At 69.4% G+C, this 57,512-nt stretch carries 55 protein-coding genes (2 of these 55 running past the window's edge); 20 read left to right on the top strand and 35 right to left on the bottom strand.

Going from position 1 to position 57,512, the window contains the following annotated elements:
* Positions 1-1,083, top strand: partial view of an NTP transferase domain-containing protein gene (locus DEU38_RS13820; protein ID WP_254622597.1) — the 3' portion only. 696 nt of this gene lie to the left of the window's left edge; 1,083 of the gene's 1,779 nt are visible here — the last part of the coding sequence; its start codon lies off the left edge, out of view; it ends in the stop codon at positions 1,081-1,083.
* Between the two features lie 7 nt (positions 1,084-1,090).
* On the opposite strand, the gene DEU38_RS13815 is transcribed toward DEU38_RS13820, so the two are convergent.
* The 3 genes from DEU38_RS13815 to DEU38_RS13805 form a co-directional block, all read right to left on the bottom strand.
* A complete protein-coding gene (locus DEU38_RS13815; protein ID WP_114721977.1) occupies positions 1,091-2,629 on the bottom strand; it encodes an FAD-binding protein in 1,539 nt (512 codons plus the stop codon).
* 129 nt (positions 2,630-2,758) lie between these two features.
* The gene (locus DEU38_RS13810) at positions 2,759-4,432 is read right to left on the bottom strand and encodes an ABC-F family ATP-binding cassette domain-containing protein (RefSeq protein ID WP_258557887.1); all 1,674 of its coding nucleotides are present in this window, start codon (positions 4,430-4,432) and stop codon (positions 2,759-2,761) included.
* Between the two features lie 280 nt (positions 4,433-4,712).
* Positions 4,713-5,063: a PLD nuclease N-terminal domain-containing protein gene (locus DEU38_RS13805; RefSeq protein WP_114721975.1), complete on the bottom strand. Its 351-nt coding sequence runs from the start codon at positions 5,061-5,063 to the stop codon at positions 4,713-4,715.
* A gap of 385 nt (positions 5,064-5,448) precedes the next feature.
* On the opposite strand from DEU38_RS13805, the gene rsgA (DEU38_RS13800) reads away from it, so the two are divergent.
* On the top strand, positions 5,449-6,549 hold the full coding sequence (rsgA, locus tag DEU38_RS13800; protein WP_114721974.1) for a ribosome small subunit-dependent GTPase A: 1,101 nt from the start codon (positions 5,449-5,451) through the stop codon (positions 6,547-6,549).
* 33 nt (positions 6,550-6,582) lie between these two features.
* Entirely contained in the window at positions 6,583-7,098 is a 516-nt protein-coding gene (locus tag DEU38_RS13795) for a GNAT family N-acetyltransferase (protein WP_114721973.1), read from the top strand.
* A gap of 168 nt (positions 7,099-7,266) precedes the next feature.
* On the opposite strand, the gene DEU38_RS13790 is transcribed toward DEU38_RS13795, so the two are convergent.
* The 3 genes from DEU38_RS13790 to DEU38_RS13780 are packed head-to-tail and all read right to left on the bottom strand — an operon-like array spanning position 7,267 to position 10,473.
* Entirely contained in the window at positions 7,267-8,388 is a 1,122-nt protein-coding gene (locus DEU38_RS13790; protein WP_114721972.1) for a hypothetical protein, read from the bottom strand.
* Positions 8,389-8,417: 29 nt separating this feature from the next.
* Positions 8,418-9,446: a hypothetical protein gene (locus DEU38_RS13785; RefSeq protein WP_114721971.1), complete on the bottom strand. Its 1,029-nt coding sequence runs from the start codon at positions 9,444-9,446 to the stop codon at positions 8,418-8,420.
* Between the two features lie 55 nt (positions 9,447-9,501).
* Positions 9,502-10,473, bottom strand: coding sequence for a R2-like ligand-binding oxidase (locus DEU38_RS13780; protein WP_114722016.1), 972 nt, complete (start codon positions 10,471-10,473; stop codon positions 9,502-9,504).
* A 250-nt stretch (positions 10,474-10,723) separates the two neighbouring features.
* Between DEU38_RS13780 and DEU38_RS13775 the strand changes: the two genes are divergently transcribed.
* The gene (locus DEU38_RS13775) at positions 10,724-11,530 is read left to right on the top strand and encodes an acyl-CoA thioesterase domain-containing protein (protein ID WP_114721970.1); all 807 of its coding nucleotides are present in this window, start codon (positions 10,724-10,726) and stop codon (positions 11,528-11,530) included.
* Here the strand turns inward: DEU38_RS13775 and DEU38_RS13770 are convergent.
* The 8 genes from DEU38_RS13770 to DEU38_RS13735 form a co-directional block, all read right to left on the bottom strand.
* On the bottom strand, positions 11,484-12,185 hold the full coding sequence (locus DEU38_RS13770) for a sirohydrochlorin chelatase (protein WP_114721969.1): 702 nt from the start codon (positions 12,183-12,185) through the stop codon (positions 11,484-11,486). The two genes, DEU38_RS13775 and DEU38_RS13770, sit on opposite strands and share 47 nt — an antisense overlap.
* Positions 12,182-13,354 carry a uroporphyrinogen-III synthase gene (locus DEU38_RS13765; protein WP_114721968.1) on the bottom strand — a complete coding sequence of 391 codons (1,173 nt, stop codon included), beginning with the start codon at positions 13,352-13,354 and terminating at the stop codon, positions 12,182-12,184. Before DEU38_RS13765 ends, DEU38_RS13770 begins: the two co-directional genes overlap by 4 nt.
* A complete protein-coding gene (nirD, locus tag DEU38_RS13760; protein WP_114721967.1) occupies positions 13,351-13,779 on the bottom strand; it encodes a nitrite reductase small subunit NirD in 429 nt (142 codons plus the stop codon). Before nirD ends, DEU38_RS13765 begins: the two co-directional genes overlap by 4 nt.
* Before the next feature lie 64 nt (positions 13,780-13,843).
* A complete protein-coding gene (nirB, locus tag DEU38_RS13755) occupies positions 13,844-16,369 on the bottom strand; it encodes a nitrite reductase large subunit NirB (protein ID WP_114721966.1) in 2,526 nt (841 codons plus the stop codon).
* A complete protein-coding gene (locus tag DEU38_RS13750) occupies positions 16,366-17,877 on the bottom strand; it encodes an FAD-dependent oxidoreductase (protein WP_309473097.1) in 1,512 nt (503 codons plus the stop codon). Before DEU38_RS13750 ends, nirB begins: the two co-directional genes overlap by 4 nt.
* Complete coding sequence (locus tag DEU38_RS13745) at positions 17,874-19,988, bottom strand: molybdopterin oxidoreductase family protein (RefSeq protein ID WP_114721965.1); 2,115 nt, start codon at positions 19,986-19,988, stop codon at positions 17,874-17,876. The genes DEU38_RS13750 and DEU38_RS13745 overlap by 4 nt, the downstream gene beginning before the upstream one ends.
* A complete protein-coding gene (locus tag DEU38_RS13740; protein ID WP_114721964.1) occupies positions 19,985-21,433 on the bottom strand; it encodes a nitrate/nitrite transporter in 1,449 nt (482 codons plus the stop codon). Before DEU38_RS13740 ends, DEU38_RS13745 begins: the two co-directional genes overlap by 4 nt.
* A 132-nt stretch (positions 21,434-21,565) precedes the next feature.
* Positions 21,566-22,825: an MFS transporter gene (locus tag DEU38_RS13735; protein WP_114721963.1), complete on the bottom strand. Its 1,260-nt coding sequence runs from the start codon at positions 22,823-22,825 to the stop codon at positions 21,566-21,568.
* A 146-nt stretch (positions 22,826-22,971) separates the two neighbouring features.
* On the opposite strand from DEU38_RS13735, the gene DEU38_RS13730 reads away from it, so the two are divergent.
* Positions 22,972-23,646, top strand: a complete 675-nt coding sequence (locus tag DEU38_RS13730; RefSeq protein WP_114721962.1) for a FadR/GntR family transcriptional regulator — start codon at positions 22,972-22,974, stop codon at positions 23,644-23,646.
* Here DEU38_RS13730 and DEU38_RS13725 read toward each other — a convergent pair.
* The 4 genes from DEU38_RS13725 to DEU38_RS13710 form a co-directional block, all read right to left on the bottom strand.
* Positions 23,643-24,497 (bottom strand): TIGR02569 family protein, encoded by an 855-nt coding sequence (locus DEU38_RS13725; RefSeq protein ID WP_114721961.1) that lies wholly within the window; start codon positions 24,495-24,497, stop codon positions 23,643-23,645. The two genes, DEU38_RS13730 and DEU38_RS13725, sit on opposite strands and share 4 nt — an antisense overlap.
* Positions 24,498-24,566: 69 nt before the next feature.
* Positions 24,567-25,754, bottom strand: coding sequence for an adenylyltransferase/sulfurtransferase MoeZ (gene moeZ, locus DEU38_RS13720; RefSeq protein ID WP_114721960.1), 1,188 nt, complete (start codon positions 25,752-25,754; stop codon positions 24,567-24,569).
* Positions 25,755-25,795: 41 nt separating this feature from the next.
* Positions 25,796-26,566, bottom strand: a complete 771-nt coding sequence (locus DEU38_RS13715) for an HAD family phosphatase (protein ID WP_258557880.1) — start codon at positions 26,564-26,566, stop codon at positions 25,796-25,798.
* A gap of 28 nt (positions 26,567-26,594) precedes the next feature.
* Positions 26,595-27,602, bottom strand: coding sequence for a DUF3152 domain-containing protein (locus DEU38_RS13710; protein WP_397484714.1), 1,008 nt, complete (start codon positions 27,600-27,602; stop codon positions 26,595-26,597).
* A 398-nt stretch (positions 27,603-28,000) separates the two neighbouring features.
* Between DEU38_RS13710 and DEU38_RS13705 the strand changes: the two genes are divergently transcribed.
* Positions 28,001-28,672 (top strand): TetR/AcrR family transcriptional regulator, encoded by a 672-nt coding sequence (locus tag DEU38_RS13705; RefSeq protein ID WP_114721958.1) that lies wholly within the window; start codon positions 28,001-28,003, stop codon positions 28,670-28,672.
* Positions 28,673-28,748: 76 nt separating this feature from the next.
* Here the strand turns inward: DEU38_RS13705 and DEU38_RS13700 are convergent, their stop codons facing one another.
* Both DEU38_RS13700 and DEU38_RS13695 read right to left on the bottom strand, forming a co-directional pair.
* Entirely contained in the window at positions 28,749-28,982 is a 234-nt protein-coding gene (locus DEU38_RS13700; protein ID WP_174911900.1) for a DUF3107 domain-containing protein, read from the bottom strand.
* 106 nt (positions 28,983-29,088) lie between these two features.
* Entirely contained in the window at positions 29,089-29,769 is a 681-nt protein-coding gene (locus DEU38_RS13695) for a ferritin-like fold-containing protein (protein ID WP_114721956.1), read from the bottom strand.
* A 382-nt stretch (positions 29,770-30,151) separates the two neighbouring features.
* On the opposite strand from DEU38_RS13695, the gene DEU38_RS13690 reads away from it, so the two are divergent.
* The 4 genes from DEU38_RS13690 to DEU38_RS13675 are packed head-to-tail and all read left to right on the top strand — an operon-like array spanning position 30,152 to position 35,197.
* The gene (locus tag DEU38_RS13690) at positions 30,152-31,804 is read left to right on the top strand and encodes a DEAD/DEAH box helicase (RefSeq protein ID WP_114721955.1); all 1,653 of its coding nucleotides are present in this window, start codon (positions 30,152-30,154) and stop codon (positions 31,802-31,804) included.
* Positions 31,805-31,825: 21 nt separating this feature from the next.
* Positions 31,826-33,040, top strand: a complete 1,215-nt coding sequence (locus tag DEU38_RS13685) for a PQQ-binding-like beta-propeller repeat protein (RefSeq protein WP_114721954.1) — start codon at positions 31,826-31,828, stop codon at positions 33,038-33,040.
* Between the two features lie 50 nt (positions 33,041-33,090).
* Entirely contained in the window at positions 33,091-33,915 is an 825-nt protein-coding gene (locus DEU38_RS13680; RefSeq protein WP_114721953.1) for an SDR family oxidoreductase, read from the top strand.
* Positions 33,916-33,961: 46 nt separating this feature from the next.
* Positions 33,962-35,197: an amidohydrolase gene (locus tag DEU38_RS13675; protein ID WP_114721952.1), complete on the top strand. Its 1,236-nt coding sequence runs from the start codon at positions 33,962-33,964 to the stop codon at positions 35,195-35,197.
* A gap of 12 nt (positions 35,198-35,209) precedes the next feature.
* On the opposite strand, the gene DEU38_RS13670 is transcribed toward DEU38_RS13675, so the two are convergent.
* Complete coding sequence (locus DEU38_RS13670; RefSeq protein ID WP_114721951.1) at positions 35,210-36,013, bottom strand: ParA family protein; 804 nt, start codon at positions 36,011-36,013, stop codon at positions 35,210-35,212.
* Between the two features lie 55 nt (positions 36,014-36,068).
* Between DEU38_RS13670 and DEU38_RS13665 the strand changes: the two genes are divergently transcribed.
* Positions 36,069-36,683, top strand: coding sequence for an acid phosphatase (locus DEU38_RS13665; protein WP_114721950.1), 615 nt, complete (start codon positions 36,069-36,071; stop codon positions 36,681-36,683).
* 26 nt (positions 36,684-36,709) lie between these two features.
* The gene (locus DEU38_RS13660; protein WP_114722013.1) at positions 36,710-37,204 is read left to right on the top strand and encodes a GNAT family N-acetyltransferase; all 495 of its coding nucleotides are present in this window, start codon (positions 36,710-36,712) and stop codon (positions 37,202-37,204) included.
* Between the two features lie 9 nt (positions 37,205-37,213).
* Here DEU38_RS13660 and DEU38_RS13655 read toward each other — a convergent pair whose 3' ends face one another.
* On the bottom strand, positions 37,214-37,630 hold the full coding sequence (locus DEU38_RS13655) for a hypothetical protein (RefSeq protein WP_114721949.1): 417 nt from the start codon (positions 37,628-37,630) through the stop codon (positions 37,214-37,216).
* Positions 37,631-37,676: 46 nt separating this feature from the next.
* Between DEU38_RS13655 and DEU38_RS13650 the strand changes: the two genes are divergently transcribed.
* Both DEU38_RS13650 and DEU38_RS13645 read left to right on the top strand, forming a co-directional pair.
* Positions 37,677-38,633, top strand: a complete 957-nt coding sequence (locus tag DEU38_RS13650; protein WP_114721948.1) for a diacylglycerol kinase family protein — start codon at positions 37,677-37,679, stop codon at positions 38,631-38,633.
* Positions 38,634-38,973: 340 nt separating this feature from the next.
* Positions 38,974-39,228: a WhiB family transcriptional regulator gene (locus tag DEU38_RS13645; RefSeq protein WP_031937408.1), complete on the top strand. Its 255-nt coding sequence runs from the start codon at positions 38,974-38,976 to the stop codon at positions 39,226-39,228.
* Positions 39,229-39,339: 111 nt separating this feature from the next.
* Here the strand turns inward: DEU38_RS13645 and DEU38_RS13640 are convergent, their stop codons facing one another.
* Both DEU38_RS13640 and DEU38_RS13635 read right to left on the bottom strand, forming a co-directional pair.
* The gene (locus DEU38_RS13640; RefSeq protein WP_114721947.1) at positions 39,340-40,860 is read right to left on the bottom strand and encodes a sensor histidine kinase; all 1,521 of its coding nucleotides are present in this window, start codon (positions 40,858-40,860) and stop codon (positions 39,340-39,342) included.
* A gap of 28 nt (positions 40,861-40,888) precedes the next feature.
* The gene (locus tag DEU38_RS13635; protein WP_114721946.1) at positions 40,889-41,104 is read right to left on the bottom strand and encodes a biotin/lipoyl-binding carrier protein; all 216 of its coding nucleotides are present in this window, start codon (positions 41,102-41,104) and stop codon (positions 40,889-40,891) included.
* 108 nt (positions 41,105-41,212) lie between these two features.
* On the opposite strand from DEU38_RS13635, the gene DEU38_RS29805 reads away from it, so the two are divergent.
* On the top strand, positions 41,213-41,287 hold the full coding sequence (locus DEU38_RS29805) for a 50S ribosomal protein bL37 (protein ID WP_022597109.1): 75 nt from the start codon (positions 41,213-41,215) through the stop codon (positions 41,285-41,287).
* A gap of 86 nt (positions 41,288-41,373) precedes the next feature.
* On the opposite strand, the gene rsrA is transcribed toward DEU38_RS29805, so the two are convergent.
* Together rsrA and DEU38_RS13625 are read right to left on the bottom strand one after the other, a co-directional pair.
* Positions 41,374-41,673 (bottom strand): mycothiol system anti-sigma-R factor, encoded by a 300-nt coding sequence (gene rsrA / locus DEU38_RS13630; protein ID WP_114721945.1) that lies wholly within the window; start codon positions 41,671-41,673, stop codon positions 41,374-41,376.
* Complete coding sequence (locus DEU38_RS13625) at positions 41,670-42,455, bottom strand: sigma-70 family RNA polymerase sigma factor (protein ID WP_397484709.1); 786 nt, start codon at positions 42,453-42,455, stop codon at positions 41,670-41,672. Before DEU38_RS13625 ends, rsrA begins: the two co-directional genes overlap by 4 nt.
* Positions 42,456-42,575: 120 nt before the next feature.
* On the opposite strand from DEU38_RS13625, the gene ybaK reads away from it, so the two are divergent.
* Both ybaK and DEU38_RS13615 read left to right on the top strand, forming a co-directional pair.
* On the top strand, positions 42,576-43,070 hold the full coding sequence (ybaK, locus tag DEU38_RS13620; RefSeq protein ID WP_114721944.1) for a Cys-tRNA(Pro) deacylase: 495 nt from the start codon (positions 42,576-42,578) through the stop codon (positions 43,068-43,070).
* A gap of 69 nt (positions 43,071-43,139) precedes the next feature.
* A complete protein-coding gene (locus DEU38_RS13615; protein ID WP_397484708.1) occupies positions 43,140-44,159 on the top strand; it encodes an LLM class flavin-dependent oxidoreductase in 1,020 nt (339 codons plus the stop codon).
* On the opposite strand, the gene DEU38_RS13610 is transcribed toward DEU38_RS13615, so the two are convergent.
* Positions 44,146-44,904 (bottom strand): SOS response-associated peptidase, encoded by a 759-nt coding sequence (locus tag DEU38_RS13610; RefSeq protein WP_114721942.1) that lies wholly within the window; start codon positions 44,902-44,904, stop codon positions 44,146-44,148. The genes DEU38_RS13615 and DEU38_RS13610 overlap by 14 nt on opposite strands.
* Before the next feature lie 105 nt (positions 44,905-45,009).
* Between DEU38_RS13610 and aroA the strand changes: the two genes are divergently transcribed.
* Both aroA and rsgA (DEU38_RS13600) read left to right on the top strand, forming a co-directional pair.
* Positions 45,010-46,350, top strand: coding sequence for a 3-phosphoshikimate 1-carboxyvinyltransferase (aroA, locus tag DEU38_RS13605; RefSeq protein WP_114721941.1), 1,341 nt, complete (start codon positions 45,010-45,012; stop codon positions 46,348-46,350).
* Positions 46,284-47,339, top strand: a complete 1,056-nt coding sequence (rsgA, locus tag DEU38_RS13600) for a ribosome small subunit-dependent GTPase A (protein ID WP_258557886.1) — start codon at positions 46,284-46,286, stop codon at positions 47,337-47,339. The genes aroA and rsgA (DEU38_RS13600) overlap by 67 nt, the downstream gene beginning before the upstream one ends.
* A gap of 7 nt (positions 47,340-47,346) precedes the next feature.
* Here rsgA (DEU38_RS13600) and DEU38_RS13595 read toward each other — a convergent pair whose 3' ends face one another.
* The 7 genes from DEU38_RS13595 to DEU38_RS13565 form a co-directional block, all read right to left on the bottom strand.
* Positions 47,347-47,736 carry an SHOCT domain-containing protein gene (locus tag DEU38_RS13595; RefSeq protein WP_114721940.1) on the bottom strand — a complete coding sequence of 130 codons (390 nt, stop codon included), beginning with the start codon at positions 47,734-47,736 and terminating at the stop codon, positions 47,347-47,349.
* A 155-nt stretch (positions 47,737-47,891) separates the two neighbouring features.
* On the bottom strand, positions 47,892-49,130 hold the full coding sequence (locus tag DEU38_RS13590) for an acyl-CoA desaturase (RefSeq protein WP_114721939.1): 1,239 nt from the start codon (positions 49,128-49,130) through the stop codon (positions 47,892-47,894).
* Between the two features lie 61 nt (positions 49,131-49,191).
* Complete coding sequence (locus DEU38_RS13585; protein WP_114721938.1) at positions 49,192-50,451, bottom strand: acyl-CoA desaturase; 1,260 nt, start codon at positions 50,449-50,451, stop codon at positions 49,192-49,194.
* Between the two features lie 143 nt (positions 50,452-50,594).
* The gene (locus tag DEU38_RS13580) at positions 50,595-51,710 is read right to left on the bottom strand and encodes a ferredoxin reductase (protein WP_114721937.1); all 1,116 of its coding nucleotides are present in this window, start codon (positions 51,708-51,710) and stop codon (positions 50,595-50,597) included.
* A 118-nt stretch (positions 51,711-51,828) separates the two neighbouring features.
* Positions 51,829-52,341 carry a DUF6912 family protein gene (locus DEU38_RS13575; protein WP_181818775.1) on the bottom strand — a complete coding sequence of 171 codons (513 nt, stop codon included), beginning with the start codon at positions 52,339-52,341 and terminating at the stop codon, positions 51,829-51,831.
* 75 nt (positions 52,342-52,416) lie between these two features.
* On the bottom strand, positions 52,417-53,790 hold the full coding sequence (locus tag DEU38_RS13570) for a wax ester/triacylglycerol synthase family O-acyltransferase (protein WP_258557885.1): 1,374 nt from the start codon (positions 53,788-53,790) through the stop codon (positions 52,417-52,419).
* A 69-nt stretch (positions 53,791-53,859) separates the two neighbouring features.
* On the bottom strand, positions 53,860-54,318 hold the full coding sequence (locus tag DEU38_RS13565) for an HAD-IA family hydrolase (protein ID WP_114721934.1): 459 nt from the start codon (positions 54,316-54,318) through the stop codon (positions 53,860-53,862).
* Positions 54,319-54,566: 248 nt separating this feature from the next.
* Between DEU38_RS13565 and DEU38_RS13560 the strand changes: the two genes are divergently transcribed.
* Positions 54,567-55,097: an Rv3235 family protein gene (locus DEU38_RS13560; protein ID WP_114721933.1), complete on the top strand. Its 531-nt coding sequence runs from the start codon at positions 54,567-54,569 to the stop codon at positions 55,095-55,097.
* 8 nt (positions 55,098-55,105) lie between these two features.
* Here DEU38_RS13560 and secA read toward each other — a convergent pair whose 3' ends face one another.
* Positions 55,106-57,512, bottom strand: partial view of a preprotein translocase subunit SecA gene (secA, locus tag DEU38_RS13555; RefSeq protein ID WP_254622601.1) — the 3' portion only. Its footprint extends 407 nt past the window's final position; 2,407 of the gene's 2,814 nt are visible here — the last part of the coding sequence; the start codon falls outside the window, past its right edge; the stop codon is at positions 55,106-55,108.

Here is a 57,512-nt window from a genome sequence, read left to right as displayed (position 1 = left end):
CTCGCCGCCCCGCTGGTGGCCGCCGAGGCACTGCCGCGTTTCGACGTCTCCGCGATGGACGGGTACGCGGTGGCCGGTCCGGGACCGTGGCGGCTGCGGACCGAGATCCGCTACGCCGGCGAGCCCACCGCCCTGGACCTGGGTGACGGGGATGCCGTGCGGATCGCGACCGGCGCCCAGGTCCCGAGTGGAGCGACCTGCGTGATCCGTGACGAATTCGTAGACGTCGCACCGGATTCCGTCGGCAAACTCGTGGTGCGACGACCGGGCACACCGGTGCGCGACGACACCCGCCGCCGCGGTGAGGACTGGCAACCCGGGCACCACCTCGCGAACGCCGGTACCGCGATCGGTCCGGCCGTCGTGTCCGCGGCGGCGAGCGCGGAGGTCACCGCGGGTGCGGTGCGCGGGCCGGTCCGGGCACACGTCGTGGTGACCGGTGACGAGATCCGACGCGACGGTCCGCTCCGCGACGGGCAGACCCGCGACTCCCTCGGACCGGTGCTACCGGACGTGCTGGCCCACTGCGGTGTTCGCACTGTGGCGGATACCCATCTGCGGGACACCGCGGACGGATTCGACGCGCTGCTGCGCGACGCCCGCGACACCGACGTGATCGTGGTGGTGGGCGCGACGGGCGGCGGCGCCGCCGATCAGCTGCGGGGTGCCCTGCTCCGCGCGGGCGCCCGGATCGTGGTGGCCCGGGTGAAGTGCCGACCCGGCGGATCGCAGGTGACGGCGCTGCTGCCGGACGGTCGCGTCGTGCTGGGACTGCCGGGCAACCCGGTAGCGGCGGTATCGACGCTGCTGATGATGCTGCCCGCGGTCGTCGACGGGCTCACCGCACGCGCACCGTCGGCGCCGGCGACCGGCACGGTGGTCAACGCCCCAGACGCCGCGGCCGCCGGAGTTGGAGTCACCCGGATCGTGCCCGTCGTGCGACAGTCGGACGGCACGTGGCGCGCCGACACGGTCGTCCGCACCGCACACCTGGCCGGGCTGATCGGGCGGGAGGCGCTCGCGCTCCTCCCGCCCGGCCCGCTCGACGCTCAGACCGTCGAGTTGCTGCCGCTCCCTCAGTGATTCACTGTCAGCGGTTTGCGACCATGTCCTTGGCCGCGAGGTGGCTGAACAGCATGCTGGCGCCCACCGGGTTACCGCCGCCGGGGTAGGCGTTGCCGCTCGCGGGGGCCATCGAGTTGCCCGACGCGTACAGACCCGGGATCGGGTTGCCGCTCGTGTCGAGGACGCGCGCGGTCGTGTCGGTGACCAGGCCGCCCTTGGTGCCCAGGTCGGAGATGCCGAACGTGGCCGCGTAGAACGGGCCCTGCTCGAGCGGCACCAGCGCGTTGCCGTCCTCGTTGAATGCGCGGTCGTACGGCTCGTTGCCGCGACCGAAGTCCTCGTCGACGCCGTTCGCCGCGAGCTTGTTGAACCGCTCGACGGTGGCGACCAGCGCGTCGGCCGGAACACCGATCTGCTCGGCGAGCTCGGCGATCGTGTCGGCCGTCTTCCACAGGCCGGCCTCGTAGTACTTCTCCGGCTCGACCATCGGCTGAGTGCACGAATCGATCGGCGGAATACCGCCGGTGCGGTTGTCGTAGATCATCCAGAACGGCAGCGTCGTCGTGCCGGCTTCCATCTGCTCGATGATGTCGCGGCCGGCGCGATCGTACGGCGCACCCTCGTTGGTGAACCGGACGCCCTCCTGGTTGACGAAGATGCCCGACGTGAAGCACAGCGAGAACGCCGAGTTGCCCTCAGGATGCGTCAGACCCGGCGACCACCATGCCTCGCTCATCGACGCGATGTCCGCGCCGATCTCGATCCCGGCCTGGATCGGCTTGCCCAGGTTGGCCTCCGGACCCATCGTGTCGCGACCGACACCCGGGACGCCGTACTTCGAGCGCATCGCGTCGTTGCGCTCGAAACCACCGGCGGCGACGATCACACCCCGACGCGCGCGGATCGTCTCACGCTTGCCGGCGTGGTCGACGATGACACCGACGACGGCGCCGTCCTCCACCACGAACTCCTCGAACGAGGTGCCCAGCTGCAGGTCCACACCCTGGTCGGTGAGCGCCATCAGGAAGCGGCCGATCAGCGACTGCCCGCCGAACATGTCGCCCTCGGGCAGCGGCATACCCAGACGGTCCGGCCCCGGCTGCGGACGCAGCACGTCGCGCAGCGTGCCGAGGCGGGCCGGATCCAGCAGCGCCGGCATGATGTGGCGGCCGCCGGGGCGCGACTTGGGCGCGTCGTGGAAGTAGTCGGGCCACGGGTAGGCCATGAACTCGAAGTAGCCGCCGGCGTCCTCTTCGAGGTAGTCGATCAGCGCGGGACCGTTGTCCAGGTACGCGTCCTGCAGTTCAACCGGAGCGGTGTCACCGACCACGGCACGGAAGTACTCGCGGGCGTCCTCGGGGGTGTCGTCGTCACCCGCACGCTTCAGAACGGCGTTGTTCGGGCAGTACAGGCCGGCGCCGGAGTAGGCGGTAGTGCCACCGAACTTGTCCGTCGCCTCGATGACCTTGACCGAAAGACCCTCGCGCGCAGCGGTGTAGGCGCCGGCGAGGCCGCCACCCGACCCGATCACGACAACGTCGGTCTCTTCGTTCCAATCCACCATTCAGGATCCTCCTGCTCGAGCGTCGATCCGATTCCGGACCACAGCCCGGCCGGTGGACCGACACGCTAATCCCGAAAGGCGTTGTGGTGTAGGTCATGTTCCGCTGGACGGTAATCACACAGGGAACCCTCAGGTGGGCTCCTTGTCGGCATCGGCGTCGGCGGACAGGGCCAGGTGCGGCCAATGCGCGAGGTCGGCGAGCATCTGCCGGTCGTGAGTGGCGACGACGACGGCGGCCGGCGTGTCCGACAGTGCGGCGGTGAGGTCGTCGACCAGAGACCCGGACAGGTGGTTCGTGGGTTCGTCGCAGATGAGCAGCATGGGGCGCCCGGCGAGCTGCATCGCGAGATGGAGCCTGCGCTGCTGTCCCTGCGACAGTCGCCCCACGGGCGTCCGGCGTGCCTGATTCTCCAGCAGGCCGGTCGACGTCAGCGGTATCGGTTCGACGTCGTGCCCGAGCCCCCGGATGTGGCGGTCGTAGAGTTCCTGCGCGGTCAACTCGGACTCCCAGTCGGGCACTTCCTGGCCGATCAGCGCGATCCGGGCGGCGGCTCGGCGGTGGACGCTGCCGGTGGACGGCTCCAGCACACCCGCGAGCACGTCGAGCAGTGTGGACTTGCCCGCACCGTTGCGGCCAGTCACCAGGAGTCGCTCCCCCGCATCCAGCGAGAGCGTGACGGGGGAATCCAGCCGACCCGCCACGGTGACGTCGTCACACCGCAGCAGAGGTGCGCCGGGTCGGACGGTCAGGTCCGGGAACCGCAGCCGCAGTGGCGGTTCGGGCACGGTGACGGTGTGCGCATCGAGGTCGGACCGGCGGCGGTGAAGCGCCCGGACCAGGCCCGGCGCCCGGGACTGGCGCTGGTGCTTGCCGTGGCCCTTGTCGGGTCGCCATCCGGTGCTCAGCCGATCGCGGGCGTCGGCGACGGCGTCCTGCAGGCGCGCCCGCTCGGCGAGTTGGTCCTCGTACTCGCGTTCCCATCGCTCGCGGGCGCGACGACGACCCTCCTGCCACCCCGCACGGCCTCCCGCGAAGAGTTGCGGACGGCCGTCCTGGCTCGGATCCAGGTCGAGGACCTCCTCGGCGACGTCGCGCAGGAGCGCGCGGTCGTGACTGACGACGGCCAGCCCGCCGGAGTGGGCACGTAGGCGGTCGGTGAGGAAGTCCAATCCGCCCCGGTCGAGGTGATTTGTCGGCTCGTCGAGCAGCAGTATGTCCGGTGCGGCCCCGAGCAGGCACGCCAGGCGAACTCGATAGCGTTGCCCCACCGAGAGCGTCGCCAACGGGCGCTCCCGGTCGGTGCACGCGTCGAGCGCCGACAGCGCGATGCCCACTCGCCGCTGCGCGTCCCAGGCGTCGAGCCGGGTCGCGGCTTCCAACGTCGACGCGTAGGCGTCGTCGGCTCCCGGCGCTCGGTCGGCGAGCAGGATCGTCGCGGCGTCGAGTTCCCGCAGTGCCCGCACCGCGGGCTCCACCGAATCGGCGACGAGTGCGCCGACGGTCTCGCCCTCCCGAAAAGGTATTGCCTGCTGAGCGATACCGACGGTGCCGGCCCGACTGACGGTTCCGCTGTCGGGTTGCAGGATTCCGGCGAGAACGTGCAGCAGCGTGGTCTTGCCGCGCCCGTTCTCACCGACGACCGCAAGGCGCGATCGGGAGGACACCGTGACGGAGACGTCCGCCAGAACCGGACGCGACCCGAGCGCGACACGGACCGAGGTTGCTCGCAGGTGTGCATGTGCGCCCGCGGGTAGGTGATCCGTGGACGAGAGGTGGTCATGTGTGTGGTCGGGTGTGGACAGGCCTCTTCGGCCCGTGTGGGAAACAGACACTGATACTCCGCAGCTCGAGGAAGGAGCCGGGGCAGCACGAATTACCGCCCGGCATGTCTACTCGGACGGCGGCGTGGAAGAAGTCGTCGGAATTCGGGTCGTCGCCGCCGTCAGCGGAGCGACCACTGCTTCATCGACACAGTGCCTGCATACATGCGGAGAACCTAACCGAGGCGCCGACACGGTGCCAACGAGTTTTCGGGCACAGCCGAGCGTGGACAGCGCAACCCCGACCGGGATCCCGCGGAGGTCAGCCGTCGGAGAGACCCTCCCGCTGCTGACGACCGATCCGACGCTGCTCCTCCGCGCGCTCGCGGCAGCGGCGCAGGAACTCCTCGTCGTCCTCCGACCGCTGCGCCACCTGCCGGCCCGGACGGTCGTATTCGGGGAACCCCGACGACGCCCCGGCCCGGCGCGGCGCGTACCCGCCGTCCGGCCGTCCGGCAACGAGCCACAGCACCGAACCGATCAGCGGCAGCAACAGCACGATGATCGCCCAACCGACCTTCGGGATGTTCCGCACCGCGGTCTCCTCGGCGACGATCACGTCGACGAGACACACGATCCACAGGACCATCACGATCAAACCCAGATACGGCATCCGACGCCGACCCTCCCCAGTCATCCCCGACCACAGTGAAGTCCCCGACCACACGTGCCCGACGATGAAACCAACCCGAAGGTACGTAGCGCAACTATCGGACGCGGACATTCCGGGCGCGACGCCCTCCCCGTGGCGCCTCGAAACACAGTGGCAAGGGCCGCGCGGCGCCGTTAGAGTGGTCGCCGAACGTTCTGAAGCGAGTGAGACAGGGAGGTGAGTCGATGATTGCGGTGAAGACCACTGCCGCGGGCAGTGCCCGGACCATCCTCACGTCCCGGGTCCCGGTCTGAGACGACTCCCCTTCTCGTCGACGGTGCGCACGTGTGCGTTCCGAGGGTGAAGCGCGTCGTCCGACAGGGCCCGAATCCCGAAGGGTCTCACCATGTCTTCATCACCGTCTTCACCACGATCCACCTCCACTCCCGAGTTCGACCTCGCCGCACTCGGCTGGGACGGCAGGTTCGCCGCCATGTTCACCGGGCACGCCGAACACGGACTGGTCCCGGCCCGTGTCACCCGCGTCGACCGTGGTCGCTGCGACACACTGACCGAGGCAGGCGCGGTTCGCGCCGACAGCACTGCGGTCGTCGCTCCCGACCCCGAGCACACGGTGTGCACGGGAGACTGGGCAGCGCTCCGTCCGGGTCCACGGCCCGAGTTGGTGGCACTACTCCCCCGGCGCAGCACGATCGCACGTGCGTCGGCGGATCGAACGTCACATCGACAGGTCCTGGCCGCCAACATCGACACCGTCGGCGTCGTCGCCTCGCTCGCGGCACCGATCAAACCCGGCCGGATCGAGCGGTTACTGGCCCTCGCCTGGGATGCCGGCACGACGCCGGTGATCGTGCTGACGAAAGCCGATGCCGCCGAATGTGATCCGGAAGTGGCGGCCGCCGAAACGTCCACCGTGGCGCCCGGCGTCGACATCGTCACCGTCAGTGTCCACACCGGTGCGGGCATCGAGGGCCTGGTCCGGTCGTTGTCGGGAACCACGGTGCTGCTCGGACCGTCCGGCGCCGGGAAGTCCTCGCTGGCGAACGCTCTGCTCGACACCGACCGGATGGAGACGAGCGAGGTCCGCGCGACGGACGGCAAGGGGCGGCACACCACGGTGCACCGGGAACTGCTTCCGCTTCCGGGCGGGGGCGTGATCATCGACACTCCAGGACTGCGGGGCATCGGCCTGCACGACGTCACCGACGGCGCCCGGCACGTGTTCGCCGACATCGAGGAGCTCGCCCAGGGCTGCGCATTCCGGGACTGCGAGCACCGCACCGAACCGAGATGCGCCGTGCAGGACGCGGTGACGGACGGTCGACTCGATTTCGGCCGACTCGACCGCTACCGCAGAATGCTGCGCGAGACCCAGTGGGCGGCCTCCCGTTCCGACGCACGACAGGCCGGCAAGCGCACCGCGACCGACAAGGCCATCACCCGCGACATTCGGGCCCTCTACCGGTTCCGCGACCGGCAGCGCTGACATCCACCCGAACCACAGAAATGGAAGTACGACATGAACACTCGCTCACACTGGACGACACGTCCGGAAACCGACGAGGACATACAGACTGTCAGACAGATCACCCTCGCTGCCTTCGAGACCGCCGAGGAAGCCGACCTCGTCGACGCGTTGCGCGAGGAACCGGCATGGATCGACGGGTTGTCGATGCTCACTCTCGACGAGGGTGGGAACGCCGTCGGGCATGCCCTGCTCACTCGCTGCCACATCGGCGATACCCCTGCACTGTGTCTGGCACCGTGTTCGGTGCTCCCGGCGTATCAGCGAACCGGCGCCGGTTCCGCCGCCATCCGCGCCGTCCTCGAGGCCGCGAAGGCGCGCGGTGAGCACTTCGTCACCGTCCTCGGGCATCCGACGTACTACCCGAGGTTCGGGTTCGCCCGCGCGTCCGAGCACGGCGTCGGGATGAACGTCGACATCCCCGACGACGCACTCATGGTGCTCGCCCTCGACGGACGCCGGATCCCGAGCGGCACCATCCGGTACGCCGCAGCGTTCGGCGACATCTGACCGAAGAACCGGCACGATTCCCCGAGGGGTGCGGCTCCGGCCGCGCCCCTCGGGGCCGGCGGAACCTGGGAACGTACTCCGCACACTCCCCGGCGCGTGGCGACGGCCCCGGACGAAGGAAACGCGAGCGACCACCGCCACCACGAGCAGCAGTGCAAGAACACCGATCTACCGCAGCGCGTCGGCCTGGGTATTGCGCTCGGTGTTCACGAGCGCACCGTCGGTGGCGAGGGCGTAGTCGGTACCGAGGAAGATCTCCTTCGCCGCGGCCGAGTCCTTCGTCACGTAGTCGAGGAAAGCGACTTCGAGGGCCGGGAACACGGAGTTGGCGGGGCCGTCCATGGGCTTGCCGTGACTCGCGCCACGCACCGTTGTCAGCCACGCGGGCGCTTGCACCTGCGGATACTGCACGAGCGACGGCCAGCCTGCCGGGTGAACGATGAAATCCGCGCTGCCGGTGACGATCAGCGTCGGCACCGTCGACGGCGGCACCCCGATGCCGAGCGTCGCGGGACCGGGCTCGACCGCAAGGGCACCGACGACACGGAAGTCCGGGTCGAACTGCGTGCCGACCTCTTGCAGGCGCCCGCCGGAGATCAGCGCGGAGCCACCGCCGGCGGAATGGCCCGCGACGACCGTGCGGGTCAGGTCGATGTGGCCGTACAGCGGGCCGGCCTCGTCGGCGTTCGCCGCCGCCGCGGCCTGCGCGCCCATCTCGTGTGTGAGGCCGAACCAGTTGACGAGCGAGTAGTTGACCGCGACGACGTAGCCGTGGCTCGCCAGGTGCCGAGCGGTGGAGTCGTAGATCCCCGGTTCGACCAGGATGCCGGGCGTCCACAACACGAGCGGCACCGCGCCGAGTTCGGCAATGTCGTCGGGGTAGTAGAACTCCACACCGACGGGGCTGCCCAGACCGGAGTCGGGGAAGGTGCCGAAACACTTCATCTCGTCCTGCACGTCGAAGCCGAGGCGGACGACGCGCACGTACAGCTCGGTCAGGCCCGCGCAGTCCTGCGGGTTACGGGTCTGGGTAACAGGATGTGGGCCCGCAACGCCGAACTGCTGCTGGATCGCCGACTCGGAAGCGGGGACCACACCCATCGGCGTGAGGCCCAGCGAGCCCGTGCCCGAAGCGGCGGCGAACGGCGCAGCGAGGGCCGGTGTGAGGACGAGGGCAGCAGCCGTGAGGCCCGTACCGAGCATGCGGGCGACGGTGTGACGCATGAGTGCCTTCCTGCGATGGTGGCTGATCACGACCATCTTGATCACGACCATCTCGATCACGACCATGCTGCCATGCGCGTTTCACCCCACGTGACTCACGGCTTCGCAACTGATCGACGACCCAGGACGAAGGAGCCCCACGCAATGGCGGCTCCGAGTAGAACCACAAGCACCACAACGACATAGAGCCACGCAGGTAGGCCGGCCTCGTCGGCCTCCACCGCGGCCTGGGGCTCGGCGTCGGCGCCCGACGTCGGCGCCTGGGCCGACGGCAGCGCCTTCGACGCGTCCGAGACGTTCGTCGAGAGCCCCTGGACCACACCGGTGATCGGTCCGGTGCCGTCCACCAGCTGGCCGGTTCCGTCGGCGAGGGCCTTGCCGCCGTCGTCGAGGAGAACCAGCCCGTCACTGAGCTGCCGCGCGCCGTCCGCGATCTGACCCACACCGCTGACGAACTGAGCCGACGGATCGTTGAGTTCGTACGACAGCTGACGTGCCCCGTCCTCGAGCATCGTGAGCTGTACGAGGGTGTCCGGCCCCATCCCTTCGGCGTCGAGTTGCGCGACCAGGTCGGTGACCCGGGCGGACGCGCCCTGCGCCACCGGGTCCGGGGACGCCGACAAGGCCGCCGCGACCTGGCGCAGCGAGCCAGTGACCTGACCCTGGATCTCCCCCAGCCCGCTCAGGCGGTCGACCACCTCGTCGACACCGCCGCTGATCTGCTGCGCGCCGTCGCCGAGAAGCCCGACGCCGCCGCTGAGTTCAGTCAACCCGCTCGAGAGTTGACCAGCCCCGTCGCGCGCCTGCCCCAGCCCGACCGAGAGTTGGTTGGCACCGTCGTCGAGTTGGCGGCCGCCGTCGACCAACTGGCTCACGCCGCCGCTGAGCAGCGACAGCGGCAGGCTCGTCTGCTGCAGGCTGCGCCGAGCCTGCGCCAGCGCGTCCGCGCCCGGATCCGCCTGCGGCGCCTGCTCGGCGGACCCGGGGTCGGCGGTCGAGCCGGGGTCGTCGGCCGTCGCGGTGAAGTAGATGACGGCGCCGACCACGGCAACGACGAGGAGACCGAAGATCATCGCAACCTGCCGAGCCGAGAGCCTGCGGCGGGCATTTTCGTGTTCGCTCATAGGTCCGCGAACGGTAGTCGCGCCGATTAAGCGATCTCTGAGATGGAGATTCAGCTCACGCGGTCGCGGCCTCCGCCGCGGCATCGGTGATCGCCGCCGCGTCCTCCGCCCCGAACTTGTCCTCGAGGGTCTCGGGCGAGTAGTCGAGGTCGATCTCCTCGACCGAGCGGCCCCGGGCGGATTCGATCGCTCCGAGGCGCCGCTGCGCGCGGTCCGCGGCGTACGCGACGAACTCGTCGGGGTCGAGGCCGAACGGCTGCTCCTCGAACTGGTCGTTGACCCACTGGATCATGCCGAGTGCGTGCGGGAGCAACTCCCCCATCCGCTCCTGCACCAGATCCCAGTTGCGGTCGTCGGCGGCCACGTGCCGACGGCAGGTGAAGGTGCCCCACGCCATGTGCCGGCGTTCGTCGTCGCCGATCCGTTTGATCAACTCCTGCATGCCCGGCAGGATTCCGCGCTTGGTACATACCCTCTGCCACGCGTAGTAGCCGGTGAGCGCGAGGCTGCCCTCGATGACGTGGTTGTAGGTGACGGACGCCCGGATCTGGTTCGCCGGACTCGGATCGGTCTCGAGGGCCCGCAGCGATCGGGGCAGTTCCTCGTAGAACAGCGTGCGGTAGAAGGGGTTCTCCGCGACGAAGGGATGCAGGTCGCCGGTGAGCCCCACCGCGTCCATCCACAGCCGGAACACCTGGGTGTGCTTGGCCTCCTCGAAGCAGAACTGCGTCAGGTACATCTCGTCGCCGAAGCGTCCCTCGGCGGCCATCGCCCTCATGAACGGCTGGATGTCCTCGGTGACGGCTTCCTCGCCGGCGATGAACTGCGCGCACAGGTACGTCGCGCTGCGCTGCTGTTCGCTGTTGAGTTCCAGCCAGTCCTCGGCGTCCTGCGTGAAGTCGAGGTCGGTGGGATTCCAGAACTTGGCGTTGCCCTTCACGAACAGCCTGAGGGGAAACGCGTCCCAGTTGAGTCCGCCCTGGCGGAGTGAACTGAAGCCCTGCCTGTCGACTGATGTCGCGGTCATCTGAAGAACCTTCTTCCCGGCCTGCGCCGACGTCCGCCTCGCACGCTCCGAGTCCTGGACCTGGAAGTGTCGGTCGGCCGAGCGTGCCCGGTCGTTCTTCACCGTAGTCCGGTACCCGCGGAATCGGGGCAGTTCCTGCACACCACTGCGCAAGATCCGTGCGTCCCCCGGGTACGCCGATGTGCCGCCCGTCACTTCCCTTGTCGTATGTTCCAGGAAGGCACATACCGAAGAAGGAGTGGGCGCACCCATGAACGAATCGATCGCTTTCCTCACCCGCGACGGGGACGGTTTCTCGCCGCTGCCACTGGGGATCAGCAAATGGTCGTCCGACATGATCAACGGGCCCGCACTCACCGGACTGCTCGCCCGCGACATCGAGAACGATCACGGCGCAGAGGGATTCGTTCCGGCCCGGCTCACGGTCGACCTGTTCCGGCCCGCGCGCGCCGAGCGGATCGACGTCGTGACCCGCAGCGTGCGGACCGGCAACCGTATCCGCGTCGCCGACGGCGAACTGCTGCAGAAGGGTGAGCCCGTCGCACGGGCGACGGTGGTCTTCCTGCGCCGCGGCGTCCAGCCGCCGGGGGAACTGTGGACCCGGCCCGAGAGCCCGCAGCCGCCGCCGCTCAGCCTCCTCGAACCGCTGCAGGCGCCGTCACATCCGTGGATCGGAAGCGACGACCACCCCGCCGGCTGGTCACCGTCGCTGGGAGATCACGAGGGGGCGAGCCGGAAGCGCATATGGCAGTACCAGGTTCCCGTGGTCGCGGGCGAGGAGCCGTCACCGTTCGTGCGTGCCGCGATGGTCGGCGAGACGACGAGCCTGATGACCAACTGGGGAACCGAGGGAATCGGCTTCATCAACGCCGACCTCACGTTGGCGCTGTCACGGCTGCCCGAGGGACCGGAGATCGGCCTCGAGGCCGACAATCACATCAGCGTCGACGGCATCTCCATCGGCAGCACCACGATGTTCGACCGGCTCGGGCCGATCGGTACCTGCATCGTCAGTGCACTGTCGAACGCGCAACGCCAACTGGGCTTCGCGCGCTGAACCGCTCCGCGATCAGGTCGACGATCGCCGGGTCCGCACCCAGCGGCGCGGCGACACCGTCGGCGCCGGCCTGGTGAAGTCGGGCATGGAACAGACCCGGCGCGAGCAGGTAGGACGCGACGAACACCCGACGCTCCCCCTCCGATCGCAGGCGCTCGACGACCTCGGGCACTGTCGGCGACCTGGTCGCGATGTAGGCGACGGGGACCTCGCGGCGCACCCGAACCGAGAGCATCGCGGCGGCTCGCCGGACGTCGTGGCGGGCCCGCGGATCCGACGAACCGGCGGCGGCCAGCACGATGGCGTCTCCTGGCCGCCAACCGGATTCGCGTACGCGTAGCTCCAGGACCTTCGCGAGGACCGGGTGGGGGCCGAGCGCCTTCGTGACGGTCACACCGGGGTGCCGACTCTCGGCGACGAGGCGCGGCACGTCGGTGTGGACGTGGTAGCCCGACGCCAGGAACGCCGGGACCAGCACCGCGGGACCGTGGACGTCGCGCAGCACCTCGGCCGGCGAGGGCCCCACCACGTCGACGAACGCGGTGCGCACCGGCCCGATCCGATCGGCCACCGCGGCAGCGAGTTCCGCGACGGTGTCGACCCCGACCCGACTGCGGGTGCCGTGCGCGACCAACACGAAGGCGGGGCCGGTCACGGTCGGCTCGGCTCGAGCAGTCGGTCGTAGTCCGCCGGATCCAGCGCCAACCGATACCCACGCTTGACGATCGTCTGCACGGCCTTGGGCGCACCGAGATGGCCGCGCAACCGCGCGATCGCCGTCTCCACCGCGTGCGTGTCGTCGCTGCCACCGGGCAGCGCCGCCAGCAGATCCGCACGAGAGACCACCAACCCGGGCCGTTCGGCCAGGCGGCGCATCAACACCATGCCCGCGGGTGGCAGTTGCCGGACCTCACCGTCGACGACGACGCAGTTACCCCGCACGCTGATCTCGTGCCCGCCCGCACGAAGCCGGCCGGCCCGCCGCGGCAGTTCCTCCGCGATGTGCCGGGCCAGCGACCCCAGCCGCGACCGGCCCGGAGCGGTGGTCGGCACCCCCAACGAGGCGAGCGGTGCCGCCGTCACCGGACCCACGCACACCGCCGCGACACCGCCACCGAGCGCCCGCAACAGCGGCTCGAGCATCCCGGTCTCCTTGGCCCGCCCCAGGATCGAGGCCACGGCGGGCGCACTGGTGAAGCTCAGGGCGTCGAGTCCGCCCGTCGCGGCGCAGTCGATCATCCGGTCCAGCGCGGTGCAGTCGTCGGGCGGTGTCCAGCGGTACACGGGCACCGCGATGACGTCGGCGCCGGCCGACCGCAGCGCGGCACAGAAGTCCGGGATCGGTTCCCACTCCGTCGTCGCGCCGTGCAACTGGACCGCGATGCGCCGCCCGGCCACGCCCTCCGCGAGCAGATACTCGAGCACCTCGGCCGACGATTCCGACTCCGGCGACCACTCCTCACGCAGGTCGGCCGCCCGGACGGCGCCCTTCGCCTTGGGGCCGCGGGCGATGATGCGGCTGGCCCCCAGCGCGATGAGCAACTGCTCGGCCCGGCCCCAGCCCTCGGCCGCCCCCATCCAGCCGCGGAACCCGATGCCGGTCGTCGCGACCACGACGTCCGGAGGATCGCCGACGACCGCATCCGTCACCCGCGCCAGTTCGGCGTCGTCGGCGAGCGGGATGATCCGGATCGCGGGCGCGTGCACGACGTCGGCCCCGCGCCGCGTCAGCAGTGTCGCGAACTCGTCGGCCCGCCGCGACGCGGTGATCCCGACCGTGAATCCACGCAGTTCGTCGCCGGTCGGCGGGACCCCTGCCGTCACGGTGAACCTTCCCTCGTCGGGATCACACACACCTGCACGACGTCGTCGCCGCGACCGCGAACCACCCGCACCGGGTACACGGGCAACCGGACCCCGTCGTCGTCGAGGCAGCGCCCGTCGTTGAGCGAGAACACCTGTTTGAGCAGTGGAGACGCCACCGTCGGCTCGCCACCGCGGTCCCCCACCAGGCCGCGGGACATCACCGCGGCCCGCCCGAACGGATCGATGTTGCCCACCGCCCGCAGGCTCCCGTCCGCCAGCAGGAACAGCGCCGCCTGCGCACCGCCCCGCAGCAGCACGGCCACGCCGCGGCCGGGGATCAGGTGCCCCCGCGCGCACGCCGACGTCCAGTGCCGCTCCTCCGTGACGAAGGCCGTCTCGTGGGTGTCGGTCGTGCCGGACACCCAGCTTTCCATCACCGTCATCGCAGTCCTCCCTGTGCTGTTGCTCATTGAACGGTCGGGTTGTTTCTTCGGGGTTACCCGGCGATTACCGGCGCGAGGAGCTTTCCCGCCTCCCGTCCGGAACGTCCGGAATGCCGATCAGGACCGGGATCCTGCGCGGGCCGGAGTCGTCGAACGCCACGGTCGGATCGGGCACCTCGGGGGCGTTGACGAAGGAGACGAACCGCGACAGCTTCTCGGGATCGTCGAGCACGCCCGCCCACTCGTCGCGGTAGCCGGCGACGTGCCGGGCCATCGCGTCCTCGAGTTCGTCGGCGATGCCGAGGCCGTCGTCGCACACCACCGCGGCCAGGTGTTCGAGGCCGCCCTCGAGCGACTCGATCCACGGCGCGGTCCGCTGCAGCCGGTCGGCGGTGCGGACGTAGAACATGAGGTAACGGTCGATGTACCGGATCAGGGTGGCGTCGTCGAGCCCACCGGCCAACAGCTGCGCCTGCCGCGGGGTCTGCCCGCCGTTGCCGCCGACGTAGAGGTTCCAGCCGCTCTCGGTCGCGATGACGCCGACGTCCTTGCCGCGCGCCTCGGCGCACTCGCGCGCACACCCCGACACCCCGAACTTGATCTTGTGCGGCGCCCGCAGCCCGCGGTAGCGGTTCTCGAGCCGCACCGCCATGCCCACCGAGTCCTGGACGCCGTACCGGCACCACGTGGACCCGACGCAGCTCTTCACGGTGCGCAGCGACTTGCCGTACGCCTGACCGGATTCCATACCGACGTCCACGAGCCGGCGCCAGATCTCCGGTAGCTGCTCCACCCGCGCGCCGAACAGGTCGATGCGCTGACCGCCCGTCACCTTGAGATACAGACCGTAGTCCCGCGCGATCTCACCGATCGTGATGAGCTGTTCCGGCGTGCACTCCCCTCCCGGCATCCGCGGCACCACAGAATAGGTACCGTTGCGCTGGATGTTGGCGAGGAAGTGGTCGTTGGTGTCCTGCAGCGACGCCTGCTCGCCGCCCAGTACGTGCTCCGACGACGTCGACGCCAGGATCGACGCGACGACGGGTTTGCAGATGTCGCAACCCGTTCCGGTGCCGTACTGCCCGATCAGCCCGGAGAACGTGCGGGTACCGGTGGCGCGGACGATCTCGAACAGCTCGGCCCGCGACTGCGTGAAGTGCTCGCACAGCGCCTTCGACAGCTCCACGCCGGACGACGCGAGCAGTGCCTTCACCGTCGGCAGGCACCCGCCGCACGTGGTCCCGGCGCCGGTGCACGACTTCACCGCCGCGACGTCGCACGCCCCGTCGGTGATCGCCGCACAGATCGCCCCCTTGGTCACGGCGTTGCACGAGCACACCTGGGCGTCATCGGGAAGTGTTCCCGCGCCGGGCTTCTCACCGGCCGGCGAGATCAGCGCGGCCGGGTCGCCGGGCAGTTCCCGGCCGACCAGCGGACGCAGCGAGCCGTACGCCGACGCGTCGCCGACCAGGATCCCGCCGAGCAGGGTCCTCGCGTCGTCGGAGACGACGAGCTTGGCGTACGTCCCCTTCGCGGCGTCGCTGAGCACCACCTCGAGGGCGCCCGGTGTGACGGCGTGGACGTCGCCGAAGCTCGCGACGTCCACACCGAGCAGCTTGAGCTTGGTGGACAGGTCGGCGCCGGGGAACACCGCATCGCCGCCGAGCAGGCGGTCGGCCACCACCTCGGCCGTCGTGTAGCCGGGTGCGACCAGGCCGTAGCAGCGCCCCTCCACTGCGGCGCACTCTCCCACCGCGAATACCGCGGGATCGGATGTGACGCAACCGCTGTCGGTGAGGATGCCGCCGCGTTCGGCGATGTCGAGACCGGCGTCGCGGGCCAGCCGATCCTGCGGGCGGACACCCGCCGAGAACACCAGCAGCGCGGCGTCGATCACCGACCCGTCGGACAGTTCCACCCGGACGCCGTCCGATCCGTCGGTGATCGAACCGATTCCCGTTCCGGTGTGCAGTGTGAGCCCGAGGTCGGTCACGAGGCGGGCCAGCACCGCACCACCGCCCTCGTCGACCTGCAACGGCATCAGCCGGGCGTTGTGCTCCACGACGTGTGGCGACATCCCCAACTGGCGCAGCGCGTTCGCGGCCTCGAGCCCGAGCAGGCCGCCGCCGACCACGACGCCGACGGCGCCCGGCCCGGCAGCCTCCGCGCGGGCCCGGATGCCGTCGAGGTCGCCGGGGGTGCGGTAGACGAAGCACAGGTCGTGATCGTGTCCGGACACCGGCGGGACGAACGGGTACGAACCCGTCGCCAGCACCAACGCGTCGTAGGCCAACGTCTCGCCCGTCGACGTCGTCACGGTGCGCGCGTCCCGGTCGATCGCGTCCGCCCGCACCCCCACCCGCAGGTCCACGGCGGGATCGCCGGCGAAGTCGTTGCCCGCCAGGGCGAGTTCCTTCGCATCCCAGGAGCCGACGTACGACGACAGCGCCACCCGGTCGTACGCCGGCAGGGCCTCCTCGCACAGCACGGTCACCGACCAGGCGTCGGCCTCGTCGCGCGCCCGCAGCGCCTCCACGAAGCGGTGGCCCACCATGCCGTGTCCGATCACGATCGCGGTCCGTTCGTTCATGCCGCACCTTCCTTCCGGGACGGTGTTTCTCGTTCGTCGTGGGTCTCGTCGTCGTTGTGGGGATCCCCGACCTGGGGGTCACTGCTCCGCAGCCACTCGCAGATGCCCTCCACCGCGGCACTGCATCCGCCGCACCCCGTCGTCGCGCGGGTCGCGGTCGCCAGCGCGGCCGGCGACCGCGCCCCGGACCGCCACGCGACCGTGAGATTCGATTTGGTCACCGAGTTGCAGCGGCAGATCACCGCGCCGCCCGGCATCCCGGCGGGGCTCACCGATTCGGTGGCCGCGGCGCCGCGGCCGGTCAGCAGCACCATGCGGTCGTGCGGCACCGGCAGTCCGGCGTCGAACAGTTGGGTGACGGTGCCGACCACGTCGGGGCTGCCGAGCAGGACCGCGCCGACGATCCGCTCGTCGCGCACCACGACCTTGGCGTAGCGTCCGCGCGCCGGGTCGGCGACGGTGAGCACCTCGTGGTTCTCGCTGTGCAGGTCGGCACCCACGTCCCCCATCGACGCGAGGTCGATGTCGTGGGCCTTGAGCCGGGTCACCGTCTCGCTGCCCCGGTACTCGGATTCCGGATCGGCGCCGGTGATCCGGTCGGCCACCACCGCGGCCTGCTCCCAGCCGGGCTGCACCAGCCCGTACACCTCGCCGCGATGCTGCGCGCACTCCCCGATCGCCCACACGTGCGGGGCACTGGTGCGCAGTCCGTCGTCGACGACGACGCCGTGGTCGACGACGACACCGGCATCGCGCGCCAACGCGGTGTCGGGCCGGATCCCCGCCGTGAGCACCACCAGATCGGCCGGCAGTTCGGTGCCGTCGTCGAGGACGAGCAGGCGTTCAGTGCCGTTGCCGCGCAGCGTCTTCGCGCGCCGGTTCAGCAGCAGCCGCATGCCCAGGCCGGTGAGCACACGGGTCAGGACCGTGCCGCCACCCGCATCCATCTGCCGTTCCATCGGCACCGCCTTGGGGTGCACGACGGTGACGTCGACGCCGCGCAGCAGCAGCCCCCGGGCCGCCTCGAGACCCAGCAGGCCGCCGCCGAGCACCACCGCCCGGCACCCCGGCGCCGCGGCGTCGGCGATCCGGTCGCAGTCCTCGACGGTTCGGAACGCGACCACCCCGGCGGCGGCGACGTCCAGCCCCTCGACCGGCGGCACGAACGATGTGCTGCCCGTCGCGAGGACCACCTCGTCGTAGCCGAGCACCGTGCCGTCGCCGCCGCGCACCACCCGCGACCCGGTGTCGACCGCCTCCACCCGCACCCCGATGCGCACGTCGACGTGGTTGCGCGCCCACCAGTCGTCCGGCCGCAGCCGGGTGTCGCGCGCGGTGATGCTGCCCGCCAACACGTTCGACAGCAGGATCCGGTTGTACGCGGCGCGCGGCTCCGCGCCGAACACCACGACCTCGAGACGCGCGGGGTCGCGTTCGTGGCGGCGCAACTCCTCGGCCAGGCGCGCACCCGCCATGCCGTTGCCGACGATCACCACGCGCCGGGTCACGGCCGAACCCCCGCCCCTGCCTCGAGGCGGACCGCGCACACCTTGAACTCCGGCATCCGGCTCGTCGGGTCGAGGGCCGGATTCGTCAGCAGGTTTGCCCGCGCGTCGCCCGCGAAGTGGAACGGCAGGAAGACGGTGTCCAGCCGCATCGACTCGTCGCACCGGACCGACGCCGCCACCCGACCGCGCCGGGCCACCACCGTCGCAGCGTCGCCGTCGCGCAGTCCGACGCGGGCCGCGGTGTCGGGATGGACCTGGACGAACATCGGTCCCGCGGCCGCCGCGAGTTCGGCCACCCGCCGGGACTGCGCGCCCGACTGGTAGTGCGCCAGAACCCGTCCCGTGGTCGCGAGCAGCGGGAACTCGGTATCCGTCGGCTCGGCGGGACCGCGATGCTCGACGGCGGTGAACCGCGCCCGCCCGTCGTCGGTCGCGAACCGGTCCAGGAACAGCCGCGGCGTCCCCGGATGCGCGACGTCGGGGCACGGCCAGTGCAGCGCCTCGCCCGCATCCAGCCGCGCGTACGTGACACCCGCGTAGTCGGCGACACCGCCCGCCGACGCGCGGCGCAGTTCGTCGAACACCACCTCCGGCGAGGTCGGGAACCGGGACGCGGGTTGCCCGAGCCGAACGGCCAACTCCCGCCACACCTCGAGCTCACCGCGCGCCCCGTCCGGCGGGGTCGTTGCGCGACGACGGCGCAGCACCCGGCCCTCGAGGCTGGTCATGGTGCCCTCCTCCTCGGCCCACTGCAGGACCGGCAGCACCACGTCGGCCATCGCGGCGGTCTCCGACAGCAGGAAGTCGCACACCACCAGCAGGTCCAGCGAGCGCAGGCGGTCGACGACGTGGCCGGCCCGCGGCGCCGACACCGCGAGGTTGGCGCCGTGCACCATCAGGGCGCGGGGACCGTCGGGGCGGCCGAGGGCGTCGAGCAGCTCGTACGCGCTGCGCCCCGGTCCGGGTAGGTCCGCCGGGTCGATTCCCCACACCCGCGCAACATGTTCGCGGGCAACGGGATCGGTGATCTTGCGGTACCCGGGCAGCTGGTCGGCCTTCTGCCCGTGTTCGCGGCCCCCCTGCCCGTTGCCCTGCCCCGTGACGGCGCCGTAGCCGCTGCCGCGGCGTCCCGGCAGGCCCAGCGTGAGTGCGAGCGCGATCCACGCCGAGACGGTGTCGGTGCCGGTCGCGTGCTGCTCGGCGCCGCGGGCGGTGAGGACGTAGGCGCCGGTGTCGTTGCGGCGGGAGCGCGACAGGATCTCCACCGCCCGGCGCAGCGACGCGACGGGCACGCCGGTGACGCGTTCGGTGCGCTCGGGCCACCACTGTGCCGCCGCGAGCCATGTGTCGCCGAACCCGTCGGTTCGCGCCTCGACGTACTCCCGGTCGAGGTGGCCTTCCGTGACCGCGAGGTGCAGCATGCCCAGGGCCAGCGGCAGATCCGTGCCGGGCGCGAGTTGCAGGTGCAGTCCCCCGCCGGCCAGCGCGCGTTCCACCGTGGCGGTGCGGCGGGGGTCGGCGACGATCAGCCCGCCAGAGTCGGCGGCGGCCGTGAGGTGCCCGACCAGGGGCGGCATCGTCTCGGCGACGTTGCCGCCGGCGAGCAGGATCGCCTTCGCCGACGTCAGATCCGAGACCGGGAACGGCAGTCCGCGGTCGAGCCCGAACGCGCGGATCCCCGCCGCGGCCGCCGACGACATGCAGAACCGGCCGTTGTAGTCGATGTTCGACGTGCCGAGCGCGACGCGCGCGAACTTGCCGAGCATGTACGCCTTCTCGTTGGTGAGCCCGCCACCGCCGAAGATCCCGACCGCGTCCCGTCCGCCCGCGTCCTGTGCGGAACGGAAGCCGTCCACGACCCGGTCCAGCGCCTCCGGCCACGTCGCCCGTCGCAGCGTGCCCGCGTCGCGCACCAGCGGGGTCGTCAACCGGTCGGGGTGGCGCAGCAGTTCGGCGCTGGTCCACCCTTTCTGGCACAGTCCGCCCCGGTTGGTCGGGAACTGGCGTCCGGCGACCGTCACGCTCCCGGCCTCGCGCGTGAGCGTCATCGCGCACTGCAGACCGCAGTACGGGCAGTGCGTCGCCGTCGCGGCGGCGAGGGTGGCCGTCATGACGACACCGCAATCGGCTGTCCGGCAGTCGCTTCCGAAACCGACGGGCGGCGCAGGAACACGAACCACGTGACGATCGCGCACACCACGTAGAAGCCGAGGAACACCCAGAAGGCCATCGTCGCCGACTTCGCGGGACTGCTGTACGACGCCCGCAGCACCAGGTTGATGCCGACGCCGCCGAGACCACCGACGGCACCCGCGAACCCGATCAGGGCGCCGGACATGTTGCGCGACCATGCTGCCCGGGCCGGTTGGTCCAGCCCGGCGAGTTCGCGGGAGCGCGCCTCGAAGATCGACGGGATCATCTTGTACACCGAGCCGTTGCCGAGGCCCGAGAGCACGAACAGCACCACGAACCCGATCACCAGCGCCGTCATCGCGCCGGCGCCCGCGGCACCGGGCGTGCTGTCGTCGACGGTCCCGGCCGCGACGAGCACCGCCGTCGCGAACACCATGGTCACGAACGTGTACAGCGTGATCCTGCCCCCGCCGATGCGGTCGGCCAGCCTGCCGCCGATCGGGCGGGCGATCGACCCGAGCAGCGGCCCGAGGAACGCGATCTGCGCGGCGTGCAGCGCGGCCTGCGCGGGACTGGCGCCACCGGCGAGGAAGTTGATCTGCAGCACCTGACCGAACGCGAAGCTGAAACCGATGAACGATCCGAAGGTGCCGATGTAGAGGAAGCTGACGATCCACGACTCGCGGATCCGCAGTGCCTGCGCCATCGAGCGCAGGTCCGCCTTCTGGTTGCCGAGGTTGTCCATGAACAGGGCGGCGCCGACCGCGGCCACCGCGATCAGCACGAGGTACACCGCGCACACGAGATACGGGGCGGTATTGCCGGCGGTCGCGATCACCAGCAGACCCACCAACTGGATCACCGGTACACCGATGTTGCCGCCACCCGCGTTCAGTCCCAGCGCCCAGCCCTTGAGCCGCTGCGGGTAGAAGGCGTTGATGTTCGCCATCGACGACGCGAAGTTGCCGCCGCCGACGCCCGCGGTGGCGGCCACCAGCAGGAACGTCGTGTACGACGTGCCGGGATGCATCACGAACCACAGCGTCAGCACGGTCGGGATCAGCAGCACCAGAGCGCTGAACACCGTCCAGTTACGGCCGCCGAACCGGGCGGTGGCGACGGTGTACGGAATCCGCAACACCGAGCCGACGAGGGTCGGGACCGCGACCAGGAAGAACTTGCCGGCCGCGTCGATGCCGAACACGTCGGTGGGCATGAACAGCACCATCACCGACCAGATCGACCAGACGGAGAAGCCGACGTGCTCGGCGACCACCGACCACACGAGATTGCGGCGGGCGATGTCCTTGCCGCCGGCCTCCCACGCGTCGACGTCCTCGGCGTCCCAGCGCGCGATGTAGTGCCCCTGCACCACCGGCGCGTGCGCATCCGGTGCTGTGGACCGATCGGAGAGTGTGGTCACCTGGGCCTCCTACCTGTGTGGGAAACCCCAAGGTAGGAGGCCGATGTTGCCGCGGTGATGCCCCCGATGACCCGTCCGTCAACTCTCGCTCACCCGCGCAGATCCGGGCAGTGAGGTCTACGGACCTGCAGGTCAGGCGGTCTTGCCGCCCCAGCTGTCCTCGAGCATGCGCGGCTTGCACGCCGCCCACGCGGAGATCAGGACGACGACGACGGCGACGCCGAGCAGCGCGAACGGTGCACCCCACCCGCCGGTGGACTCGTGCAGCACGCCGAACAGCAACGGCCCGATGCACGCGACGGTGTAGCCGATGCCCTGCGTGAAGCCGGACAGCGCGGCCGACCCGGTGTGGGTGCGGGTGCGCAGGTTGATCAGCGTCAGCGACATCGGGAACGTGCTGGGCCCGAGCCCGATGATGATCACCCACAGGATCGGCACCGACATCGGCGCCAGGAACAGCCCGGTGAAGCCGATCGCGTAGCAGACCGCGCAGCCCACGACGATCGGGAACGGGTTCCGCATCCGCGCGCACACGGTGGGCGCGCCGAACGCCGCGATCAGACCCATCAGCGAGAACAGTGCGACCATGCTGCCGCCGAACGACTCGCTCGCTCCCGCCTCGGTGAGGATCTCGGGGATCCACGTGAACATCGAGTACGTGATGAGCGAGGTCATGCCGAACATGCCGGCCATGCCCCAGCCCACCGGCGAGCGCCACGGTCGGCCGGGCGCATGCTCCGCCGGCAGCGTCGCGGCGGTGGTCGCGGCGGCTGTGTCTGCAGAGGTCTTCTTGCGGCCGCGGGCGAGGATCATCAGCCACGGCGCGGCGGCCGCGAACCCGAGCAGCGACCACACACCGAGCGAGATGCGCCAGTCGAACGCGTCCGCGAGCGGCACCGCGACCGTCGCCGGCAGGATCGTGCCGATCTGCGCGCCCGTGATGTAGATCGAGCTCATGAGCGCCAGACGATCGCTGAAGTACCGCTTGACCAGCGGCGGGATCACGACGTTGCCGATGCCCATGCCGCCGAGCGCGAGCGCCGACAGCGCGAGCAGCGACCACGTGTCGCCGACCATCGCGCGGGTGAGCATGCCGACGCCGGCCATCATCATCGCCAGCAGCGCTGTCCATTCGAGCCCGAGTCGGCGCGCGATTGCCGGGGTGAGCAGACCGAACACGGCGAACATCGCCGTGGGCACCATGCCGAATACGCCGACGACGGTGGACGAGAAACCGAGGTCGTCACTGATCTGCGACGCGAGCGGCGTGAACGACGTGACCGCCAGACGCAGCGTCAGCGCCGACATGGCGATGGCCGCGAAAACCAGTACCCGGCCCGCGAGCAGGGGCTGCGGTCCTCGTATGGGTGTGGACGTCGCGGACGCGGTCATCTACTGCCTCGTTCCCGTGGGAGATGGTGAATGGGGAGTGCCCGGCCCGAACGGCCTTTGCACTCGACCCGAGAAATCATAGGATGACCGGACGAAAGTGTGCAAAGCATAATTCGTGAGACGACCGCCTACCCCGCAGGAGCGCCGTGCAACCCGTCCGCCGCAGCACCCTGATCGCCCAGGTGACCGAACAGCTCCGTGACGAGATCCGGTCCGGTAACTGGCCGGTCGGGACGCGCATCCCCACCGAGCCCGAGCTGTCCGAGCTGACCGGGACCGGTCGCAACACGGTGCGCGAGGCCGTTCAGGCCCTCGTCCATTCAGGACTGCTCGAACGGCGCCAGGGTTCGGGGACCTTCGTGCTCGCCGACTCCGAGGTCAGCGGCACCCTCGGCAAGTACTTCGCCGGAGCCCACGAACGCGACGTGCTCGAGCTCCGCCAGTCGCTCGACGTGACCGCGGCCGGCCTGGCCGCGCAACGCCGCGACAACTCCGACATCGAGACCCTGCGCGGCCTGCTCGACGATCGGATCACGGCGTGGGAGTCGGCCGACCTGCACACCGCGATCGCCGCCGACATCGCGCTGCACCGGGGCATCGTCGCGGCCAGCCACAACCGCGTCTACCTCGAGTTCTACGACTCACTGTTGCCCGCGATCGAGGCGACGGTCCTCAAGCATGTGTCCGCCACCGGGGCCGCCTTCCACGACGAGCACAGTTCGCTGGTCGAGGCCGTGATCGCCGGCGACGCCGACCGCGCCGTCGGGGCCGCCCGCTGCTTCTTCGACGAACTGCTCGCCGGGTACGCGAACGAACGCTAGAGGATCAGGCGCACCAGTTCGGCGGTACGCATCAGGCCGGGCAGCGCATCGGGCGTGGACCGCGGGTGCAACGTGTGCACCGACAGCCGGAACAGCAACGCCCGCAGCAGCATCTGCGGCCACTCCGGCAGGTCTTCCCAGCGTCCGATCAGGCCCTCGTCGGCGCCGCCCCACGACAGCGCGTCGACGACGGCCACCCCGGCCGCCCACGGCGCGGGACGCCAGTACGGCGTGATGTCGGTGACGCCCGGCGCGGCGCTGCCCGCGAACAGGACGGTGCCGAACAGGTCTCCGTGCACCAGCTGATCCGGGGACCGCACCGGCTTGCGCAGCGAAGCGAGCTGCCCGATCAACTCCACGCTGCGCTGACCGTCGGGCGACAGGTCCTCGAGCGCACCCGCCGCCCTGGCCGACCGCAGCGGCACCGTCTCCCACGCGGCCCGGTCGGCGGCGACGAAGACGTCGACATCGGCCCACGGCGCGACGGGCGGCTGCGCGAGGAATCGGGGGCGCTCCAACTGCGCCGTCGCCGCGTGCAGGCGCAGCGACAGCGAGACCACCTCGTCGTGGCGCGGCTCGGGGGTCCCGACGATGAAGGTGTCCGCCCGCCAACCGGATACGACGTAACGGCCGTCCGTGGCGCGCACCGGCCGGGCGAGCCGGACCGCGTCCACGGCCAGGGTTTCGCGTACCTTCGCGGACCATGCCGCGCGGGCGTGATCGGCGACCGGGGTGAGCACGACGTCGCCCAACCGCCAGCCGCCCTCCCAATCCGCGCCCAGGGCCATCGGTTCGACCTCGCGGAGACCGAAGGTCGAACAGACGTGCTGGGGAGGTTGCGCAGAGCTCACGGCCCTGAGGCTACCGCCGGATACCGGTCGGATCGGTGAGGCGCTCCGGGACGGACTCGACAACCCGACTCAGTAGACGGGAAGCGACGGATCGACCTGCTGCGCCCACGCGATGACGCCGCCCTGCAGATGCACCGCGTCGGCGAAACCCGCCTTGCGGATCGCGGCGAGGGCCTCGGCCGATCGGATACCGGTCTTGCAGTGCAGCACGATGCGCTTGTCCTGCGGCAGATCCGCGAGGGCCTCGCCGGACAAGATGCGCCCCTTGGGGATCAGCGTCGCACCGGGCAGGTGCACGATGTCCCACTCCACCGGTTCCCGCACGTCGACGATCGCGATGTCGGCACCCGAGTCGATCAGCTCCCGCAGTTCGATCGGCGTGATCGTGGACTCCCGATCGGCGTCGGTGACGGCCTCCACACCGCAGAACGCGTCGTAGTCGATCAGTTCGGTGACCGGCACCCGGTCGGGGTCGCGGCTCAGCTTCACGGTGCGGTAATTCATCGCCAGCGCGTCGTAGATCATCAACCGACCCAGCAGCGAATCGCCGATGCCGGTGATCAGCTTGATCGCCTCGGTCGCCATGATCGATCCGATCGACGCGCACAGCACACCGAGCACGCCGCCCTCCGCGCAGGACGGCACCGTCCCCGGCGGCGGCGCCTCCGGGTAGAGGTCGCGCAGCGTGATGCCAGTGACGCCGTAGCCGTCGGGCGCGGCGTCCCAGAACAGCGACACCTGCCCCTCGAAGCGGTAGATCGAGCCCCACACGTACGGTCGGCCGGCCAGGACGGCAGCATCGTTGACGAGGTAGCGGGTGGCGAAGTTGTCGGCGCCGTCGAGGATCAGGTCGTACTCGCCGAACAACTCGACCGCGTTGGACGCCTCGAGCCGGAACTCGTGCAGGCGCACGTCGACGTGCGGATTGATCTCCCGGATCTTCTCCCGCGCGCTCTGCGCCTTGGACCGTCCGATGTCGGCGGTGCCGTGGATGACCTGGCGCTGCAGATTGGACTCGTCGACGACGTCGAAGTCGACGATGCCGATCGTGCCGACACCGGCCGCGGCGAGGTACATCAGTGTGGGCGAGCCCAACCCGCCGGCGCCGATCACGAGTACGCGGGCGTTCTTGAGCCGCTTCTGCCCGCTCGTCCCCACGTTCGGGATGATCAGGTGTCGGCTGTACCGCGCGACCTCGTCGCGGCTCAACTCCCCTGCGGGTTCGACCAGTGGGGGAAGCTGACTACTCGCGGGCACCGCACACTCCTGACATCGACCGTTCAACGCTCGCGTCCAGCCTAGGCCGTCGGGAACCGCACCTCGAGGTCGATCGGATCCGCGACCACGACGTCGGCTCCCGCCTCGCGCAGCGCGGCGGCGTGATGCGTCCGGTCGACGCCGACGACCACCCCGAACGACCCGCGGCGGCCCGCCTCGACGCCCGAGAGAGCATCCTCGAGCACGACGCACTGCGACGGCGCCAGACCCAGCCGCCTCGCGCCCTCGAGATACGTCGCAGGGTCGGGCTTGCCGGCCAGGGACAGCCGGTCGACGTCGATGCCGTCGACGCGGGCGTCGAAGCTGTCGGCCAGTCCCGCCGCCGTCAGCACCCGATTCGCGTTGCGGCTCGCCGTCACCAGCGCAACGGGGACGTGCGCGGCGCGCAACCGTTCGATCAGTGTCACGGTACCCGGGAAGGCATCCACGCCGTTCTCGTCGAGTTCGTGCAGGAACAGCGCATCCTTGCGGGCCGCGAGCCCGCACACGGTGTGTGCCTCCGGCGGATCCGACGGGTCGCCGCGCGGGATGTCGATCGACCGCGACGCGAGGAACGACGCGACGCCGTCGACCCGCGGCCGGCCGTCGACGTAGTTGACGTAGTCGTCCGCGGTGAAGTGCGCCTCGCCCTTGCCGCGTTCGTCGAGGAACTCGTCGAACAGCCGGCTCCAGGCCCGGGCGTGGACCCGCGCGGTGTCGGTGACGACGCCGTCCATGTCGAACAGGAACCCGGCGCAGGCGGTGTCACCGATGTGGACGACGGGCGGGCTCGAGGACGATGCGACAGACACAGCCGGCCCCTCCTTCTCGGATCCTTGCTCAGACTCGCGGGTACGGCCAGGGATTGAACCGGCACACCTTGCCGTCCATCGGGACGACGCCCTCGGGATCGAGCGCGGCGATGTCGTTGTTCGCGGTGCCGAACGTCTGCTGCATCATCACCGGCGCCAATCCGCCGTCGGTCTCGCACGGCTGATGCTCCCGGTACCCGATCGCGTGCCCCACCTCGTGGTTGATCTGGTACTGCCGGTACGAGCCGATGTCGCCCTGGAATCCGATCGCGCCGCGCACCCAGCGCGGCTCGTTGAGAACGACCCGTTCGATGCCCGGGTTGTAGCAGGACACCTCGAGTTGGATGTCGTATCCGCACGCCTCACGGATCGACATCTGCGACGTCAGCGAGATGCGGAAGTCGACGTCTCCCTGATCGACCCTGCGGAACGCGAAACGGGGGTCCTTGGTCCAGCTCTTGGGGTTACCGAGGGTCTGGTCCACCATCCGGCCGAACGACTCGTCGCCGCCGAATCCGGCGGTGTCGATCCCGTCCTCCACCTCCACGGTGTACGTGAAGACCCGCTCGGCGCCCTGACCGACCTGCCCGGTGGTCCCGGGCACCACGTGCCACGTGCCGGCGGCCGTTGCGGTGAACGGACCACCGTCGGGCAGCGCACCGGCGGGCACGGTGTCGGCGAAGTTGCCGTCGGCGAGCGGCGGGACACCGATGATGTCCGTGCCGTCCTCGTGGCTGAGCTCACCGAATCCGGGGTCGGTCGACGCGCTCGAACCCGAGTCGCCGAAGCCGCGGACCGCGTCCACGACGACCAGCACGGTCACGATCAACAACACCGGGATTGCGTATGCCCGCCACCCGTACATCGACACGAACTTGCCGAGTCGGCTCTGCTTCCTCGCTGCACGATCCGGGCGTGGCACGCGGGGGCGCCCGATGTTCCGGCGCGTCGGATCCCACAGAGCCCGAAGCGGCTCGTGCGGATCGGGCACCCGACCGGGATCGAATCCGTTGTTCCTGCTGTCGCCGTTCCTGATGTCGCCGGACGTCGGGTCGTCGGACACCTCGGGAACTGTGCCCCCCAGGCGCGGTCCTCCTCGGTCAGTCACCCAGCCAGAATCTCACAGTCCGCCGAGCGGTTCACCCGGTGCGCCTGAATCCGCGGGCTCCCCTCGCGCCGCGGTGCTCGGCGTGGGATCCTGGAATACTCATCACCAGGAGCGCCGCCGATGGCCTGTCGCCGGCCGATCAGGGTCCATCGACGCACCGCCGAGTGACCGTCAGTCACCGTGGACGACGACTCGGTACGACAACTCAGTACAGCGAATGCGGCCGAGAACCGTCCGGGTATCGTTCAAATGATTTATCTTGCCCCGAGGCGTTCGTGAAGTCGGACACCGAACGAACTGGGCTCTTTGTGCAGATTGGGAGCGACATGACTGAACTCGCGGATCGGACACACTCCGATCGCGCCGCCACGACCGCAAACGGTCAGGGCACCCGCCGCAGCACCCGCCTACCCCGGGATGCGCGGCGCCTTCAGTTGCTCGCGGCCGCCAGCGAGGTCTTCGTCAGCCGTGGCTATCACGCCGCCGGGATGGACGAGATCGCCGAGTGTGCCGGAGTGAGCAAGCCGGTGCTGTACCAGCACTTCCCGGGCAAGCTCGAGCTGTACGTCGCGGTGCTGCAGAGCTACGTCGACAGTCTCATCTCGGGTGTGCGCCAGGCGCTGCGGTCCACGACGGACAACAAGCAGCGAGTGCGCGCGGCGGTCCAGGCGTTCTTCGATTTCGTCGACAACGACTCCCAGGGTTTCCGCCTGGTCTTCGAGTCCGACCTGATGGGCGAGCCGCAGGTGGCACGCCGCGTCGAGCAGGCCACCGAGGCATGTGTCGATGCGGTGTTCGACCTGGTGGCGCACGACTCCGGGCTCGACCCCTACCGGGCCCGCATCCTGGCGGTCGGCCTGGTCGGGACCAGCCAGTTCACGGCCCGGTACTGGCTCGAGGCCGCGCGCCCCATCCCGAAGGAGGAGGCCGTCGACACGACGGTCGCGCTCGCGTGGGGCGGTCTGTCGCACGTGCCGCTGCACGCCGAGTCCAAGTAACCGGGACCGGCACTTCCGATACACGCGAAGGGCGCGCAGTCGGGATGACTGCGCGCCCTTCGTGTATGTCTCGGTTCTAGCTCGTAGCCGCGAAGCCGACCTTGCGGCTGTCCGACGGGCCGATCTCCACGTAGGTGATCCGTCCCGCCTGCACCAGGAACTTGCGTCCCTTGTCGTCGACGAGCGCGAGAACACCGTCAGCCTTGCCGGCGACCGCGTCCTTCACGAGCGCCTCCACCTCGTCGGGCGACTGGGCGCTGTTGACGACGAGCTCACGCGGGCTGTCAGTTACACCGATCTTGACCTCCACGGTCAACCTCCGAACTCTCCGAGCGCTTTCAGCTGTCTCGGCCAGATTAGTGCAGCACCGACCGGTCCAGCCCGCTGCGGCGCTGTGCTGTCAGCGAACAGTCGCCTCAATGCAGGCCCAGCACCGCCATGCGCTCGGAATGCTTGGCCTGCATGTTGTCGAACAGCGCGGCCACACCGTTGAGGCTGCCGGTCGCGTTCATCACCAGGTCGGTCAGTTCCTCGCGCTGGGCCAGCACGAACTGTGCCTGCGTGATCGCCTCGCCGAGCAACCGCCGACCCCACAGCATCAGGCGATCCTTCTCGGTCTTGCTCGCCGTGACCGCCGCCCGCACTTCCTGCACGACGAACTCGGAGTGCCCCACCTCGGCGAGGACCTCGCGGACGATGCCGCCGACCGCGGGGTCGAGGGAGTGCGCGATCTCACGGTAGAAGTCGGCGGCGATACCGTCACCGACATATGCCTTGACCAGCGACTCCAGCCACGTCGACGGGTCGGTCGACGCGTGGTACGCGTCGAGGGCGCGCACGAACGGATCCATCGCCGCGTAGATCTCGAGGCCGCGATCGGTCAGCGCCGCCTGGAGGGTCTCGAAGTGGGCCATCTCGGCCGCGGCCATGCTCGCGAAGGCCACCCGCCCCTGCAGCGTGGGCGCCATCTGGGCGTCCTCCGCAAGTCGGTAGAACGCGGAGATCTCACCGTAGGCGAGAACCGCGAACAGTTCGCCCACACCGGGGTGATCGGCGGCAATGGTCGGCACGGACGACGTGGACGAATCGGCTCCCATGACGCCACAGCCTAATCCGTGCGTCCGGCTCAGCTTCCCTGAAGGGACACGCCGAGAATCGTGATCTGCGCCATGCATGTGCGGGGTTCCTTCGCCCCGGCCGCTACAATTGCCACGGGAGACCGTTATTTCCGCCGCAGTTCCGCGTTTCGGGGCCGACGATCCGAACTCGATTTCGTACGCGATCCGGACTGATTCGCACGCGGCTCGGACACGGACTCCTGTAGATAATGTGCGCGCACCTGATCGACGGCGCCCGCCGCGTCTCGCCGAGATCGACACCGATCTCCGCGCTGAGACGAGGGCCTGCAACACGGCCGGGGCACCGATACAAGAGGGCACCGACATCGGCCGACTTACGGCCTGGCCCCTTACCTCGTGCGTGCGTGCCGATACGAGGAAGGCCAGTTCCCTGAGCAAGATCACGATCGACCACGAAGACGACGCAACCGAGACCACCCTGTCCGCGCAGCTGGACGAGACGCACACCCCGCCGACCTTCGGCGAGCTCGGCGTCCGGGACGAGATCGTCAAGGCGCTCGCCGAGATCGGCATCGAGCGCACCTTCGCTATCCAGGAGCTCACGCTCCCCCTCGCCCTCGCCGGCGACGACCTCATCGGTCAGGCCCGCACCGGTATGGGTAAGACCTTCGGCTTCGGCGTCCCGCTGCTGCACCGGGTGGCCACCACCGATTCCGGCACCACCCCCCTCGACGGCACCCCCCGCGCGCTCGTGATCGTGCCGACGCGCGAGCTGTGCATCCAGGTCACCCAGGACCTCGAGAACGCGGCCAAGTACCTCAAGGCCGGCAAGAAGCCGCTCCAGGTCCTCTCGATCTACGGCGGTCGCCCCTACGAGCAGCAGATCGACGCGCTCCGCAAGGGCGTCGACGTCATCGTCGGCACCCCGGGCCGTCTGCTGGACCTCGCCAACCAGGGCCACCTGATTCTCGGCAAGGTCGGCGTCCTGGTCCTCGACGAGGCCGACGAGATGCTCGACCTGGGCTTCCTCCCCGACATCGAGCGCATCCTCGGTATGGTCCCGGACAAGCGTCAGACCATGCTGTTCTCGGCCACCATGCCGGGTCCGATCATCACGCTCGCCCGCACGTTCCTCACCCAGCCCACGCACATCCGCGCCGAGGAGCCGGAGTCGTCCGCGGTGCACGAGCGCACCAGTCAGCACATCTACCGCGCCCACGCGCTGGACAAGGCCGAGATGGTCGCCCGCGTGCTGCAGGCCGAGGGCCGCGGCGCGACGATGATCTTCACTCGCACCAAGCGCACCGCGCAGAAGGTCGCGGACGACCTGAACGAGCGCGGCTTCAACGTCGGCGCCGTCCACGGCGACCTCGGCCAGATCGCCCGCGAGAAGGCCCTCAAGGCCTTCCGCAGCGGCAAGGTGGACGTGCTCGTCGCGACCGATGTCGCGGCCCGCGGTATCGACATCGACGACGTCACCCACGTCATCAACTACCAGTGCCCCGAGGACGAGAAGACCTACGTGCACCGCATCGGCCGCACCGGGCGCGCGGGCCGCACCGGTACCGCGATCACGCTGGTGGACTGGGACGACATCCCCCGCTGGCAGCTGATCGACAAGGCACTCGATCTCGGTGTCGCCGAGCCCGTCGAGACCTACTCGAGCTCCCCGCACCTGTACGAGGAGCTGGGGATCCCGACCGACGCCAAGGGCACGATCCGCAAGCCGCGGGCCGAGCGCGCCGAGTCGGCCGAGAAGCCCGCGCGTGCGGCCGCCGACGGTGAGAAGTCCGAGAAGTCGGATGCCCCCAAGCGCACCCGCAGCCGTCGCCGTACGCGCGCCGGCAAGGCCACCGACGGTTCCGCAGCGGCCGCCGAAAAGTCGACCGAGGGCAACGAGACTGCGTCGACGAGTGCGCCCACCGCGGGACCGGCGTCCGACGACGCCGCCGCACCCCGTCGTCGCCGTCGTCGTCGCCGCACGTCCGCGGGAACCGACGGCCAGACCGGCGCGGAGCCGGTGAGCGTCTCGGCATCGGCAGCAGCCGAGTAGGCCCGAGGTAGTCTGCCACCTGTGCTGGCACCCGAGCGTCGTACTCGTCTGGACGTCGCCGTCGCCGCGATCATCGCGATCGTCGTCGCGATCGCCGCGGCGGTGATCTGGATCCGGAGCGACGCTCGGGGTACCACCTCCATCACCTCGGATACCCCTGCGGCAGAGGTCGATACGGCCCTGTCGCCGCCGGAGTCGCTCGACGAGATCTGGCGAGCGGACAGCCCCGAGACCACCGCTCCCCTCGTCGCGGCCGGAGTCGTCGCGACCGCGGACGGCGGGACCGTCACCGGCCGCGACCGGCTGACCGGCGCCGAGCTGTGGCGGTACCAGCGGGACATGCCGCTGTGCGGTGCGATCGGCGCATGGAACACCGTGGTCGCGGTCTATCGCGATCAGCGTGGCTGCAGCCAGGTCACCCAGCTCGACGGGGCGACCGGCGAACGGAAGGCACAGCGCTCGAGCGATGCCGACGACGAGGTGACGCTGTCCTACGACGGCACCTACGTCGTCTCCCGAGGCTCCGAGCGGATGGAACTGTGGCGCTCGGACCTGGTGCGCACCCTCGAGTTCGGACGGGTCGACGCGCCCATCAATCCCGGCAAGCAGCCTCACCCCGGCTGCGAACTGCGCTCCGCCGCGGCCGGCGGTACCCGGGTCTCGGTGCTGATGGACTGCCCGGGCGAGGCCGCCGACCGGCTCAGCGTCCTCGACGCAGCCCCCAAGGACAATCAGGAGCCCCAGGAGTTCGGGACGATCCTGCTCACCGGGCCCGGCTCCGACTCGCCGGGCGCCCGCCTCATCGCGGCGTCGGGCGATCACACCGCGGTGTATCTGCCTGCCGGCCCGGTCAGCGGCCCCCGCTACGCCGTTCACGACGGCACCGGAAACGAAGTCGCGTCCTACCCTGTCACCGGTGAGGTGAGCCCACATGCCACGGCCGCGCGCAACGGTTCGGTGTTCACGTGGTGGACGGGCTCGGAACTGATCGCCCTGTCCACCAGCGAACTCGCGCCCCGCTGGACGTTTCCCGGGGCGCTGGGTCCCGGCGCGATCATGGCGGGTTCGCTCCTGGTCCCCGTGCCCGGGGGGATCGCGGTGCTCGATCCGGCCACCGGTGTGGAGCAGCGGCGGATTCCGGTGACCCGCGACAGCGACGCCGTCCCCATCGCGACCGCTGTCGTCGGCGACGTCGTCCTGGAACAACGCGGCGGCGAGGTCGTCGCGCTCCGCTGACCCCCACCGATTCCCGCACCCCCGCGGGTGCAACATGTTCTAATTCCGGGATGTCGAACATCGTCGTCACCGGCGCGGCCTCGGGCATCGGCGCCGCCACGGTCAACCTCCTGCGCACCTCCGGACACGACGTCGTCGGGGTGGATCTGGCGGGCACCGAGATCACCGCGGACCTGTCCACCCGCGACGGGCGGACGCAGGCCGCGGCAGCTGTCGTCGAGGCCACCGGCGGGGTCCTCGACGCCGCGGTGTGCTGCGCGGGCCGCGGCCCGCTGTCGTCCTACACCGGCGGAGAGTTGGTGGCGGTCAACTACTTCGGTGTCGTCGACTTCCTGAACGAGCTGCGTCCGGTCCTCGCGCGCGCCGAGCGGTCGTACGCCGTCGCGATCTCGTCGAGCAGCACCAGCACGCAACCCGGCATCCCCGAGCACATCGTGGCGTCCTGCCTGGCCGGGGCCGAGGACGAGGCCGTCGCGCTCGGCGACGAGGTGGGCGCCATCCCCGCCTACCCGGCATCGAAGCTCGCGTTGGCACGGTGGGTGCGGCGCCAGGCGGTGACGCCGGAGTGGATCGGCTCGGGCATCCGTCTCAACGCCGTCGCTCCGGGCATGATCGACACCCCGATGACGTCCGGTCCCGACCTCGACCCGGAACTGGCGAAGTCCCTGGACTTCTATCCGGTCCCGATCGGACGTCGCGGGCGCCCCGAGGAGATCGCCGCCCTGATCTCATTCCTGGTGGGCGACACCGCGTCCCTGCTGTGCGGCAGCGTCCTGTTCGCCGACGGCGGCACGGACGCGTTACTGCGGCAGGCCGATTGGCCGGCGGTCTGGGAGCCGACACCCGAGGATCTGACCCGCCACTTCGCGCGCTGACCTACGCTGGTGGTCGGCACCGTCCCCGACCGAGCGAGGTTGCGTGATGACCGGACCCGACACCTCCCACACCGCGCCGTGGCTGGCCGACTTCTACCGCGACCTGCACCGGCACCCGGAACTGTCGTTTGCGGAGACCCGGACCGCGGACCGGATCGCGACGAAGCTCGGCGAACTGGGCATCGACACCACGACCGGGGTCGGCGGGACCGGGGTCGTGGGCATGATCCGCAACGGCGACGGCCCCACCGCCTTGCTGCGGGCCGACATGGATGCGCTGCCGGTCGAGGAGAAGACCGGACTGCCCTACGCCAGCACGGTCCGCGCGACCGACCCCGACGGCCGGGAGGTCCCCGTCGCGCACGCGTGCGGACACGACATGCACGTGACCTGCCTGCTCGGGGCACTGGAAGTGCTGGTGAACGAACAGGATTCGTGGTCCGGCACGGTGATGGCGGTGTTCCAGCCCGCCGAGGAACTCGGCTCCGGGTCGCAGGCGATGGTCGACGACAGCCTGTTCGAGCGGTTCGGCACCCCCGACGTCGTGCTCGGTCAGCACGTCGCACCCCTGCCCGCCGGGATGCTCGCGGCCCACCCGGGCCCCGCGTTCGCCGGCGCGGACTCGCTGCGGGTCCTGCTACACGGCACCGGCTCACACGGGTCGATGCCCCAAGAGTCCGTCGACCCGGTTGTCATGGCGGCCGCAACGGTCCTGCGCCTGCAGACCGTGGTCTCGCGCACGGTGGCGCCGACCGACACGGTCGTGGTCACGGTCGGTTCGCTCCAGGCCGGCACCAAGGCGAACGTGATTCCCGACCACGCCGAACTGAAACTCAACATCCGCACATACGACCCGGATGTACGCACCCGGGTCCTCGACTCGATCACCCGGATCGTCGAGGCGGAGGCGGCGGCGTCGAACGCGCCGAAGAAGCCCGAGATCTCCCCGATCGATTCGTTTCCCGTCCTGGTCAACGATGGCGACGCCGTCGCCCGAACGACGGCCGCCTTCCGCCGCCGGTTCGGCGACGACAAGGTGACCGATCCCGGCGCGGGGGCGACGAGCGAGGACGTCGGCGTCTTCGCGACCGCGTCGGGCGCCCCGATCTGTTACTGGATTCTCGGCGGCGCGGACCCCGCGATCTTCGCGAAGGCCGCCGCGGCGGGCACCACCCCTGTCCTGCCGCCCAACCACTCGCCGTACTACGCACCGGTGATCGAACCGACGATCACGATGGGCGTCTCGGCCCTCGTGACTGCCGCCCGGGACTGGCTGGACTGACCCGGCAGCGGGTCAGGCAGTCCCCTCGTACGGCGAGAACGTCACCAACTCGGCGCCCCCGGACCAGTGCGCCGAAAGATGATGCGCCAGTTCGCGATACGCCTCCGCACCCTTGTTCTTTCGGCCCGCGAGCACCGTCGAGCCCGACGCCGATGCCTCCGCGAATCGGACTGTCCGCGGGATGGGCGGCGCGAGCACCGGAAGGTCGTAGCGGTCCGAGACGTCGGAGAGCACGTCCCGACTGTGCGTGGTGCGGGCGTCGTACAGCGTCGGCAGCGCGCCCAGCAGTACGAGGTCGGGGTTGGTGATCTGCTGGACCTCGGAGACCGTGCGCAGCAACTGTCCGACACCGCGGTGCGCGAGCGTCTCGCACTGCAGCGGCACGAGCACCGACCGGGCGGCCGTGAGCCCGTTGAGGGTGAGTACGCCCAGCGACGGCGGGCAGTCGATGATGACCACGTCGAAGTCGTCGAGGATCGGCGCGAGGGCCCGTTTGAGCGCGAATTCGCGCCCCGGCCGCATCAACAGCAGCGCCTCCGCACCCGCGAGGTCGATCGTCGCGGGCAGCAGCATCACGCCGTCGTCCGTCTCGAGCAGCACATCGCGCACCGACGCGTCCCCCGTGAGCACGTCGTGCACCGAGGTCTCGAGCCGATCGGGGTTGTGCCCCAACGAGAATGTCAGACACCCCTGCGGATCGAGGTCCACGACCAGCACCCGCTGACCGAGGTCCACGAGCGCCGCCCCCAGTGAAGCAACCGTCGTGGTCTTGGCTACCCCACCCTTTTGATTCGCTACAGCCAGTACCGTCGTCACGGCCTAGATCCTTGCCTACTCGAGGCCCGAACGCGAGGGTTCGGCCGCACCCGGCATGATTGGACCCATGACCTCACCCGACCGCCGGCTCGTCCTGTTGCGACACGGTGAGACGGAGTGGGCCCGCCTCGGCCGGCACACGAGCACGACCGAGGTTCCGCTGACCGAACGCGGCGCGGAGCAGGCCCGCGAGGCCGGACCGCAACTCGCCGCCCTGCAACTGCGCGACCCCCTGGTGATCACGAGCCCGCGCCGACGGGCGCACGTCACGGCGGCCCTGGCGGGGCTCACCGAGGACCGCCGGTGGGACGCCCTCACCGAATGGGACTACGGCGAACTCGAGGGCCTCACCACGCCCGAGATCCGCGAACGAATCCCGCACTGGACGGTGTGGACCCACCCGTGCCCGGGCGGCGAGACCCACGAAATGGTCATGTCCCGCGCCGACATGGTGGTGAGCACGTGCGAGGCCGCGCTCGCGGACCGCGACGTGCTGCTGGTGGGGCACGGCCACTTCTTCCGCGCGCTGATCGCCCGGTGGGTCGAACAGCCGGTCGCCGAGGGACGACGGTTCACCCTCTCCCCCGCGGCGCGCACCGTGCTCGGCTACGAACACGGCTTCCGAACGATCCTCACCCACAACGTCACCCCGAGAGAAGGCATGCAGTGAACGCACGAACGAACGTCGGACTGGCCGTGATCCGTCGGGCCACCCCCGACGACGTCGCGGCGATCACCGGGCTGATCTACGAACTCGCCGAGTACGAGAAGGCCCGGCACGAGTGCACGGTGATTCCGGAGCAGATCGAGACGGCCCTCTTCGGACCCGAGCCCGCGGTCTTCGCGCACGTCGTCGAGGTTCCGGGCGACGATGCGCAGGCCCCCACGATCGTCGGGACGGCGCTGTGGTTCCGCAACTTCTCGACCTGGGACGGCGTGCACGGGATCTATCTGGAGGACCTGTACGTCACCCCCGAACACCGTGGCGCGGGGTACGGAAAGGCGCTGCTGGCGACGCTCGCCGACGAATGCGTGGCCAAGGGCTATACGCGGCTGGCCTGGTCGGTGCTGAACTGGAACACACCGTCGATCGGGTTCTACGAGGCGCTGGGTGCGGTGGCGCAGGACGAGTGGACCACGTACCGGCTCAGCGGCGAGGCGCTGGCCGCGCTGGCGACTCAGGCGCCGTAGCGGCCGGGCCTAGTACTCGTCGGGCGCGCCGTATCCCTCGGCCACCCACCGCGACGTGCTGTTCCAGAACAGCAGCACCAGAGCGGCGAGCACCACCGCACCCAACAGGATTCCCCAGACCACCCGGTGCGAGGTGAACACGTACCACGTGACGGGCAGCAACAGCAGCTGCGCCATGACACCGATCGTGCGTCCCCAGCGGTGACCGCCGAGCAGCCCGATACCCGCCGCCAGGACGGCCCCACCGAGAATCGCGAACCACGCGGCCGTGCCGTATCCACTGGTCATGCTCTGGTCGGCGCCCAACAGGCCACGGACGACCAGGACGATCGCGACACCGACTGCGGCACCGCCCTCGAGGGTCACCAGGGCGCCGGCCCCACGGACCGTGGTGGGAGTCGGAGCGGGAGCAGGCTGGTTCGACACGCAGCCAGCCTAGAACACGGGCAGAACCCGGCTAGGCTGATGCCCCGTGCGTGCGCTGCTGATCGTCAATCCCAACGCCACCTCGACCACGCCCGCGGGGCGCGACCTCCTCGCGCACGCGCTGTCGAGCCGGGTGCGGCTGACCGTCGCCCACACCACGCACCGCGGTCATGCCGCGGAACTGGCGGCGCAGGCCCGCACCGACGGCATCGCGCTGATCATCGTGCACGGCGGCGACGGCACCGTGAACGAGGTCGTCAACGGCCTGCTCGGCGCGCCCCATCCCCGGACGATGCGGTCCGTTCCCATCGGTCCCATTCCGCTGATCGCCGTCGTCCCGGGCGGCTCGGCCAATGTGTTCGCCCGGTCGCTCGGAATCGCGCCGGACCCCGTGGATGCGACGAACCAACTGATCGATCTGCTCGCCCTGCGCGCGCGGCGAACGATCGGTCTGGGGCACTGCGACAACCGCTGGTTCACGTTCAACGCGGGAATGGGCCTCGACGCCCAGGTGTGCGAAGCGGTGGACAACGGCCGCACGAACGGACAGGCCGTGACGCCGGGACGCTACGTTCGGCACGCCGTCCGCGCGTTCTTCCGCGCCAAGCGTGAGGAGCCGACGCTCACGGTCGAACTTCCCGATCAGGAGCCGATCGACGGCGTGCACTATGCGTTCGTGTCGAACTCGACTCCGTGGACCTATCTGAACAAGCGCGAGGTGCACACGAACCCGGGAACGAGCTTCGAAGCGGGTCTCGGGCTCTTCGCGATGCGGACGACGGGGGTCTTTGCCAGTCTTCGCGTCGTTCGTCAACTACTTTCGGCCGGATTATCGCCGAAATCACATTCATTGATTCGATTCGATGATGTGGCGCAAATCCGTATCCGCGCAACTACACCGATCGGCCTCCAATTGGACGGCGACTATATCGGCATGCGAAGCGACGTGACATTCGTCGCGGTCCCCGATGCGCTCGACGTCGTCGCACCGCAGGCGCACTGACTCCACCGCCACTCGCCGGCGATACCCCCGGAGGGCCCGATCCCGCCGATCCCACTGATTCGAACGCCCGATTGAGCCTGATCCAACGCTCGATCAGTCACGATCGGGGACTGAAATGTCCTGATGGGGTGCACAAAGCCCCAGGTGGGTGTACAAAGGATGCGGAGCCGGGCAGGGCAGCCTAACCGAGTGAGCTTCCCCACGGTGCAGTCGATATCTATTGACTTCCCCCGCGTTCGTGAAAGCATTCACAAGTAACAGTGCTGAAACAACCAAGTAAGCACCCATGAACTTGTAAATACATTACGGTGCATGGCGCACCCAGTTAAGGAGTAGAAGGATGGACTGGCGCCACAACGCAATCTGTCGCGACGAGGATCCCGAACTGTTCTTCCCGGTGGGAAACAGTGGCCCGGCTCTCGCGCAGATCGCTGATGCCAAGGTGGTGTGCAACCGGTGCCCCGTGACCGCGGAGTGCCTGTCCTGGGCCCTCGAGTCCGGCCAGGACGCGGGCGTCTGGGGCGGCATGAGCGAGGACGAGCGTCGCGCACTCAAGCGCCGCAACGCCCGCACCCGCGCGCGCACCGCAGTCTAGTCTCGACCGAGACGAAGGCCCGGCACCTACCAGGTGCCGGGCCTTCGTCTTTCGTGGTCCGAACGTAGTACCTGACGGTCGGAGACACAGACGGTCGGAGACTGCGAAACGTCAGAGGCGGTGCGCCCGCCGACCCAGCGGCACCCGGAGCACGGCGTCGGTGCCGCCGCCCGGGCACGGATGCAGCCCCAGCGATCCACCGAGTTCGGCGTCGACCAGCGTCCGCACGATCTGCAGTCCCAGCCGATCGGACTTCTCCAGGCTGAAACCGTCGGGCAGGCCCCGACCGTCGTCGTGGATGACGACGTCGAGCCAGCGGGCCGAACGATCCGCACGCAGGTACACCGTGCCGGACTCGCCGGGCTCGAAGGCGTGCTCGATCGCGTTCTGCACCAATTCGGTCAACACCATCACCAGCGGGGTCGCGCGCTCGGCGGAGAATACGCCGAGACTGCCCTCGCGCTGGATCTTGATCGGCATGTTGACCGACGCGACGTCGGCGAGGATCGGCACGAGGCGATCGACGACCTCGTCGAGGTCGACTTCCTCGTCGACCGACATCGACAGCGTCTCGTGGACCAACGCGATCGACGTCACGCGTCGGACCGACTCGCTGAGCGCCTGTCGCGCCTCCTCGTTGTCGGTGCGGCGGGCCTGCAGGCGCAGCAGCGCCGCGACGGTCTGCAAATTGTTCTTCACGCGATGATGGATCTCGCGGATCGTCGCGTCCTTGCTGAGCAGGGCGCGATCGCGGCGCTTGACCTCGGTGACGTCGCGGATCACGACGGCGGCACCCACCACCTTGCCGTGCGGCTTGAGGACCAGAGCCCGCAGCAACACGGTCGCGCCGCGGGCCTCGATCTCCATCCGGTGTCCGAGGCGGCCGGCGAGTGTTCCGCTGATGTAGTCGGCCACTTCCTGCGACTCGAAGGGGTCGGTGATGAGCGAGTGGGTCGTGGACGCCAGGTCCTGACCCATCAGGTCGCTGTTCAACCCCATGCGGTGGTACGCGGAGAGCGCGTTCGGGCTCGCGTACACGACCCGCCCCTCGGGGTCGAGACGAATGAAGCCGTCTCCCGCTCGGGGGCTCGAGTTGGTGTCCGAGCGTGTCTCGGGATTGGGGAACGTCCCCTCACTGATCATCTGGCACAGGTCTGCAGCGCAGTCCAGGTACGCGATCTCGAGGGGACTCTGGGCGCGCTGCTGCGCAAGATTGGTGTCCCGGCTCAGGACCGCGATGACCTCGCCGCCACAGCGCACCGGAACCGCCTCCCGACGCAACGGGGTGCCGCCGCGCCACGAGTGGTCGACCTCGGTGACGATCTCGCCGTCGACGAGCGCCTTGAGGACCTGGGGATGTTCGGACTCGGAGACCACGGATCCGACGGCATCGTCCGGGAAGGCCGTCGACGCGGTCGTGGGGCGGCACTGCGCGACGCACACGACGGTGCCGGGATCGGCGCCCACCGAGCCGGTCTGGTCGTCGGGCCGCTCGGTCGCCACCCACAGCAGGACGTCGGCGAAGGACAGATCCGCGAGTAGCTGCCATTCGCCCACAACCTGCTGCAGGTGATCGACCGCGCTGCCGGGAAGATCGGTGTGCTCGGCGAGCAGGTCGCTCAGTGTCGACATGTGCCAGGCTCCGAATCGTCTCTCGGGTTCAGCTGATGGTGGCGATCAGGTCGCCCTGCTGGATGACATCGCCGACACTCACATCGACGGACGTCACCTTGCCGGCCACCTCGGCCAGAACGGGGATTTCCATCTTCATCGACTCGAGAATCACGAGGGTGTCGCCCTCGGTCACCTCTTCGCCTGCACTGACAACGACCTGGTAGACGGTCGAAACCATTTCGGCGCGCACATCTTCTGCCACCTGGCACCTCACTGTTCGTGGACGGTCGCGGACCAGCCAATGGAACCACAGCCAATCACACGTGAAACACTAGGACGAACTCGAGTTCGAACACAGAAGGAGCTACTCATGGGTAAGCGTGGTCGTAAGAAGCGCAGCCGCAAGGGCAACGCCGCCAATCACGGCAAGCGTCCCAACGCCTGAGACGCGTTGACAGACGAATCAGGGGCCGGCAAGCACACCGCTTGCCGGCCCCTGATCCGTTCCGGGCACCGGCCCGGGTCGTTCGTCTAGTCGTCCGACTCGCGGTCGCCGACGAGTTCGGTCCCGGTGATGATCACGGTGCGCCGGATCTCGAACGAGAGCCTCTCCCGCAGCCCGTCCGGGGCGTGCTCGCCCCCACACTTGCGGCCGATCAGGCTCTTGACCTTCTCCTCGATGCCGTACGCCTCGAAACACGCACCGCAGTTCTCCAGATGCCGCTGGATCCTCTCGCGCGAGTTCTCGTCGCACTCGCTGTCGAGCAGCAACCACACATCCGCGATCACCGCCGAGCAATCCAACTGCTCGAATTCGTTCTCCCCGGTCACCGAGTAACCTCCTGCTCCGCTGTTCCGCTGCGCTCGGCGCGGTTGAATCCACGTTCGCGAGCGACGTCCGCGAGGAGGCCGCGCAACTGCTTGCGCCCACGGTGCAGGCGCGACATCACGGTGCCGATCGGCGTGCCCATGATCTCCGCGATCTCCTTGTACGGGAATCCCTCGACGTCGGCGTAGTACACCGCCATGCGGAACTCCTCGGGGAGCTCCTGCAGTGCCGCCTTGATGTCGTCGTCGGGCAGCGCGTCGAGTGCCTCGACCTCCGCCGACCGCAGACCCGTCGACGTGTGTTCGGCCGTCGCGGCGAGCTGCCAGTCGGTGATCTCGTCGGTCGGGTACTGCGCCGGCTGACGCTGCTTCTTGCGGTAGGAGTTGATGTAGGTGTTGGTGAGGATCCGGTACAGCCAGGCCTTGAGGTTCGTTCCGGCCTTGAAGGAACGGAACGCCGAGTAGGCCTTGATGTAGGTCTCCTGTACCAGGTCCTCCGCGTCGGCCGGGTTGCGCGTCATCCGCAGCGCGGCGCCGTACAGCTGATCGAGGAGCGGGAGCGCGTCACGCTCGAACCGCTCGACCAGCGCGGCATCGGACTCTGGACCGTCACCCGCGGGGTCGGTCGGGGTGTCGGGTTCGTTCTCGGGGTCGTGATCGTCGAGCACGCTGATCCCTTCGCTTGCCGTAGGGGTCAAGGCTACCGCCAACCCTGCCGCGATTCCCGGACGCGCCGACTTCGTCGCGGTCTCCGAACGAGCCCGCTCCGCGCACAACACCGCCACCGGCCACTCCCTTCGCTGATGCAGCTTCTCGGCAGGTTTCAACAGCGCGGGGACGCGGTGTGTTCCCGAGTCGTGATCGCGGCGAGATAGCGCGAGACGCGGAGTCCTAGAGTTGTCGCCATGGCCGGAACTTCGACCCCCGCAACCAAGCTGCTCGACAAGGAGAAGGTCGCGCACCGGATCCACAGCTACGACCACGACGCCCGCGCCGCGTCGTTCGGCGACGAGGCCGTCGATTCGCTCGCCGATCATCTCGGGGTGGAGCCCGCGCAGATCTTCAAGACGCTGGTCGTCAAGACCGAGTCCGGAAAACTCGCGGTCGCAGTGCTGCCCGTGCCGTCGAAGCTGTCGTTGAAGGCGGCCGCGGCAGCGGTGGGCGCGGGCAAGGCCGTCATGGCGCCGCAGGCCGACGCCGAACGCTCCACCGGCTACGTCCTCGGCGGCATCTCCCCGCTCGGCCAGCGCAAGCGGCTGCCGACGGTGATCGACGCGTCGGCGCTGACGTGGGATCGGGTGCTGTGCAGTGCGGGCCGCCGTGGCCTCGAGATCGAGGTGGCGCCGCAGGATCTGGTGCGGTTGTCGGGTGCGGTGGTCGCGGAGATAACGGCCGGCTGACGGAATGAGACGGCCTCGCACCGTTGTTCCACCTATGACGTGTCTCCACGAATGAAAGCCGGTGTCCCCGTGACGGTCCCTCTCTCCATTCCCCTCTCGATCCTCGACCTGGCCCAGATCGGCACGGGCGAGACTGCGGGAGACAGCTTCCGGGCCAGCGTCGAGATGGCGCGGAACGCGGAGCGGTGGGGCTACAGCCGCATCTGGTACGCCGAGCACCACAACATGCCGTCGATCGCGTCGTCGGCGACGAGCGTGCTGATCGCGCACGTCGCTGCGCACACCGAGCGGATCAGGCTCGGTGCGGGCGGCATCATGCTGCCCAACCATGCGCCGCTGACCATCGCCGAGCAGTTCGGCACGCTCGCCGAGCTGCACCCCGGCCGCATCGACCTGGGCCTGGGCCGCGCGCCGGGCAGCGACCAGCAGACCATGCGGGCGCTGCGCCGCGACCCCGGTTCGGCGGAGTCGTTCCCGCAGGACGTGCTCGAGCTGCAGGGCTACCTGACCGGGCCGTCACGGGTGCCCGGCATCGAGGCGACGCCCGGCAAGGGCACGGAGGTGCCGCTCTACATCCTGGGATCCTCGCTGTTCGGCGCCCGGCTGGCCGCCGCACTGGGCCTGCCGTACGCGTTCGCGTCGCACTTCGCGCCCAACGCCCTGATGGACGCGATCGCGATCTACCGACGCGAATTCAGGCCGTCGGCGCAACTCGCGCAGCCGCACGTGATCGCGGCCGTCAACGTGATCGCCGCGGACACCGACGAGGAGGCGCAGCGGCTGTTCCTCGAGACCAAGCGCAAGCGGGTCGGGCTGTTCGTCGGCCGCGGCCGCACGTTCACGCCGGAGGAGGCCGACATGATCCTCGAGTCGCCCGCCGGTCAGCAGGTGCTCGCGATGGTGCGTTACTCCGCCGTCGGCACCCCGGACACCGTGCACGACTACCTGGGCCGGTTCGCCGAACAGACCGGCGCGGACGAGCTGATGGTGGTCTCCTCGGCCAGCGAGCGCGATGCCTGGATGCGCTCACTGGAACTGGTCGCCGACGTCACCGATCTCGCATCGCGGCAGCCGATCACAGCAGGCTGATCTGCTCCCCCGCCCGGTCGCCGGTGTCGGGGTCGAGCAGGTCCGGACCGTTGTTGCGGACGCTGTTGACCTTGGTCGAGACCCGACGGATCTCGACGGCCGCGACGGACTCGAGGCTGGGCGCGATCAGGTCGGGGTGACCGAGGCTGTCCGGATCGAGCCAGGCGTCCCAGCGATCGGGCGGCAGGATCAGCGGCATCCGGTCGTGGACGTTCGCGAGCTGGTCGACGGAATCGGTCGTGAGGATCGTGGTGCTCAGCAGCGGCGGCGACTTCGGGGCCTTCGGGTCGTGCCACACCGCCCACAGCCCCGCCATGAACAGCCGCTGCCCGTCGCCGCGGGCCATGTAGTACGGCACCTTCACGGCCTTCCCGTCCGGCGTGGGCTCGGTCTGCCACTCGTACCAGCCGTCCATCGGGACCAGGCAGCGTTTGAACCGCAGCGACGTCTTGAACGCGGCCTTCGTCGCGACGGTCTCGGAGCGGGCGTTGAACAGCGGTGCGCCCTTACCCGGCTCGGTCGCGTACGACGGGACCAGACCCCAGCGCATGCGCCGGATCCTCCGGGTCGCCGGACTGTCGGGGTCCTCGCGGTCGTGTCGGGCGACGACGGTGAGCACCTGCGTCGTGGGCGCAACGTTGTAGTCGGCGGACTCGGGGCCGTCCGACTCCCCGGTCTCGTTGATCGCGTCGAGCTCCACCGCGAGCGTCGCCGGGTTCGCCGTCGTCGCGTACCTGCCGCACATGTCTGCCGCACTCCTCGTCGCCGTTGACCCTGTCGGGTGTGACCGTCCGCTCCCCATGCTGGCACGGTTGCCACGCGCCGCCCACCCATAGGCGAAGATGGACGGGTGAGTCGTGAGAGCCTGTGGACAGCGCCCCGTGCCGAAGCCCCCGTGGATGCGTCCGTGACGCTGCCCGGATCCAAGTCGATCACCAACCGCGCCCTCATTCTCGCGGCGCTCGCGTCCGGGCCCTCCACGATCACCGGCGCGCTGCGCAGCCGCGACACCGATCTGATGATCCAGGGCCTGCAGGCCCTCGGCGTGTCGATCACCGCGACGCCCGACGCCGCGACCGGCACCACCCTGCGTGTCGTCCCCGGTCCGATGACCGGCGGCAGCATCGACTGCGGCCTCGCCGGCACCGTGATGCGGTTCCTGCCCCCGGTCGCCGCGCTCGCCGCCGGCACGGTCGCGATCGACGGGGACGAGCAGGCCCGCACGCGGCCGCTCGGCACCATCCTCGACGCCCTGCGCGGCCTGGGTGCCGACATCGACGGGGACGCGTTGCCGTTCACCGTCCAGGGCCACGGCGGTCTGCGCGGCGGCACGGTCACGATCGACGCGTCCGGTTCGTCGCAGTTCGTGTCCGGCCTGCTGCTGTCGGCTGCCCGCTTCGACGAGGGCGTCACCGTCCGCCACCAGGGCGGTCCGCTGCCGTCGATGCCGCACATCGACATGACCGTCGAGATGCTGCGTGAGGCCGGCGTGACCGTGCTGACGCCCGGCGAGAGCGGCGACGCCCACACGTGGAAGGTACTGCCGGGCACGGTCGATCCGGTGGACTGGGTGATCGAGCCCGACCTGTCCAACGCGACGCCGTTCCTCGCCGCGGCCGCCGTCACCGGCGGCACCGTGCGGGTGCCGTTGTGGCCGTCGCGCACCACCCAGCCGGGTGACGCGATCCGCGGCATCCTCACCGACATGGGCGCTGAGGTGAGCCTCTCGGAAGGCACCGCCGGCGTCCTCACTGTGACCGGCCCGAAGTCGTTGCGCGGCATCGACATCGACCTGCACGACATCGGCGAACTCACCCCCACGGTCGCGGCCCTCGCCGCGCTCGCGGACGGCCCGTCGGTCCTGCGCGGCATCGCGCACCTGCGTGGCCACGAGACGGACCGACTGGCCGCGCTGGCCACCGAGATCAACAAGCTCGGCGGTGCGGTCACCGAGACCGACGACGGCCTGCGCATCGAGCCCCGGCCGCTGCACGGCGCCCAGTGGCATTCGTACGCGGACCACCGCATGGCCACGGCAGGCGCGATCGTCGGACTCGTGGTCGACGACGTCCGTATCGAGGACGTGGGCACCACCGCGAAGACCCTGCCCGGCTTCGAGAACCTCTGGGCCGCAATGCTGGACGCGGCAGAATCGACGTCGGGGTCCGCCGAGCAGGGAGCACTGTCCTGAGCCGCCGGCAGTACGACGAGTCCGACGTCCGGATCCGCCCGGGCAAGGGCACCCGCCCGCGGACCAAGACCCGGCCGGAGCACGCCAGCGCCGAGGAAGCCATGGTGGTCTCCGTCGACCGCGGCCGGTGGGGATGTGTGCTCGACGGCGATCCGGACCGGCCGGTGGTCACGATGCGGGCCCGCGAACTGGGCCGCACGCCGATCGTCGTCGGCGATCAGGTGAGCGTCGTCGGCGACCTGTCGGGCAAGCCGGACACCCTCGCCCGCATCGTGCGCGTGGCCGAACGCAAGACCGTCCTGCGGCGCACTGCCGACGACACCGACCCGTACGAGCGGATCGTCGTCGCGAACGCGGCGCAGCTGCTGATCGTTGTCGCGCTGGCCGATCCGCCGCCGCGCACCGGTTTCGTCGAGCGGGCTCTCGTCGCCGCGTACGTCGGCGGCCTGAAACCGATCCTGTGCCTCACCAAGAGCGACCTGGCCACGCCCGACGAGTTCGCCGCGACGTTCGCCGACCTGGACATCCCGGTCGTCGTGGCCGGGCGGGACGATCCGATCGAACCGGTGACGGAGATCCTCACGGGCAAGGTGACGGCGCTCATCGGTCACTCCGGCGTCGGGAAGTCGACCATGGTCAATCGCCTCGTCCCGGACGCGGATCGGGCGACGGGCGTCGTGTCCGGCGTCGGCAAGGGCCGGCACACGTCGACGCAGTCGGTGGCGCTGCCCCTGCCCAGCGGCGGCTGGGTGGTCGACACCCCCGGCATCCGGTCGTTCGGCCTCGCGCACATCTCCCCCGAGAACGTCGTCAGCGCGTTCACCGATCTCGCGGCCGCCGCCGAGGACTGCCCTCGCGGCTGCACCCACCTGGGTCCCCCGGCCGACCCCGAATGCGCGCTGGACAAGCTCACCGGCAAGTCCGCGGGCCGCGTCGAGGCGGTGCGCCACCTGCTCGTCGCGCTGATGACGAACGAGTCCTGGGCCTGAGAAGCGCCTACGACGCCGACGCCCCCTGCGCCCGCGCCGCGAGGACGCGGTACTCGTCCTCGGTGATGGCCCCGGAGTCGAGGAGCGACCGCGCCGTGGCCAGCTGCTCGTCCGTCGATGTCCCGGCCACATCCCTGATGTACTCGGTCTCGGCCTGCAGGTACTGCCGTTCGGCCACTGCCGCGCGCTCCGCCATGGCCGGGCCCCGAACGATCAGGTACACGCAGGCCGCGATGACCGGCAGGACGAACAGCAGGAATACCCACAGCGCCTTCATCCATCCCGACATGCGATGGTCCCGAAACAGGTCGGCGAAGATCATGAAGAGAACCATCAGGTACGCCGCGAACGCGAAACATGCGAAGACCAGCCAGAAGTAGTCCCAGAATGAGTCCATTGTCCGCTCCGTTCACGAGACGATGTCGAACAGGCTCTCCGTCACCACTCTCCCACCGCGGGTGACCCACGGTCCAGGAAACGGTCCACAACACCGCTGTGGCCCGCACCGATTCGGTGCGGGCCACAGCGGTAGTCCAGGTCGGAGAGCGATCTCTAGCGCGACAGCAGCGCGCGCAGGCCGCGACGCTTCCTCGACGCCTTGATGGCCGAGTGCAGTCCGCGACGGCGACCGGTGAGCGGGTCGACGGTGGGGACGGCGTTGCCGCCGAACTTGCGCTCCGACGCCGTCTCGGGCGCGTCATCGGACGTGTCCTTGAGGTACTTGTTCGGCAGCGACAGCTTGGCGATGGTGCGCCACGACTTGAGGTACTGCACCGGCAGCGGGCCGGTGGTGTACGGGAGGTCGTACTTCTCGCACAGCGCCCGCACCTTGACCGCGATCTCGGCGTACCGGTTGGACGGCAGGTCCGGGTAGATGTGGTGCTCGATCTGGTAGCTGAGGTTGCCGGTCATGAAGTCCATGACGGGACCGCCGGAGATGTTGGCGCTGCCGAGCATCTGCCGCAGGTACCACTCGGCCTTCGTCTCCTTGTCGACGTCGGCCTTCGTGAACTTCTCGGCGCCGTCAGGGAAGTGCCCGCAGAAGATCACCGCGTTGGTCCACAGGTTGCGGATGACGCCGGCCGTGAGGTTCGCGGTGAGGGTCGTCTTCCATGCCTTCCCGGTGAGGGCCGGGTAGATCACGTAGTCCTTGACGGCCTGCTTGGCGATCTTGGCGCCGACCTCTTTCGCGTTCCGCTTGGTGAGCTCGCGGTCGTCGCGTCCGGCCGCGACCTTCCCGAGCTCGAGCAGCTGGATCGCGATGCCGTACTCGAACAGGAGCGCGAGGATCGCATTGTACGCGAGGTTGCCGTAGTTGAACGGCTTCCAGCGCTGGTCGCGGGTGACGCGCAGCAGGCCGTAGCCCACGTCGTCGTCCATGCCCAGGATGTTCGTGTACTTGTGGTGCAGGTAGTTGTGGGTCTGCTTCCAGTGCGCCGACGGGTCGGCGTTGTCCCACTCCCAGCTCGAGGAATGGACTTCCGGATCGTTCATCCAGTCCCACTGCCCGTGCATCACGTTGTGCCCGAGCTCCATGTTCTCGATGATCTTCGCGACGCCCAGCATGCCGGCACCGAGCACCCACAGGGGACGCTTGCGGCTGCCGAACAACACTGCGCGCCCGCCGATCTCGAGTCCACGCTGCAGTCGGATGGTATTACGGATGTAGCGCGCATCGCGCTCGCCACGGGAGTCCTCGACATCGCGACGGATCGCGTCGAGTTCGCGACCGAGCGCCTCGACGTCCGCATCCGTCAGATGCGCGTACTCCTTGATGTCGGTAATCGCCACGAGGCCTACCGTACCGTAAGTTACGAGACCGTAGGTTAACGCGAAGTGACTGTGAGGTAGATCACTTTCGTCGCTTTGCGCGACGCCGCCCCACCCGCGCCTCGGCATGAGCACGCAGCGCCGACAGCAGGCCACGGTGCTGCCCGGTCTCCTCGTCGACCCGCAGCGCCTCGGCGATCCGCGAGCCGCTGAGCCGGAACTTGTGCTCCGACGACGTCTCCGGTGCATCGTCCGATGTCCGCTTGAGGAAACGATCCGGCAACGCGAGCTTGTGGATCGTGCGCAGTGCCAGGAGGTACTGACGGCTGAGCGGACCGGAGGTGTACGGCAGGTCGTACTTGTTGCACAGCGCCCGCACCCGCACCGCGATCTCGGAGTACCGGTTGGACGGCAGGTCCGGGAACAGGTGGTGTTCGATCTGATAGCTCAGGTTGCCGGTCATGAACGCCATCACCGGACCGGCGTCGATGTTGGCGCTGCCGAGCATCTGCCTCAGGTACCACTGCGCCCGCGTCTCGTTCTCGAACTGTTCGACGGTGAACTTCTCGGCGCCGTCCGGGAAGTGCCCGCAGAAGATCACCGCGTACGCCCACAAATTGCGCAGGAAGTTCGCGGTCGTGTTCGCGGCAAGGGTGTGCTTCCACGCCCGACCCGTCAGCGCGGGGAACAGCACGAAATCCTTGCCGACCTGACGGACGATCTTGACCGCGAACTGCTTGTTCGGTCCCGAATTCCAATGCTCGGGGTCGACGCCCTCGAGTTCCTTCTGCGCCGACAGGTCGTGCAGCGCAATGCCCCACTCGAACGTCGCCGCCAGGATCACGTTCGCGATCGGCTGCAGCAGGTTGATCGGGCGCCACTTCTCGTCGCGCGTCATCCGGAGGATGCCGAATCCCACGTCGTCGTCCATGCCCACGATGTTGGTGTACGTGTGGTGGGTGTAGTTGTGTGCGCGCTTCCAGTGTTCCGAGGGACCCGTCATGTCCCACTCCCACGTCGTGGAGTGGATCTCCGGATCGTTCATCCAGTCCCACTGGCCGTGGGTGACGTTGTGCCCGAGTTCCATGTTCTCGATGCACTTGGCGAGCGTGAGCAGCGTCGTCCCCACCACCCAGGCCGGCCGATGACGGCTGCCGAACAGGACCGCCCGTCCGCCCAGCTCGAGGGAACGCTGCAGCCGGATCGTGCTCCGAATGTAGCGGGCATCCCGTACGCCCCGAGACTCCTCGACATCGCGACGAATCGCATCCAATTCTCGCCCGAGGGCTTCGATATCGGCGTCGGTGAGGTGGGCGAACTCTTTGATGTCCGTGATGGCCACCGAGGTCCTCCGTTGGATATATAGATCAGATCACCGGCGTCGGCCATCGACGCAAGGCACTGGGTACCGCACAGGCACTGGGTACAACGATACGGGAAACCGGACACCTGTCGGCCCGGCTGCCGTCCGGATCACACGAGACCTCAGACCTCGAGCGTGCAATCGCCGGCCGCGGCCGAGATGCAGGTCTGGATGCGCTCCCCCTCGGCATGTTCCTTACCGTTGCGCAGGTCCACGGCGTGACCCGATGCGAGCGGGACCACGCAGGTCTGGCAGATACCCATGCGGCAGCCGAACGGCATCAGCACGCCGGCCTTCTCGCCCGCCTCGAGCAGTGTGGTGGCGCCGTCCACCTCGATCGACTTCTCCGACCGGTCGAACGTGACGGTGCCGCCCTCGCCGGACAGATCGGCCCGGGACACGGCGAACCGCTCCAGGTGCAGGTTCGGCGTGATGCCCTCCTGCTCCCAGGTCTTCTCGATGTCATCGAGCATCCCGAGGGGCCCACACGCCCACGTCTGTCGCTCGCGCCAGTCCGGGCACACCTCGTCCAGCTCGGACAGCGCGAACTTGCCCTCGGACCGCGTGTGCCGGACGTGGCAACCGAACGACGGGTAGTCCTTCTGCAGCTCCGCGAGCTCGTCGCCGAACATGACCGCGTCCTCGGTGGGTGCCGAGTGGATGTGGACGACGTCGGGCAGTTCCCCGCGCCGGCTCATCGTCCGCAGCATCGACATCACCGGGGTGATGCCACTGCCCGCGGTGAGGAACAGGATCTTCTCCGGCGGCGGCTCCGGCAACGCGAAGTTTCCGGTCGGCGCGGCCAGGCGCACGATCGTCCCCGACGGCACACCCGTCACCAGGTGACTCGACAGGAAGCCCTCGGGCATCGCCTTCACGGTGATCGAGATCAGCTTGTGGTCGACGTTGGGAGCCGACGTGAGCGAGTAGGACCGCCAGTGCCACCGTCCGTCAACGTGGATGCCGATGCCGACGTACTGACCGGGCTGGTATGCGAAGTCGAAGCCCCACCCCGGCTTGATCACCAGTGTCGCCGAATCGGCCGTCTCGGGCCGGACCTCGACGATGCGTCCGCGCAGTTCACGCGCGGACCACAAGGGGTTCACCAGGTGCAGGTAGTCGTCGGGAAGCAACGGCGTGGTCAACCGGGTGACGGCACCGCGCACCACGTTCGCCACGGACCGGTTCGAGCCCGCGACCCTTGCCGCCGGCGCCTCGATCCAGCTCTTCAGTCCCATCCGACCTCCATCTCGCACTTCGAGCGTACGGCCAGCGTAGGGCATGAGGCTACGGTGGCGTAAGTTACGGCCGAGTAGTAAGGCGCGCTAACGACTCGTCGGGCGGGTCCGCCGCCGGTCAGAGTAGCTCGAGCAGGAACGGCAACTCCTGCGTCGCGTACCACGCGAGCTCGTGATCCTCTGCGTCGCCGAGAACGAACTCCGCGTCCGGGTCGCCGAGATCGGCAGCGTCGACCACCTGCGCGGCCTTCGCGATGTCGGACTCCGCCTCCGCCAGATCGACGTGCACCGACGCGACCTGGGACAGCGTGAGAACGTCGGCCAGACGGACCACCGCATCGTCGAGATCGGGGCGCAGCTTGACGTCGTCGACGTCGGCCGCGATCACCGCGCGGCGCGACATGGGCGCGACCTCACCAGCCTCGCCGCCGTCACCGCCCTCGCCCTCGTCCTCGTCCGGCGTGGCGGCCGCGATCAACCGCAGCGATGCCCGCGCGGCCTCCGCCATCGCCACCTCGGCGAGCTCCTCGTCGTCGCCGGAGTTGTACGCCTCCCGCAGTGCCGGCGTGACCGCGAACGCGGTCCGGCTCACCGGGGAGAACTCCCGCTCGGCAACCAGTTGCCGCAGCATCGGGATGGTCGCGGGAATGTAGACCCTCACGCCCGACCTCCGGTCACTTGCGTCCGTACCGACCGCGATTCCGACTCAGCCACTGGCTTCCACCAACTCCTCGAGAGACTCGTGCAACGACGCGGCGACCACATCCACGTCGGCCATGGCGTCGCGATCCGCATTCAAACCGTAGTAGACGTGGCCGTCGTACGACGTCAACGCAATGCTCAGGGTCTGATTCTTCAGCAGCGGCGACACGGGATACATCTCGACCATCCGCATCCCGGCCAGATAGAGCGGGATCTGCGGTCCCGGCGCGTTGGTGACCATGAGGTTGAACATCCGCTGCGACAGGCTGCTCGCCGCCCGGGCGCCGCGGGCGTGCAGGGACGCGGGCGCGAACCCGGACAACCGGATCATCGTCCGGGCCGTCACCGGCCGACTCTGCCGCCCGAACGCCTCCGTCGCGTGCGCGACGTGTGAGAGCCGGACGACCGGATTGGGCTCACCGACCGGCAGATCCACCAGGAACGACGACGTCCGACCGTGCGGCGCACCGACCTCGCCGTCGTCGCACACGTCGATCACGCTCGCACCGTTGGTACCCGGTCGCGCCTCGCAGATGGACATCGGGGCCAGCACGCGCAGGGTGGTGGCCTCCGATACCGGCTCACCGCGGGCCAGGAGCCAATTCCGCATCGCACCCGCGACCACGGTCAGGACCACGTCGTTGATCGAGCATCCGTAGCGGGCGCGGATCCTGCGGTAGCGCTCGAGATCGGTGCGCGCCACGGCGAACCGGCGGTTGCGGGAGATCGGGGCGTTCAGCGGGCTCGACGGCGCCGGCTGCGCCGCCGTGCGCGCCAGGGTGGCGAGCTTGCCGACCACGTCGACCGCCTCGTCCACTACCGATGCCATGTCCCCCAACGTCATTCGCAGGGTTGCAAACCCATCGCCGGGCCGGGAGACGAGTTGGGCGAGGGCCGCGGCGACCAGCGCCGGCTCCCCCGGCGCCGGCTCCGGCATCCACAGATCGTCACTCGCGACCACGGGCGCGGCGTCCTCGTCGAGGATCACCTGACTCATCTCGAGGGCCGTCTCGCCGTCGACCAACGCCGAATGCGACTTCGTGAACACCGCACACCGGTTGTCGGCCAATCCTTCGACGACGTACATCTCCCACAGCGGCCGAGTCGTGTCCAACGGCCGCGAGACCAGTCGCGCCACCAGGTCGTGCAGCTGTTCGTCCGTTCCCGGAGACGGCACCGCGGAGCGTCGGACGTGGTAGGTGATGTCGAAGTCCGGGTCGTCGACCCACACCGGCCGGGCCAGCCCGAACGCGACCTCCCGAACCTTCTGCCGATACCGCGGCACCAGGTGCAGGCGACTCTCGATCAGCCGGAGCACGGCCTCGAACTCGAGACCCGACTCGGGTAGCTGGAGGATCGCGAGTGAACCCAGATGCATCGGCGTGTTGCTCGCGTCGAGAAAGTAGAACGACGCGTCCTGCGTCGTCAGTCTGGTCGCCCTGGCCACCTATCGCCCCCTGCCCCGGAGATCCTCGCCCGCCGGATCCCCACCGTCCGATTCCGGGCGGATTCCCGAATCGAGAAGAATCGCAATCTCTTCCACCGCCGCCGACGGGTCGACGTGGTGCACCCCCACCATGCCCGCCGCGGCCGCCGCGCGCACGTTCCCCACGAGGTCGTCGACGAAGACGCACTCGAGGGGATCGAGCCCGAGCCGAGCCGCGGTCAATTCGTAGATCCGCCGGTTCGGCTTCGCCATTCCCACGTCACCGGACAGCACGACCTCGTCCACGAACGGGCCCGCCAGGTCGCGCAGTCCCTGTGCCCCCGGACCTCCGGGATCGTTGCTGAGGATCGCGGTGCGGATTCCCCGTCGACGCGCGTCACCCACGACGCGGGCCATCAGGTCCGCGTCCGCGCCGGGACCCGCCAGCACCCCGCCGAAGTCCAACACCAGTCCGCGCACACGCTCACCCTAGAACTCGCCGCCCCCGCTGGCGACACAGGCGACACGGACGACACGGGCGACACGGGCGACACGAGTCGGACCGAAACCGATCGCGCGCACCCCCTCGCTTTTCGGAATCGAACGTGCCATGCTGTCCGCCAGATTCCGTACCTCTCCGCGGAGTCGACCTGTAGCAGCACCTGTCGACATTGCGTATCGGCTCCCGCCGCTTCCCGGCGACCGCGCGATACCGGAGAGGCCAGATCATGTCCGCACCGCACCGGTTCCTGTCCCGTGCACCGCAGTTCGAACCACCGACATCCGATGCCCCGGGCTCTTCGGCGTGCTCGCCTGCGCCGCGGTCCGCATCCGTCCGGTCCGCACAGCGCTCACCCCACGACGGCCGGTCACCACGCCGCGCGCCGTCCGCGGCACCGGATTCGGTCACGTCGCCCGACGCGCGACAGTTCGCGGAGAGCGCGCTGCGCCTGACCCTCGAGGTCCTCGACCGCCGCCGCGCCCCGGCCCAGCTGCGCTCGATCGTCACCCCGACCGTGCTGGATCTCGTCCACGCGCTCGTGCGGTCGGCCCCGGTCGGCAGCCGACTGGGTACGGCCACCCTCGCGCGCGTCCGCGTGCAACGGGTCCACGCGGCCGCGACCGAGGTGTTCGAGGCGTTCGAGGTGTTCGGCACCTACAACCGCGGCGGCCGGGTGTTCGCTGTTGCCGCGCGTATCGAACGCGGCAACAGCAGACACCCGGCCGGTTGGGCGATCACGTCACTGCGAATCGCCTGAGGTCAGCGTCAGCGCTTGCGCTTGGAGCGCGGGGCCTTCTTCGCCTTCGAATCCTGGCGGGCGGCCTCGCGGCGCTCGCGGCGCGTGCCCGGGGCCCCGTCCTGCTCGTCCGCAGAGCGACTGACCTGGGCGTTACCGTCTTCGGCGGGACCGGAGAAGGTGAGCCCACGCGGCTGCATCTCGTCGAGCCCCTTCGCCTTGAGCGCTGACGGGGCCGCCGAACGGGCCGCGTCCTGGGCGGCCTGCTGGGACGGGAGCGGCTGCGCCTGCTGCTTGGCGAGCGAGGGCCCGCCACCCGCGGTGGCTGCCGCCGAGGCCGCGGTGACGCTCACCGGGGAGCCGCCGCCCTGCGGGGTGCCGGCCTCCACCTGGAGGTTGAACAGGAACCCGACGGACTCTTCCTTGAGGCCTTCGAGCATCGCGATGAACATGTCGTAGCCCTCGCGCTGGTACTCGACGAGCGGATCGCGCTGCGCCATCGCGCGCAGGCCGATGCCCTCCTTGAGGTAGTCCATCTCGTAGAGGTGCTCACGCCACTTGCGGTCCAGCACGGACAGCAGCACGCGGCGTTCGAGCTCACGCATTCCGTTCGCGCCGGCGATCTCGTCGATCTGCTGCTCACGCTTGGCGTACGCGTCCCTGGCGTCCTCCAGCAACGCCTCGAGCAGCTCCTCCCGGCCCAGGTCCGACTCCCCGGCCTCGGCCGCGCCTACGAGCTCCTTGTAGTCGATTCCGACCGGGTACAGCGTCTTCAGGGCCGTCCAGAGCTGGTCCAGATCCCAGTCCTCGACATACCCCTCGGCGGTGGCGCCGTTGACGTACGCGGTGACCACGTCCGTGATCATCGACTCGACCTGGCCCTCGAGATCCTCGCCTTCGAGGATGCGGCGGCGCTCCTCGTAGATGACGGTGCGCTGCTGGTTCATCACCTCGTCGTACTTGAGGACGTTCTTGCGGATCTCGAAGTTCTGCTGCTCGACCTGCGTCTGTGCGCTCTTGATCGCCTTCGAGACCATCTTGGCCTCGATCGGGACATCGTCGGGCAGGTTCAGGCGCGTCATGATCGACTCGAGCGCCGCACCGTTGAAGCGCCGCATCAGTTCGTCGCCGAGCGACAGGTAGAAGCGCGACTCACCGGGATCGCCCTGACGGCCGGAACGACCGCGCAGCTGGTTGTCGATACGACGCGACTCGTGCCGCTCGGTGCCGAGCACATACAGGCCGCCGGCGGCGCGAACCTTCTCCGCGTCCGCCTTGACCTCGGCCTTGACCTTGTCGAGGACGCCCTCCCACGCGGCCTCGTACTCGTCCGGGTTGTGCACCGGGTCGAGGCCCTGCTTGCGCAGCACGAGGTCGGCGATGATGTCGGGGTTGCCGCCCAGCACGACGTCGGTGCCACGACCGGCCATGTTGGTCGCCACGGTCACGGCGCCGGAGCGTCCGGCCTCGGCGACGATCGTCGCCTCCTGCTCGTGGAACTTGGCGTTGAGCACGCTGTGCACCACGCCGCGCTTGGTGAACTGCTTCGACAGGTATTCCGAGCGCTCGACGCTGGTGGTACCGATCAGGACCGGCTGGCCGTTCTGGTGCCGCTCGACGACATCGTCGACGACGGCGTCGAACTTGGCCTCTTCGCTCTTGTAGATCAGGTCGCCGTTGTCGACACGGATCAGCGGACGGTTGGTCGGGATCGGGATGACGCCCAGGCCGTAGGTCTGGTGCAGCTCGGCGGCCTCGGTCTCGGCCGTACCCGTCATGCCCGACAGCCGGTCGTACAGGCGGAAGTAGTTCTGCAGCGTGATCGTGGCGAGGGTCTGGTTCTCGGCCTTGATCTCGACCTTCTCCTTGGCCTCGATCGCCTGGTGCATGCCCTCGTTGTAGCGGCGGCCCACCAGCACACGGCCGGTGAACTCGTCGACGATGATGACCTCGCCGTCGCGGACGATGTAGTCCTTGTCCCGCTGGTAGAGCTCCTTCGCCTTGATGGCGTTGTTGAGGTAGCTCACCAGCGGCGAGTTCGCGGCCTCGTACAGGTTGTCGATACCGAGCTGGTCCTCGACGAACTCCACACCGGCCTCGTGCACGCCGATGGTGCGCTTACGGATGTCGACCTCGTAGTGGACGTCCTTCTTGAGCAGCGGTGCGATCCGCGCGAACTCGCTGTACCACTTGCTGGACGCGTCGGCCGGACCCGAGATGATGAGCGGGGTGCGGGCCTCGTCGATGAGGATCGAGTCGACCTCGTCGACGACGGCGAAGTTGTGGCCACGCTGGACGAGGTCGTCGAGGCTGTGCGTCATGTTGTCGCGCAGGTAGTCGAAACCGAACTCGTTGTTGGTGCCGTAGGTGATGTCGGCGGCGTACGCCTTGCGACGCTGCGCGGGAGTCATCCCGGACAGGATCACGTCGACCTCG

Source organism: Rhodococcus sp. AG1013 (assembly GCF_003350365.1).
Lineage (GTDB): Bacteria > Actinomycetota > Actinomycetes > Mycobacteriales > Mycobacteriaceae > Prescottella.
Note: the sequence above shows the minus strand (reverse complement) of the source record. Positions and strands in the feature narration are given on the sequence as shown.

Bases quoted from the DNA above. Each gene is read 5' to 3' on its own strand.
- DEU38_RS13815 (WP_114721977.1), bottom strand. From the start codon at position 2,629: ATGGTGGATTGGAACGAAGAGACCGACGTTGTCGTGATCGGGTCGGGT.
- DEU38_RS13805 (WP_114721975.1), bottom strand. From the start codon at position 5,063: ATGCCGTATCTGGGTTTGATCGTGATGGTCCTGTGGATCGTGTGTCTC.
- rsgA (WP_114721974.1), top strand. From the start codon at position 5,449: ATGTCTTCATCACCGTCTTCACCACGATCCACCTCCACTCCCGAGTTC.
- DEU38_RS13795 (WP_114721973.1), top strand. From the start codon at position 6,583: ATGAACACTCGCTCACACTGGACGACACGTCCGGAAACCGACGAGGAC.
- DEU38_RS13790 (WP_114721972.1), bottom strand. From the start codon at position 8,388: ATGGTCGTGATCGAGATGGTCGTGATCAAGATGGTCGTGATCAGCCAC.
- DEU38_RS13785 (WP_114721971.1), bottom strand. From the start codon at position 9,446: ATGAGCGAACACGAAAATGCCCGCCGCAGGCTCTCGGCTCGGCAGGTT.
- DEU38_RS13780 (WP_114722016.1), bottom strand. From the start codon at position 10,473: ATGACCGCGACATCAGTCGACAGGCAGGGCTTCAGTTCACTCCGCCAG.
- DEU38_RS13775 (WP_114721970.1), top strand. From the start codon at position 10,724: ATGAACGAATCGATCGCTTTCCTCACCCGCGACGGGGACGGTTTCTCG.
- nirD (WP_114721967.1), bottom strand. From the start codon at position 13,779: ATGACGGTGATGGAAAGCTGGGTGTCCGGCACGACCGACACCCACGAG.
- nirB (WP_114721966.1), bottom strand. From the start codon at position 16,369: ATGAACGAACGGACCGCGATCGTGATCGGACACGGCATGGTGGGCCAC.
- DEU38_RS13745 (WP_114721965.1), bottom strand. From the start codon at position 19,988: ATGACGGCCACCCTCGCCGCCGCGACGGCGACGCACTGCCCGTACTGC.
- DEU38_RS13735 (WP_114721963.1), bottom strand. From the start codon at position 22,825: ATGACCGCGTCCGCGACGTCCACACCCATACGAGGACCGCAGCCCCTG.
- DEU38_RS13705 (WP_114721958.1), top strand. From the start codon at position 28,001: ATGACTGAACTCGCGGATCGGACACACTCCGATCGCGCCGCCACGACC.
- DEU38_RS13695 (WP_114721956.1), bottom strand. From the start codon at position 29,769: ATGGGAGCCGATTCGTCCACGTCGTCCGTGCCGACCATTGCCGCCGAT.
- DEU38_RS13680 (WP_114721953.1), top strand. From the start codon at position 33,091: ATGTCGAACATCGTCGTCACCGGCGCGGCCTCGGGCATCGGCGCCGCC.
- DEU38_RS13675 (WP_114721952.1), top strand. From the start codon at position 33,962: ATGACCGGACCCGACACCTCCCACACCGCGCCGTGGCTGGCCGACTTC.
- DEU38_RS13665 (WP_114721950.1), top strand. From the start codon at position 36,069: ATGATTGGACCCATGACCTCACCCGACCGCCGGCTCGTCCTGTTGCGA.
- DEU38_RS13645 (WP_031937408.1), top strand. From the start codon at position 38,974: ATGGACTGGCGCCACAACGCAATCTGTCGCGACGAGGATCCCGAACTG.
- DEU38_RS13640 (WP_114721947.1), bottom strand. From the start codon at position 40,860: ATGTCGACACTGAGCGACCTGCTCGCCGAGCACACCGATCTTCCCGGC.
- ybaK (WP_114721944.1), top strand. From the start codon at position 42,576: ATGGCCGGAACTTCGACCCCCGCAACCAAGCTGCTCGACAAGGAGAAG.
- DEU38_RS13610 (WP_114721942.1), bottom strand. From the start codon at position 44,904: ATGTGCGGCAGGTACGCGACGACGGCGAACCCGGCGACGCTCGCGGTG.
- DEU38_RS13595 (WP_114721940.1), bottom strand. From the start codon at position 47,736: ATGGACTCATTCTGGGACTACTTCTGGCTGGTCTTCGCATGTTTCGCG.
- DEU38_RS13580 (WP_114721937.1), bottom strand. From the start codon at position 51,710: ATGGGACTGAAGAGCTGGATCGAGGCGCCGGCGGCAAGGGTCGCGGGC.
- DEU38_RS13575 (WP_181818775.1), bottom strand. From the start codon at position 52,341: ATGCTGCGGCAACTGGTTGCCGAGCGGGAGTTCTCCCCGGTGAGCCGG.
- DEU38_RS13570 (WP_258557885.1), bottom strand. From the start codon at position 53,790: ATGCATCTGGGTTCACTCGCGATCCTCCAGCTACCCGAGTCGGGTCTC.
- DEU38_RS13560 (WP_114721933.1), top strand. From the start codon at position 54,567: ATGTCCGCACCGCACCGGTTCCTGTCCCGTGCACCGCAGTTCGAACCA.